This is a genomic window from Vallitalea sediminicola (assembly GCF_054408565.1).
Genome location: NZ_BTPT01000022.1, coordinates 1 through 57,671, shown reverse-complemented (window position 1 = coordinate 57,671; position 57,671 = coordinate 1). Strand labels below are relative to the sequence as shown.

General features: G+C 29.6%; 45 protein-coding genes (1 of these 45 running past the window's edge). 34 read left to right on the top strand and 11 right to left on the bottom strand.

What is annotated here, in order from left to right; genetic code table 11:
- Together ACX6CF_RS09970 and ACX6CF_RS09965 are read left to right on the top strand one after the other, a co-directional pair.
- Positions 1-1,857, top strand: the final stretch of a protein-coding gene (locus ACX6CF_RS09970; protein ID WP_458785179.1) for an RHS repeat-associated core domain-containing protein. 5,040 nt of this gene lie to the left of the window's left edge; the window shows 1,857 of its 6,897 coding nt (coding positions 5,041-6,897); its start codon lies beyond the left edge, outside the window; it ends in the stop codon at positions 1,855-1,857.
- Between the two features lie 17 nt (positions 1,858-1,874).
- Positions 1,875-2,390 carry a hypothetical protein gene (locus tag ACX6CF_RS09965; RefSeq protein WP_458785178.1) on the top strand — a complete coding sequence of 172 codons (516 nt, stop codon included), beginning with the start codon at positions 1,875-1,877 and terminating at the stop codon, positions 2,388-2,390.
- 181 nt (positions 2,391-2,571) lie between these two features.
- Here ACX6CF_RS09965 and ACX6CF_RS09960 read toward each other — a convergent pair whose 3' ends face one another.
- Positions 2,572-2,709 carry a SymE family type I addiction module toxin gene (locus ACX6CF_RS09960; RefSeq protein WP_458785184.1) on the bottom strand — a complete coding sequence of 46 codons (138 nt, stop codon included), beginning with the start codon at positions 2,707-2,709 and terminating at the stop codon, positions 2,572-2,574.
- 878 nt (positions 2,710-3,587) lie between these two features.
- The gene (locus ACX6CF_RS09955) at positions 3,588-3,851 is read right to left on the bottom strand and encodes a hypothetical protein (RefSeq protein ID WP_458785177.1); all 264 of its coding nucleotides are present in this window, start codon (positions 3,849-3,851) and stop codon (positions 3,588-3,590) included.
- Positions 3,852-4,003: 152 nt separating this feature from the next.
- Here ACX6CF_RS09955 and ACX6CF_RS09950 point away from each other — a divergent pair, with 152 nt between their 5' ends.
- From ACX6CF_RS09950 to ACX6CF_RS09900, 11 genes are all read left to right on the top strand, one after another.
- On the top strand, positions 4,004-4,273 hold the full coding sequence (locus ACX6CF_RS09950; RefSeq protein WP_458785176.1) for a hypothetical protein: 270 nt from the start codon (positions 4,004-4,006) through the stop codon (positions 4,271-4,273).
- Between the two features lie 251 nt (positions 4,274-4,524).
- Entirely contained in the window at positions 4,525-5,778 is a 1,254-nt protein-coding gene (locus tag ACX6CF_RS09945; RefSeq protein ID WP_458785175.1) for a nuclear transport factor 2 family protein, read from the top strand.
- Positions 5,779-6,028: 250 nt separating this feature from the next.
- Positions 6,029-7,276, top strand: a complete 1,248-nt coding sequence (locus ACX6CF_RS09940; RefSeq protein WP_458785174.1) for a 5-bromo-4-chloroindolyl phosphate hydrolysis family protein — start codon at positions 6,029-6,031, stop codon at positions 7,274-7,276.
- Between the two features lie 15 nt (positions 7,277-7,291).
- Positions 7,292-8,443 (top strand): toxic anion resistance protein, encoded by a 1,152-nt coding sequence (locus ACX6CF_RS09935; RefSeq protein WP_458785173.1) that lies wholly within the window; start codon positions 7,292-7,294, stop codon positions 8,441-8,443.
- A gap of 256 nt (positions 8,444-8,699) precedes the next feature.
- Positions 8,700-9,089 (top strand): GntR family transcriptional regulator, encoded by a 390-nt coding sequence (locus ACX6CF_RS09930; RefSeq protein ID WP_458785172.1) that lies wholly within the window; start codon positions 8,700-8,702, stop codon positions 9,087-9,089.
- On the top strand, positions 9,086-9,985 hold the full coding sequence (locus ACX6CF_RS09925) for an ABC transporter ATP-binding protein (protein ID WP_458785171.1): 900 nt from the start codon (positions 9,086-9,088) through the stop codon (positions 9,983-9,985). Before ACX6CF_RS09930 ends, ACX6CF_RS09925 begins: the two co-directional genes overlap by 4 nt.
- Positions 9,960-11,888 carry a DUF6449 domain-containing protein gene (locus tag ACX6CF_RS09920; protein WP_458785170.1) on the top strand — a complete coding sequence of 643 codons (1,929 nt, stop codon included), beginning with the start codon at positions 9,960-9,962 and terminating at the stop codon, positions 11,886-11,888. The genes ACX6CF_RS09925 and ACX6CF_RS09920 overlap by 26 nt, the downstream gene beginning before the upstream one ends.
- 57 nt (positions 11,889-11,945) lie before the next feature.
- Positions 11,946-12,866 (top strand): 4Fe-4S double cluster binding domain-containing protein, encoded by a 921-nt coding sequence (locus ACX6CF_RS09915; protein ID WP_458785169.1) that lies wholly within the window; start codon positions 11,946-11,948, stop codon positions 12,864-12,866.
- 250 nt (positions 12,867-13,116) lie between these two features.
- Entirely contained in the window at positions 13,117-13,572 is a 456-nt protein-coding gene (locus tag ACX6CF_RS09910; RefSeq protein ID WP_458785168.1) for a DUF4330 family protein, read from the top strand.
- 81 nt (positions 13,573-13,653) lie between these two features.
- Positions 13,654-14,151: a DUF4330 domain-containing protein gene (locus tag ACX6CF_RS09905; protein WP_458785167.1), complete on the top strand. Its 498-nt coding sequence runs from the start codon at positions 13,654-13,656 to the stop codon at positions 14,149-14,151.
- A 10-nt stretch (positions 14,152-14,161) separates the two neighbouring features.
- Positions 14,162-15,661 carry an O-antigen ligase family protein gene (locus tag ACX6CF_RS09900; RefSeq protein WP_458785166.1) on the top strand — a complete coding sequence of 500 codons (1,500 nt, stop codon included), beginning with the start codon at positions 14,162-14,164 and terminating at the stop codon, positions 15,659-15,661.
- 54 nt (positions 15,662-15,715) lie between these two features.
- On the opposite strand, the gene ACX6CF_RS09895 is transcribed toward ACX6CF_RS09900, so the two are convergent.
- The gene (locus ACX6CF_RS09895; protein ID WP_458785165.1) at positions 15,716-17,188 is read right to left on the bottom strand and encodes a sulfatase family protein; all 1,473 of its coding nucleotides are present in this window, start codon (positions 17,186-17,188) and stop codon (positions 15,716-15,718) included.
- A gap of 127 nt (positions 17,189-17,315) precedes the next feature.
- On the opposite strand from ACX6CF_RS09895, the gene ACX6CF_RS09890 reads away from it, so the two are divergent.
- Positions 17,316-18,176 carry a helix-turn-helix transcriptional regulator gene (locus ACX6CF_RS09890; RefSeq protein WP_458785164.1) on the top strand — a complete coding sequence of 287 codons (861 nt, stop codon included), beginning with the start codon at positions 17,316-17,318 and terminating at the stop codon, positions 18,174-18,176.
- Between the two features lie 110 nt (positions 18,177-18,286).
- Here the strand turns inward: ACX6CF_RS09890 and ACX6CF_RS09885 are convergent, their stop codons facing one another.
- Positions 18,287-19,378, bottom strand: a complete 1,092-nt coding sequence (locus ACX6CF_RS09885; RefSeq protein ID WP_458785163.1) for an HD-GYP domain-containing protein — start codon at positions 19,376-19,378, stop codon at positions 18,287-18,289.
- A gap of 249 nt (positions 19,379-19,627) precedes the next feature.
- Here ACX6CF_RS09885 and ACX6CF_RS09880 point away from each other — a divergent pair, with 249 nt between their 5' ends.
- The 5 genes from ACX6CF_RS09880 to ACX6CF_RS09860 all read left to right on the top strand — a co-directional run bounded on the left by ACX6CF_RS09880 (position 19,628) and on the right by ACX6CF_RS09860 (position 30,183).
- On the top strand, positions 19,628-21,247 hold the full coding sequence (locus ACX6CF_RS09880; protein WP_458785162.1) for a putative manganese-dependent inorganic diphosphatase: 1,620 nt from the start codon (positions 19,628-19,630) through the stop codon (positions 21,245-21,247).
- Positions 21,248-21,369: 122 nt separating this feature from the next.
- Entirely contained in the window at positions 21,370-22,581 is a 1,212-nt protein-coding gene (locus ACX6CF_RS09875; RefSeq protein WP_458785161.1) for an HD-GYP domain-containing protein, read from the top strand.
- 293 nt (positions 22,582-22,874) lie between these two features.
- The gene (locus ACX6CF_RS09870) at positions 22,875-25,064 is read left to right on the top strand and encodes a glycosyl hydrolase family 65 protein (protein WP_458785160.1); all 2,190 of its coding nucleotides are present in this window, start codon (positions 22,875-22,877) and stop codon (positions 25,062-25,064) included.
- A gap of 174 nt (positions 25,065-25,238) precedes the next feature.
- Positions 25,239-27,257 carry an ATP-dependent helicase gene (locus tag ACX6CF_RS09865; RefSeq protein ID WP_458785159.1) on the top strand — a complete coding sequence of 673 codons (2,019 nt, stop codon included), beginning with the start codon at positions 25,239-25,241 and terminating at the stop codon, positions 27,255-27,257.
- 46 nt (positions 27,258-27,303) lie between these two features.
- The gene (locus tag ACX6CF_RS09860; RefSeq protein WP_458785158.1) at positions 27,304-30,183 is read left to right on the top strand and encodes a PAS domain-containing hybrid sensor histidine kinase/response regulator; all 2,880 of its coding nucleotides are present in this window, start codon (positions 27,304-27,306) and stop codon (positions 30,181-30,183) included.
- A 25-nt stretch (positions 30,184-30,208) separates the two neighbouring features.
- Here the strand turns inward: ACX6CF_RS09860 and ACX6CF_RS09855 are convergent, their stop codons facing one another.
- Both ACX6CF_RS09855 and melA read right to left on the bottom strand, forming a co-directional pair.
- Positions 30,209-30,826, bottom strand: a complete 618-nt coding sequence (locus ACX6CF_RS09855) for a DUF624 domain-containing protein (RefSeq protein WP_458785157.1) — start codon at positions 30,824-30,826, stop codon at positions 30,209-30,211.
- A gap of 252 nt (positions 30,827-31,078) precedes the next feature.
- Positions 31,079-32,377: an alpha-galactosidase gene (gene melA / locus ACX6CF_RS09850; RefSeq protein WP_458785156.1), complete on the bottom strand. Its 1,299-nt coding sequence runs from the start codon at positions 32,375-32,377 to the stop codon at positions 31,079-31,081.
- 133 nt (positions 32,378-32,510) lie between these two features.
- Between melA and ACX6CF_RS09845 the strand changes: the two genes are divergently transcribed.
- From ACX6CF_RS09845 to trxB, 5 genes are all read left to right on the top strand, one after another.
- Positions 32,511-33,329: an AraC family ligand binding domain-containing protein gene (locus tag ACX6CF_RS09845; RefSeq protein WP_458785155.1), complete on the top strand. Its 819-nt coding sequence runs from the start codon at positions 32,511-32,513 to the stop codon at positions 33,327-33,329.
- A gap of 158 nt (positions 33,330-33,487) precedes the next feature.
- Entirely contained in the window at positions 33,488-35,083 is a 1,596-nt protein-coding gene (locus ACX6CF_RS09840; protein ID WP_458785154.1) for a DUF342 domain-containing protein, read from the top strand.
- Between the two features lie 43 nt (positions 35,084-35,126).
- Complete coding sequence (locus ACX6CF_RS09835; RefSeq protein WP_458785153.1) at positions 35,127-37,049, top strand: hypothetical protein; 1,923 nt, start codon at positions 35,127-35,129, stop codon at positions 37,047-37,049.
- A 73-nt stretch (positions 37,050-37,122) separates the two neighbouring features.
- Complete coding sequence (locus ACX6CF_RS09830; protein WP_458785152.1) at positions 37,123-38,052, top strand: tetratricopeptide repeat protein; 930 nt, start codon at positions 37,123-37,125, stop codon at positions 38,050-38,052.
- Between the two features lie 30 nt (positions 38,053-38,082).
- Positions 38,083-39,009 carry a thioredoxin-disulfide reductase gene (trxB, locus tag ACX6CF_RS09825; RefSeq protein ID WP_458785151.1) on the top strand — a complete coding sequence of 309 codons (927 nt, stop codon included), beginning with the start codon at positions 38,083-38,085 and terminating at the stop codon, positions 39,007-39,009.
- A 125-nt stretch (positions 39,010-39,134) separates the two neighbouring features.
- Here trxB and ACX6CF_RS09820 read toward each other — a convergent pair whose 3' ends face one another.
- Together ACX6CF_RS09820 and upp are read right to left on the bottom strand one after the other, a co-directional pair.
- The gene (locus ACX6CF_RS09820; protein WP_458785150.1) at positions 39,135-40,235 is read right to left on the bottom strand and encodes a C40 family peptidase; all 1,101 of its coding nucleotides are present in this window, start codon (positions 40,233-40,235) and stop codon (positions 39,135-39,137) included.
- A gap of 296 nt (positions 40,236-40,531) precedes the next feature.
- The gene (gene upp / locus ACX6CF_RS09815) at positions 40,532-41,164 is read right to left on the bottom strand and encodes a uracil phosphoribosyltransferase (RefSeq protein ID WP_458785149.1); all 633 of its coding nucleotides are present in this window, start codon (positions 41,162-41,164) and stop codon (positions 40,532-40,534) included.
- Between the two features lie 269 nt (positions 41,165-41,433).
- Between upp and ACX6CF_RS09810 the strand changes: the two genes are divergently transcribed.
- From ACX6CF_RS09810 to ACX6CF_RS09765, 10 genes are all read left to right on the top strand, one after another.
- Complete coding sequence (locus tag ACX6CF_RS09810) at positions 41,434-41,784, top strand: PilZ domain-containing protein (protein WP_458785148.1); 351 nt, start codon at positions 41,434-41,436, stop codon at positions 41,782-41,784.
- Between the two features lie 113 nt (positions 41,785-41,897).
- Positions 41,898-44,003, top strand: coding sequence for a beta-galactosidase small subunit-related protein (locus tag ACX6CF_RS09805; RefSeq protein WP_458785147.1), 2,106 nt, complete (start codon positions 41,898-41,900; stop codon positions 44,001-44,003).
- A gap of 26 nt (positions 44,004-44,029) precedes the next feature.
- Positions 44,030-45,799: an ABC transporter ATP-binding protein gene (locus ACX6CF_RS09800; protein WP_458785146.1), complete on the top strand. Its 1,770-nt coding sequence runs from the start codon at positions 44,030-44,032 to the stop codon at positions 45,797-45,799.
- Between the two features lie 11 nt (positions 45,800-45,810).
- Complete coding sequence (locus ACX6CF_RS09795) at positions 45,811-47,880, top strand: ABC transporter ATP-binding protein (protein WP_458785145.1); 2,070 nt, start codon at positions 45,811-45,813, stop codon at positions 47,878-47,880.
- Between the two features lie 39 nt (positions 47,881-47,919).
- Positions 47,920-49,782 carry an excinuclease ABC subunit UvrC gene (gene uvrC / locus ACX6CF_RS09790; protein ID WP_458785144.1) on the top strand — a complete coding sequence of 621 codons (1,863 nt, stop codon included), beginning with the start codon at positions 47,920-47,922 and terminating at the stop codon, positions 49,780-49,782.
- 77 nt (positions 49,783-49,859) lie between these two features.
- Positions 49,860-50,813 (top strand): HPr(Ser) kinase/phosphatase, encoded by a 954-nt coding sequence (gene hprK / locus ACX6CF_RS09785; RefSeq protein WP_458785143.1) that lies wholly within the window; start codon positions 49,860-49,862, stop codon positions 50,811-50,813.
- 10 nt (positions 50,814-50,823) lie between these two features.
- Complete coding sequence (locus tag ACX6CF_RS09780) at positions 50,824-51,783, top strand: ROK family protein (protein ID WP_458785142.1); 960 nt, start codon at positions 50,824-50,826, stop codon at positions 51,781-51,783.
- A 243-nt stretch (positions 51,784-52,026) separates the two neighbouring features.
- Entirely contained in the window at positions 52,027-52,239 is a 213-nt protein-coding gene (locus ACX6CF_RS09775; protein ID WP_458785141.1) for a FeoA family protein, read from the top strand.
- Between the two features lie 129 nt (positions 52,240-52,368).
- Entirely contained in the window at positions 52,369-54,396 is a 2,028-nt protein-coding gene (gene feoB, locus ACX6CF_RS09770; RefSeq protein ID WP_458785140.1) for a ferrous iron transporter B, read from the top strand.
- A 1-nt stretch (position 54,397) separates the two neighbouring features.
- Positions 54,398-54,541, top strand: a complete 144-nt coding sequence (locus ACX6CF_RS09765; protein ID WP_458785139.1) for a FeoB-associated Cys-rich membrane protein — start codon at positions 54,398-54,400, stop codon at positions 54,539-54,541.
- A 92-nt stretch (positions 54,542-54,633) separates the two neighbouring features.
- On the opposite strand, the gene ACX6CF_RS09760 is transcribed toward ACX6CF_RS09765, so the two are convergent.
- The 3 genes from ACX6CF_RS09760 to bioD form a co-directional block, all read right to left on the bottom strand.
- Complete coding sequence (locus tag ACX6CF_RS09760) at positions 54,634-55,275, bottom strand: biotin transporter BioY (RefSeq protein WP_458785138.1); 642 nt, start codon at positions 55,273-55,275, stop codon at positions 54,634-54,636.
- 127 nt (positions 55,276-55,402) lie between these two features.
- The gene (gene bioA / locus ACX6CF_RS09755) at positions 55,403-56,758 is read right to left on the bottom strand and encodes an adenosylmethionine--8-amino-7-oxononanoate transaminase (protein WP_458785137.1); all 1,356 of its coding nucleotides are present in this window, start codon (positions 56,756-56,758) and stop codon (positions 55,403-55,405) included.
- A gap of 16 nt (positions 56,759-56,774) precedes the next feature.
- Complete coding sequence (gene bioD / locus ACX6CF_RS09750) at positions 56,775-57,479, bottom strand: dethiobiotin synthase (RefSeq protein WP_458785136.1); 705 nt, start codon at positions 57,477-57,479, stop codon at positions 56,775-56,777.
- Between the last annotated feature and the right edge of the window lie 192 nt (positions 57,480-57,671).

Here is a 57,671-nt window from a genome sequence, read left to right as displayed (position 1 = left end):
CTTGATGCTGTTACCTATAATAATGGAATAAGTATTAATTATGACTATAATAAAGATAATCAAGTTACAAGAATAACTCACGAAATGGATAGTAACCAGATTCTAAATACTTATGATTATACTTATGATTTGAATGGCAATATTATAGAAAAACTAGAAAACCAAGAATCAACAAAATATGAATACGACCAATTATATCAACTAACTAAGGTTAATTATCCAGATAATATAGAAGAAAATTATACATATGATGTTTCAGGTAATAGACAAAAAAGAACATTAAAAGAATCTATATTAGATGGACAATCTTCACCTATAGTAAAAGAAATAACTACAAACTATCAGTATAATAACCTAAACCAGTTAACAAAATCTATGGAAAATGATATAATAACTACATATTTATATGATGAAAATGGTAACATGATTAAGGAAAACAACTCAAAATCAGGTGCAATTTATTATAATTATGATGGTTATAATAGATTAACTAACGTTACTAAACCAGATGGACAATATCAAACTAATTATTATACAGTAGGTAACTTAAGGAAAGCAATTGAAGAAAATGGTGTATATACAGGATTTACGTATAATGCTGGTCAAGTAGTTAGTGAGGATAATTCTTATGGCGAAATTAGACAAAATATCATAAGAGGATATCAACAAATAGCTTCGAAAGATGATACTGACCAGATTAATTACTATCTACATAATGTTCATGGAGATATAACAAGCATTGTTAATAGCGAAGGTAAAATGTTAAATGCATATAACTATGACGCATATGGTAAGATAACTTCAAAAGAGGCATTAGTACCTAACAGATATAATTATGCTGGTGAACAATATGATGATGTAACAGGTCAATATTATTTGAGAGCTAGATATTATAATCCTACAATAGGGAGATTTATTCAAGAAGATAGTTTTAGAGGCGACGGGCTTAACCTCTACACATACGTACAGAATAATCCTGTTAATTATATAGACCCAACAGGACACTGTAGAGAAAAAACCAATAAATACTGTGAAACCATTTTAAATATGTCAAATCAAGATGTATATTTCTTAACAAATATGTTTTATTCAAATGGTTTTGAAGATGAAAGTGATTTAGATAGTTATATAGAGATACTAGATACGTTAAAGAATTTTGATGATAACTTAGGAATATATGAAAAAGTAGATAAACTAAAGCAATTAGGATACTCTCATACTTATGCAACACTAATTGAATTATCTTATCGACTAAGTAAATCTAATGCATCTTTAGCTGAATTAGACATGCATTATAGAACAAAGCAACAAAAAACGATAAATCTGGTACTTGCGATGTATGGTGGTATCATTGCCGAAGGACTTATGAATGGTAAGGAAATGTCTCCATTTTATTCAGAAGATAGTGCTTTAGACCAACTGGAGAAAAATGGTTTTATACCACCAGGTATGAAGCCTAGTCTTAGTAATACTACAAATCAGGGGACAAGTAATGCTAGTAAAAGTGTTGGAATTACACAATCAAGAATTAATATAGCAAATGGCTCTACAAGATTTAGTCCATCAAATAAGGCTGGATTAGAACATGTTATAGATAGACATTTTAATCCTGGTAAGAATGCAGGTCAATTTACAATAAGTATTGATAAATTCAAGAGTATTCTAGGTAGAAAAGATATAATTCAGACGCCAGTATCAATTCTTGAAACATCAGGACAATATTCACGTATAGTTAATGTTGGAAGTGAAATAGGAACAATTAAGCCTAGTTTAGGAGGTGGCACAACATCATGGATGCAGATTATTACTGATAAAGCAGGTAATTTAATTACTGCATACCCAATTCCAAAACCTTAAGAAAAGGAGAGTTTACTATGTTAGATATAGATAATCAGGAAAAATTGTTATGGGGGAAATGCTTGAAAATACTTAATAATGTTAGTAATAATAACCTTGATAAACTTCTTGAAAATCTAATTGCATTTGTAATACAAAATGAGAATATATTAAGTAAAGTTGCGGATAAAGAATTTCTAACATTTGTTAAAAATGTCCACGCAAATATGTTTGTAGTAGGAAGTACTAAAGATGATTTTGAACGCCTAACAAATAATTATTGTCGATTACAATCAGCAACTACTACTGACGTTTGGAGAATAGTATCTAACCTTGTTTGGGATTTAATAACCATGACAACTGAGGAGATATGTCCTCAGTGCAAAAGTGATAATTTAAGACTCTTAACAGATATGGATAAAAATATAATTTATAAAAGTTGTGAAACTTGCTTTTGGATAGAAGTTAATGGAAAGGGGATTAAGAGACCAAATGTGCTATTGCCAGCAAATAAAAATATGATTAGTAAGTATGAATTAAACCTATTGAAGTAATATTTTTGAATATATGTGATGTTTTAAATCTTAATATTGAAAAAATGTACTAGGTAAAGAAAACTTTACCTAGTACATAGATAATAATTAGACATTATCCTAGATATATCCCAAACCTTAGACCAACCACCTAATTGTAATGACTCGGGACATACTGATTCTTGCCATAAAGTATCATCTCCTAAGCTTTCTTAATCTTAATAATTAACTGTTCCTTATCACAAGTAACTTGTACCTTATCACCAATGTTAAACCCTAGTTTTTCAAGCCATTTCCCTTGAAGTCTAATAAGTGGATATGTCGAAAAATCATTTTTAATTATTAATAATTAGTAATACTGGAAACAGTAAGAGTTCGAAAATTCATATGTAATAATCTTCTTTCAAAGTAGTTGAAAGGAAAACAAAAAGTTCTGATTTACACTTGTTAAATGATGTAGAATCATCTATAATTATATAAAGATTGCTTATAACAGCGTATGCTGTATGTGTAGGTAGTTGTGTACCTGCATATGCCTGAAAGTGTTTCAGCACTTTCGGGATATGGCGACCTTTTTATTTTCCAATAAATGATGAATAGCCAAAATAAAAACATCTAGGGTCAATAACTTGCAAAGTGTTTTTAAGGTCTTCCCCCCCCTCCAAAATCTTTTCAGGGTTTTTCTCACAAATCAATAAAAGCTAAGATTACTCCCTTTTAGCCAAAGTGTAACACCACCCCAACCACCGTTAATTATTATCCTTCTAGGCTAGTGCCAATCATACGTACACTCGGGTATTGCTCACGAAGCGACCTCGCAAGCAACTGACGAAGCCCCTCACAAAACCGAACTTGGGTCATTGGGCGAAAAAATCCTCGGGTTACTCTCAAGGGTGCTTACAAAGAGCCTTCGAAGCTTTTGCTTGACTAGCTGGGCTACTGCATGCCTATATGTAAGAGACTTTACCATGAGCAATACAGTTACTGACTATCTTTTACGTCCCAAAAACTCGCTCCATGAGCTAATGAATACACTGACTCGGTTAAGCTGTCGGATGTTGTCAACACATTGGTAGCTGAAGTAATTACGCCAACCTAGCCGTTATATTTCTTTGCCATGTCAGTTCTAAATTCATCTCTAGATGAGATAATAACTAATTCTATGGAATACTCTCTTACTGACTTATCAAAATAGTCTCCATGGATAGGAATAGGATCTCATAAGCCACCGTCTATTTCGCGAATCAATTCATCAATGTTTGTAATATCACTTCTATCAGTTCTCTTCAAAATATGCAATCTCATTCTATCTAATGTAAACTTTCTATATTTCTCTACTTCGTTATTCTGAATAAGATATTTGGATTGCCAATATCCATCAAATACACATCTCAAAACAAATGTAGAAAGTATTCCATTTAATCCTATCAATGTAAAGCCTAGTTCATATATAAGTTTCATACTATAAAGTAATTTAGACAAAACAACCTGTTCTTTATCAGAAAATGAATAGCAGTATTGACTTAGCCTATAGATTTATATTACTTGATATAGTATATTACAACAAAAATTACACATCCTAATCTAAACAGATACCATACAAGTATCCAAATGAGAACTAGGAGTGATTTAATTTGAATATAATAGATAATTTAATCGAATCATTTAATACCATATCTGAAGGATTAGAAAAAGTATTAAGTAACGAAAATTATATTTTTGTCAACGATAAAGACGGTAACATTATATGTACACTATACAACAGCGATAAGGAAAGAAATCTATTAGACGAATATCTAGAAGACAGTCATATATCAAAAGATGATGTTAGCATTACTGTAATGGATACATTAGAAAGCGAAGATCTGGAAGAATTATTTAAGAAACATCAAATATTTAATTAGAGTAGTAAATATTATAAAGGATTAACAACAATAAAATCATCAGCTTATGAACTAGGTTGATGATTTTATAATATATAAGAAAAAATAATATTTAATTTATATTCTTATCCAAGCTCATCTTATCCTAGCCAAACAATTATGATACAATGTTATTATATACTAGTAAACTAGTAATAAATGAGTTTTGATAATAGATAAAATAATAACTTCTATAATTTCTACTATTATTAAAGCTTATGGGAGGTATTAAGATGGCAACACAATCATTAATTAATAACGAAACCACAATACAAGTAAAAAGTGTATTGCAAAAATTCCAAAAAGGATATACCGATAAAAACATAGACAATATAGATGACTACATAAATGACTTATTTGTAAAAGATGATAATATTATAACTATAGGAACTTCTCGTAGTGAATGGTGTATTGGACTTGAAGAGTGTAAGGGATTAATTGAAAGTGATTGGAAATATTGGGGAGATCTAGTTATTAACTATCAAAATGCAAAAATCAACTCGAAAGGTGATACAGCTTGGTTTTTAACTGATTGTGCTTTAAGTTGGGATTCTGAAGATGATTTTGATGAATGGTGTGAAGACTTAGTAGCAGACTATTTTCAAGAAAATGGACGTTATATCAATTACAAGCAATTCTCAAAAATGGCAATGTTAAATATAAAGTTAGCACTACTTATTAAATCATCACAATGCAATAAAGGAAAAAACATTCCTTTTCCAATAAGGTTATCAGGTACCTTAATTAGAACAAATGATAGATGGTTAATTAATAAATTACATTTTTGGGTACCTATGTCAAGTTATCCTGAATGGAGAATAGATACTGATAATACAGACTCCATAAAATACTATAATCAAATAGTACAGAGAATGAGTAAATTAAACAATGAATATAATAATCAATCATGTGAATGTATTAGGGAGCTACTAAATGCCTTAAAAGAGAATTATCTGAATAAAAAATCAGATATATTAGATACTGTTAAAAATCTCTTTGTTACATATGCAGATATTTATATAGTTGATCCTAATGAAATTCCTGTTGCTATAGGTATGGATAATATAGAAAAAATGATTCAGATACAAAGAGAAAAATGGGATGACATGGAACTTAATATCAAAGAATCAATAATTAATAAAGAAGGGGATACAGCAAACATTATCACTACTGGTATCTTCAAAAAATGTTCAACTTCAGAACAATTGCTTCAAAGAGAGTGGAATAATATTAAAGAAACACTCCAAAAAGAAGGCAAAGGTGAAGACAAACTTTTCCAAGTACAGAAACAAATAGCATATGCTCTAAAAGAACTATCTTTTGGAAAAGAAGCAATGTGGGAATTTAGATTTGACGCTGTAGCTGTAAAAGTAGATGATATCTGGAGATTCCATAATGTTCAATTCACTTATCCTTCATTATATGTATTAGAAGGTAATTATGATATGATACCTTTACTCAATGATAATGTAGACAAGCAATCATAATAATATATAATAAAAATTTAATAGAGTAGGTTGTTTATAGTTTTAGTATTAAAATTATGAACAACCTATAATAGAAATCTGATGCCACATTTTCTATTTTGTTGTTAAATATTTTTATGGAAATTATAAAATAAAGATGTATAATATAAAGGAATAAACACAATCCTAAATCTCGATTAGTTTGTAAATTACATAGTAATACGATATAATAGAAAAGTAGATTTAACAAGTATCTGTGAGGAGGCAAATTATGGATAAAAGGAACTTCTCAAGCATCGGAAATGAAATCAAAGATAGTGTTAAAAAAGCAGTCAACACTAGAGATTTTAGTCAATTAAATAAAGATATTGGAAATACAGTAAACAATACTTTAGATGAAATTAAAAGTTCTATAGGGTACAATAATAATAGCAAGAATGGAAACAAATGGGATAATAAGGACATCTATAATGAAAGAAATAAGGACAGGCATTATAGATATAACCACCATTCAAATAATCCACCATGTGAAGAAAGCCAAGTTTATAAGAATAAAAATATTCCTAAGGATATGAAATTTGTTAAGCCGGTTGGAAGAATATCTGGGATATTATTTACTGTATTTGGCAGTATTGGAATTGCATTGTTTGGAATTGCTATGATTGTAATGGGTATACTTGGAAATGTTTTGGATAATAATCTTTTTTATACGATTCTTAAGGGATTAACACCGTTATTTATTGTTAGCGTATTTTTAACAGGAAAAGGTGGATCAATAAGAAAGAGATTAAAACGATTTAATAAGTATATTATCTATACAAAAAATAAAAATTATTGTATGATTAAGGAATTATCTAATTATACTGGGCTAGGGAAAAGGTTTATTATAAAAGATTTGCGTAGAATGATTTCTTTAGGTATGTTTCCAGAAGGACATATAGATGACCAAAAAACTTGTTTTATGCTTAATAATGATAGTTATGATCAGTACCTTAAGCTTCAGGAAAATATGAAAGCCGAGAAGTCAGAGAAAGAAAAACAGACAAGAGAGAAAACGAAAGAAGCAAATAACGACGAAATCAAGAATTCTGAACTTATAAAGTCAATAGAAGAAGGTAAATCATATATTAGACAGATTAGGGAAGCAAATGATGTGATTTCAGGGATAGAAATAACTAAAAAATTGTATCAGCTGGAAAATGTAACTAGCAAAATTTTTAATTATGTTGAAATCCATCCAGAACAGCTTTCGGATATTCAAAAATTTATGGATTATTATCTTCCTACTACTGCGAAATTATTGAATGCTTATAGGGAATTGGATATGCAGTCTTCTCAAGGTGAAAATATTTGTTCGGCAAAAATGGAAATTGAAAATACGCTAGATACCATTAATTTAGCTTTTGAGAATTTATTAGATAGTTTATTTCAAGATGTAGCAATGGATGTAGCAACGGATATATCTGTATTACAAACTATGTTAAAACAAGAAGGGTTAACTGAAAAAGATTTTAATTAATTAGGAGGATGAAAAATGAGTAATGAAGAACCAACTTTAACTTTTGATGCTTTATTTGATGAAACTGTAGAGAAGGAAAATAATACACAAGATATAATGGTGCAGGAATCTAAGCCGGTAAATAAAGAAAATCCCGCACTTGATGAAACTATGTTGACTAAAGAAGAAAGAAAAATGGTTGAAGAATTCTCTGAAAAGATTGAATTAGGCAAAACGAATCTCATTCTCCAATACGGTGCAGGAGCTCAGAAAAAGATTGCAGATTTCTCCGAAACAGCGCTTAATAATGTTAAAACAAAGGATTTGGGAGAAGTAGGAGAGATGCTTTCAGGTGTTGTTTTGGAATTAAAAAGCTTTGACACAGAAGAACAAAAAGGTCTATTTGGAATTTTTAAAAAGTCTTCCAATAAAATAAATGCAATGAAAGTAAAATACAATAAAGCAGAAGTAAATGTTAATAAAATCTGTCGTACACTGGAAAGTCATCAGATTCAGTTATTAAAAGATGTAGCTATGTTGGATAAAATGTACGAGATGAATAAAACATATTTCAAAGAACTCTCTATGTATATACTAGCTGGGAGGAAGAAACTTGCTAAGGTTCAGTCAGAAGAGCTTTCTGCTTTAGTTGAAAAATCGTCTAAAAGCGGACTTCCAGAGGATGCACAGGCGGTAAATGACATGATGTCAATGTGTAATCGTTTTGAAAAGAAAATACATGATCTAGAATTAACCAGAATGATTTCCATTCAGATGGCTCCTCAGATTCGTTTGGTGCAAGGTAATGATACTCTTATGGCTGAGAAGATCCAATCTACTATAGTAAATACAATTCCACTTTGGAAAAGTCAGATGGTGCTTGCTCTTGGTGTTGCACATTCCGGTCAGGCAGCAGAAGCTCAAAGGAAAGTTACTGACATGACTAATGAATTATTAAAGAAAAATGCCGAAACACTGAAGATGGCAACCATTGAGACTGCAAAGGAATCTGAACGAGGAATTGTAGATATTGAAACTCTACGCACTACCAATCAATCTTTGATTTCAACTCTTGATGAGGTAATGCATATTCAAAATGAAGGTCGTCAAAAGAGAAAAGAAGCAGAAATAGAACTTAATCGTATTGAAAATGAATTAAAGCAGAAACTGCTTTCTATTAAAGGTTAGTAAAGTCCCAGAGGTTGTGTTTTCGTTACTGAAAAACATAGTCTCTTTTTTACTATTTCAAATATTATATCTCATTTTATTGTATAATATAAAATTAAGAAGCTGTTTATAATTCTGTAATTACAGATTATGAACAGCTTTTTATATTAGGAAATGCCTTATTCAAAGAAGATTAGTGAACATAAAAAAATACCTTGACACTGTACCAACTGTACTATATAATATAATACAGTTAATACACTAAGGAGGTGTGCAATTGATTCACATTGACTTAAGAAGCAGAGAACCAATATACGAACAATTAGTAACCAATATAAAAGAATTGATATTTTCAGGTATATTGCAACCAGATGAAAAGCTTCCATCTGTCAGGGAGCTTGCAAGCCAGTTAACGATTAATCCTAATACAATTCAAAAAGCTTATAAAGAATTAGAAAATTTAGGTTATATTTACTCAGCAAGAGGAAGGGGTAACTTTGTCATGCCAGTAGATGATAAATCAGGGGAAAAAAACAGTGTGGAACTATTGAATAAAATAACTGAATTAGTGAAAGAAGCCAATTATGTGGGTATACCCAAGAAATTTATTATACAAATAATTGACGATATCTATAGAAAAACCATAGATAAGGGAGGGATAGAATGATCAAAGTCGAACACTTAAGTAAAAATTTTGATGGTACCAAAGCATTAGATGATATATCTTTGCATATAAAAAAAGGTTCAATATATGGGTTGGTAGGACCTAATGGTGCGGGTAAAACAACACTTATAAAACACTTAACTGGAGTATATCAACAAGAAAAAGGACAAATCAGAATTAGAGAAACCTTTGTTTATGAGAATAATGAAATAAAAGAAAAAATAGCTTATGTGCCCGATGAATTATATTTCTTTCCTCAATATACTATCAAAAAAATGGCTAAATTCTATAGAGAAGTTTTTAGTACATGGAATGAAGAAAGGTACGAAAAACTTAAAGAGGTTTTCAGGATAGATGAAAACAAGAAAATAAATAAGCTATCTAAAGGAATGAAAAAACAAGTTGCCTTCTGGTTATGTATATCATATATGCCCGAAGTCATGATACTGGATGAACCAGTAGATGGATTAGATCCTGTAATGAGAAAAAAAGTATGGAATTTAGTAGTACAAGATGTAGCAGAAAGACAAATGACTGTTCTAGTATCTTCTCATAACTTAAGGGAATTAGAGGACATATGTGACACAGTGGGTATAATGTATCAAGGGAAATTGCTTATAGAAAAGGAATTGGATGATCTAAAATCGGATGTGTATAAAATACAAGTAGCATTCAAGGGTGAATTTGATAAGAGTATATTGGATGGTGCTAAAATATTGCATAAAGAAAATAGAGGGAGTATTTTCTTATTTATATTAAAAGGTAACAGAGAAAAAACTATCAATATAATAGAACAAAGTAATCCAGCAATATTAGACATTCTACCTCTTACATTAGAAGAAATATTCATATATGAAATGGGAGGTGTCGGTTATGAAATCAAAGACATCATTCTTTAGTAAAACATGGTTCTATAATGATATGAGATCTTATGGGTGGGTTGGTATTGTTTATACAATAGTTCTCTTTTGTATGATGACATTACCTTCTATGATGGGTTACTCAGCTGGAAATTATAGTACAAATTATATAATGAACATTTTAGAGTTCAATCATTTTTTCATTAATGTTGTACTTCTTACTATACCAGTTTTAGTAGCTATACTATTATTTCGTTACTTACAAGTAGTGCGATCATATACAATAATACATAGCTATCCATATACTAGAGTACAAATATTTAATAGTCATATTCTAGTAGGATTAATACTCTTATTGGTTCCATTACTATTTAATACATTATTAATGATTATAATAAATACAATTGTCGGGTGTCCTATTAGCAATATGTTTTATATTAGCTGGCTTTTAAAAACTGCTGTGTTATCATCAGCTATTTTCATTATTAGTTCATTCATAGGTGTTATAGTTGGGGGATCTATATGGCAACTGGTATTTTCTTACATATTTTTATTACTTCCTGTAGGGTTAATAATTATGGTTTTATATTTCCTGAATATTGTTGTTTATGGATTTTCCAATAGTTATTATTCACAAGCTAATTTCTTGTGTCCACTGATAATCAACAATATGAGCAATATGAGTGTTGCAGTGCATATAAGTAGTATAGCTTATGTAATGTATATCATAATATTCTACCTATTTGCTCTATATTTATACAAGAGAAGAAATCTTGAGAATGTGTCAAGTATCATATGTTTTGATATATTCAAAGTAATATTCAAATATGGTGTGACTTTTTGTTTTATGCTTGGAGCAGGTGTTGTTTTTTGTTATTGGTTCAGACCTGATGAATCCTTAATGAGATTCCTTATAGGTGGATTAGTAGGAGCCGTCATAGGATATTATCTATCTGAAATGTTATTACAAAAACAGATTAATGTATTTCGCAAATGTAAAGGACTCATTATATACAGTTTAGTTATCATAGTAGCAGTAATTGGTTTCAAATTTGATTTGTTAGGTTATGAAAAACAAGTTCCAGAAGCAGAAAACGTTCAAAGTGTAAAATTTAATTGTGTGTATAGCCATAGATTTTTCTGGAATTCCTATTACTCTGAGTATGATAGTCAAGAAATGATAAACTCAATTATAGATCTTCATACTAAAATAATTGAAGAACGACCAACAGATGGTGAACAGGTAAATATTTCATATAGATTAAAAAATGGGAAGAGTATAAAAAGAACATATTCAATAGATAAAGAAGAGAAGTATGACCAATATTATAAGTCATTATTTGAATCAATAGAATTTAAGGAAAATCATTATGCTCTATTAACAAATGATGAAGAAAATATATATAATGCCAATATTTATCCAGATAGTCTTAAGGAGAATATTGTAATAAAAGATCCACAAGAATTAAAAGAATTTATATCAATAGCTAAGCAAGAAATAATAGATGAATCATATGAAAATATGAAAGAAAGTATTAATCTAGCAAGAATCAGTTTTTATGGAACTAGTAAAGAGGGACATAATATTACATTAGATGTACAACTAAAAAGTGATTATACTAAATTAATATCTTGGTTAAAAGAAAAAGGATATTACGATGATATTGTGATTTTACCAGAAGATGTCAGTGAAATGGCGATAACAACTTCATATAGCTTTGAAGATGAAGAAAATATATTTAATCGTACTGGGGAGTATAATTATATATATATTACAGACAAAGGTAAAATACAACAAATTTTAAATAGTATGGTTACCATCAATGAAAGATATGATGATAAAAAAGATAGGATTGTATATATAAAGTATAAATCAATTGATGATATAGAGACGATTCGTATAAGTGCTGAACGTGCTCCAGAATTTATTCGCAAACATTAGAGCCAGAGATAATTTTTCACACTTGGTCCATGAGGGATAAGAGTAGGGGGAGTGGTGATGATCCAATTAATTGAACAAGAAGCAAAAAAACATGGAGATAGATCAAAAATATTTCCTACTAGGAATCTAAAGAGACTCGAGCAAGATTCTAAAAATACTATGGATAGCGGATTATTGGACAAGTTCCAAAAAAATATAGTTAATGGTTTTCAGGATATTAATTTACCTAATCTTGACTTTACCATTCGTTCAATTATTATAGTTGCATCACCAAGTCCCTCATCAGTAACAGTCAACTTCAATTGGCAAGGTGAGAAAGTACCATTAAAGATTCCTTCCACGTATATGGATATGACTACTGCACCACTTAGAATAGAAAATTATTTGAATGATTTTCTAAATCCTATGGATTATCAAATAAAATATGCTCCAAGATTACCTAGAAATCTATTAGCTGTAAGAAGTGGATTAGGTAAATATGGTAGAAATAATCTATGTTATGTGGAAGGGTTGGGTAGTTTCATTAATCTTGTACCTTTTTATTCTAATGTTCCTTGTGAAGATGATGTTTGGCATGAAATGTTTCAAATGGATATCTGTAAAAGCTGTAGAGCTTGTTTGGAAAATTGTCCAACTGGGGCAATTGTCGAGGATAGATTCTTGATAAAAACTGAAAGATGTCTTACATATTACAATGAAGTTGATTCAAAATGGGATTTTCCAGAATGGGTAGACAAATCTTCACATGATAGTATATATGGATGTTCTAGATGTCAGGATATATGTCCTGTAAACAAAAAATATATGGACGATAATAAAATTCAGCCTATAGAATTTACTGAAAAAGAAACCAGATCACTACTTGAAAGAAAACCGATTGACCAATTATCTAGAAGAATGAGACAAAAAATAATGGCACTAAATATGGCTGATTATCTTGCTGCTCTACCAAGAAATCTTAATATCCTATTAAACTAAAAGGTTAATATCCTACGATATTTACCTTTTTTATCTTATATGAGAGAGTATTACTTTTTGGACGATTGGAACCTTTTGTTTATTATTTCTTATTAACAAACAAATAACAAAAAATTATAAAAAAGATTGACATAAAACAACAAAGACTATAAACTTATTAAAGTAAGACTATTTACAAAAAATAATAACAATATTCAACAATCTGCATATATAAGATGAAAATACATTGTTGAGTCATGAGGTATGGAAGATGAAGAGAAAAATAAACATGGTGGATATAATATTAATCATTATACTTATAGTTGTCATAGCAGGGAGTTATTTTTATTTTACAAAAGATGACAAAGAAGAAAATTTTAAAATAGGTAAAGAAAAAGTAACATTCATTGTAGAAGGTGACAATGTGCTGCCAGAATTAAGTAATAAAATTGCTATAGAAGATAAATTGATGGCTAATGGTATATATCAAGATGCTGTAGTCACTAAAGTAGAAGTTGTAGACCATGAAGAAGTTATAGCGGTTGATGGAGTGATAAAAGCTATAAAATATCCTACACTTAAGAGAGTTATCATAACTATTGAAGCAAATGTTAATAGATATGGACCATATATGGATATCGGTGGACAAGAATTAAAATCAAGTACTAATTTCTGGTTTAAAACAGATAAAATGACATTACTAGGAAAAGTTGTCAACATTTTATAAAATAATATATGATGATATATGTAAGCGCAACTTTTAAGTACTAATTATAATATATTCATTTAACAAGGAGTATCCGATAAGATGAAATTAATAGATAAACAAGGTAAATTATTTGGAAAACTACATTTGGTTGATACTATATTCATTATACTACTAATACTACTTATAATTAGTATAATAAATAGAGCATCATCAGGAAACGTTAAAGTATTTAATGGTAACAATCATAAAGCAAAAGTGGAATTAACAGTTGAAACATATGCTTACAGAGAAGAATACTTTGAATCATTAGAAGTTGGTGACAAGATAGCGGAAGACAAAAAATATCTAGATGGGGAAATTACAGAAATTAATATTGTTGATGATGAAATTGCATTAGCAGATAATAATGGTGATGTAGTTATTGGATCACATCCTTATAAGAAAAAAGCAAGAATAGTTTTAGAAGTGCAAGTAGATGTAAATGGAAATATAATCAAAATGGGTAAACAAGAATTAGTAGTAGGAAGTAATCTATTCTTAACAACAGAAAAAGCTGATTTGTCAACTAAAATAATAGATATAGAAGTTATTGAATAGGAGCTATTATATGGAAATTATAAGAAGAAAAATATACGATAGCTTTATATATAATCTCATATTAAAGATTATATATACTTGTTCTTTTAGTTATATAATGAAGCCAGCTACACATAAATATAATAATTACATAAAAACATATCACAAAAATATTTTTGGTAAAATATTATCGCCTATAAACAAATCCCTTGATAAGAAATATGATAATATAAGGATGATATGTAAAAAGAGTAAAACCATAAAAGTTCTAGCAAAAATATATATTAATATTACTACTCAGAGTATACTAGGAAGATTAATAAAAGAATTTAATTTTGCCTATATTATTGCTATGTACATTTTTATTGATACATTAATAAGAAGTAAAATTCCAGTAGTTGCCAGTATCTGGGATGAAGCAATATTCATAATAACTATAGTATGGCTAATATGTAGAAGGATATTTTATAATAAAAAATATAAATCATCATCCATAGACTATGGTCTTATATTCTTTGCACTAATATATCTAATTCTAGCATTTATAAATTCCCCGGATATAAATATAGCAATAGAAGGATATAGAGCAGTCGTTCAGCATATGTTATGGTTCTTTCTTATGGTACAGCTATTAGATTCTAAAAAAGTCATTTATAGAACAGTATGGATTTTTATAATAGGTATCGGGCTCATAGGAGTGCATGGTATTTATCAATATATTACTAAAGCCCCTATGCTAGGAAATTGGGTAGATAGTGCGGAAACTATTACTACTAGGGTATATTCTATTACTAAAAGTCCTAATGCACTTGGAAGTCTATTGGTTCTTTTTATACCAATAGCTTTTTCAATGATTTTCGCTAATGAAGATATAATAAAAAAAATTATCGCTGCATTTTTTACCATAGCAATGAGTATGAGTATCCTATTTACTTATTCAAGAGGCGCATGGTTTGGAGTTTTTATAGCTATATTGATTTTTATAATATTTATGAATAAAAGATTAATATTTTTGGTAGTAACAGCGATTTTATTATTACTACTGAATATAGATGCTTTATGGAATAGGGTAAGCTATTTATTTACCCCTGAATATACTAATAAATCTATGAATGGTGGAAGGTTATATCGTTACTATACAAGTATAAAAATGTGGTCAGAATCTAAATTCTTAGGGTTGGGGATAGGTAGATATGGTGGTGCAGTTGCTACCAATCATAATCTAACACCTTTCTATATGGATAGTTATTATCTTAAAACACTGACTGAATCTGGAATAATAGGATTTGGATCCTTTGTTATCTTAATCCTATCTACAATATATAGATTGTATCGTTATATCATTGGTACAAAAATTAAAAAAGACAAGATTATTATGTATGGTATTTTTTCAGGACTATGTGGTGTTCTAATACAAAACTTTGTAGAAAATATATTTGAGTTACCATTTATGGTGGTATATTTCTGGGCGTTAGTTGCAGTTATCGTATCCTTATTTAAATGTAATGAACAAAATAACAAACAAATATAATTACTTAGAATAGAACATAAGAGGCTACTAAATCAATGTTCTTAAAAAAGTGGGTTAATCAACCCACTTAATTTGTTTCCAACTTTCTTCACCATCATTTTTCAACACTTTACCTTCAGTACTTCTTCCATCTTCAATATATTTTATTAAAAGACTCTTCAACTCATTTACTATATCCTCATGTTTATCATAGACGTTAAATCTTTCTCTGATGTCTTCATCAAGATTATATAACTGTATTGGAGGATAGTTATCATCTGTAGTACCTGGTTTAGGATCGCTCCATCCTCCAGAGTCAGGACACATTTCTAATTTCCATTTACCTTTTCTAATAGAAAATGAACCGTTGATAGAATGATGAACCATTGCTTCTCTAACTGGAAATTCATTTTGTTCTTTCCAAATAGGCAGATTGCTTACACTATCTTCCGCTACGTTATCATCTAAAGAATCACCAAAGATATCTGAAACAGTTGCAAAAAAATCAATTAAGCAGACAGGTTCATCACATTGTCTTTTAGGACGAATGGTTTCTGGCCATTTAACTATAAGAGGTATACGATGCCCACCTTCATAAATATCCGCTTTTGCTCCACGATAGATATAACTTGGATTATGTCCATATTGCGCTAACTCTTTATAATCAGCCGCAGGTGAACAACCATTATCACTAGTGAAGATAACAATTGTATTATCCTCAAGATTCAATTCTTTTAATTTTGCATTTATTTTTCCAACTATATCATCACACATAAGAACAAAATCACCATATTCATTAGTCCCGGATTTCCCTTGGAATTCTTTAGTAGGTAGTATAGGTGTATGAGGTGCATTAAGTGGAAAATAAATAAAGAAAGACTCGTCTTTATATTCTTCAAGCTTAGTAAGAACTCTGTCTGTAAAATTAGGCAATACATCTTCATGAACAAAATCAGCACCAGTAGGTCCTGTTCTATAGAATTTCTTATTATAAGCTTGATTCATTTTACATGTTTCTTGTATAGAGGTACAGCCTTCTTCCCTATCAGGTAGTGCTGTTACATTTTTATTTTCAATATAAACATAAGGTGCCATATCTAATGAACCTGCAATACCATAGAAATAATCAAAACCATGATTGATAGGCGTATCTTTTAAAGGTTTTGCATAATCAATACTCTCTTTATCATTACAATCATTATATGTCCATTCCAACCCTAGATGCCATTTACCGATACAAGCTGTTTTATAACCTTTAGATTGAAGATAAGAGGATATTGTTGTACGGTTAGATTCAAGAATAGGTTTATCATAACCGAATAGTACCCCTTCCTTCAATGTACTTCTCCAGCAATACCTCCCTGTCAGAATACTATATCTTGAGGGGGTACATACAGATGAAGCGGCGTGTGCATCTGTAAAATAAAGCCCTTCTTCACACATCTTATCAAAATTAGGTGTTTGAAAAGCAGCTCTTTCATTAAGGTAAGATACATCTCCATAACCCATGTCATCAGCTAATATATAAACAATATTAGGTTTTTTCACATTAATTCCTCCTTGTCATTAAAACTTTACAATTATACATAATAATTATATAATATCCTTATAAACCTGAACGGACAATAAACAAAAGCGAATAAAAACTTAAATATTATGCAAAGAGGTGAATGATTTGTTGGATTTCATACCTTATTTGATATCTGTTAACTACACTCAACATAGAAGAAAATTTCAACCAAATCATGCTTTTGAAAAAAGGATAACTAAATCCTATGAATTGGTATATTTCCTGGATGATAGTAATTGTAAAATGGTTCTGGATAATCAAGAATATAAGATAGTAGGGGATACAATAGTTTTCAGAAAGCCTAATCAACATAATCAATCTTTTATGCCTTACGAGAGTATATTACTATGTTTTTCACTGGAACCATTAAAAAGAGAAAATAATGATTACAATAGTGAAATGAATCAACAGGGTATCATAATGGATAGAATTATTAATAATCTTTTTGTAAATAATATTAAAACCATATATCATAAATCAAACCAAGCTAATTACAGAAAAATATTTGAGGATATATACAAGGAGTCATTGCTTAATAGGCAATATTCAAGTTATTACTTTTCTTCAAAACTTATGGAAATACTTTATGGACTATATCATGAAAATAACTCTAGCCTATATACTAATCATGAACAAGTAACGGATGAAGATTTATTGGTTATACTAAGTTACATACATAGTAACTTGAATAAGTATTTTACTATACAGAGAATGGGTAAAGACTTAGCTATAAGTGAAAGGTCTATATACAAACTTTTTAAAGAACATTTGAAAACAACTCCTGTGCAATATATTAATGAATGCAAACTAAATTACTCCAAAAAATTACTATTGAATTCTAATGTATCTGTGCATAAGATAGCGAGAATGAGTGGATATGATAATTCAACATATTATATAACATTATTCAAAAAAAGATATGGAATGACTCCTCTTCAGTATAGAAATCAAGCAGTAAAAACATAGGTGATATATATTCAATTTATATGATAATAAAATAATGAGATGGATTTTGTAAGTTAAACAAAATCCATCTCATATAAATCAAATGAAAAGTAAATATAATATAGGTACTCTTACAATATTTCTTCAATAAAAATATTACTTTCTTGTTCCAGATCTATTAAAACGTTATCAACCTCAACAATAGGTCTTGAAGGCGATTTTTTGTGGATAAATTTAATTTCACATTCTTCACCTGTAGATAACCTTGCAATACTTCCAATATAATTATGAGCAATATGTTCTAAGAAATTATACATGTAGTGAGTATCTAGAACACCATAACATTCTTCCTCGAATATTTTTATAACTTTAAAAGGAGAATAACGTTGATGGTAAGTACGTTCTGATGTCATAGCATCGTATATATCTACGATGGAAACTATTTTTGCATAGGGATGAATTTTATCCCAGCTTAAACCGAAGGGATAACCCGAACCATTCATCTTTTCATGGTGAAGTAAAATAGCTTGTTTGATACCTTCATCCAAATCCCTGTCTTTTACCATGTCGTAACCTATTTTTGGATGTTGTTTAATAATTTCAAACTCTTCTGAGGTTAATTTCCCAGGCTTATTTAGAATCTTTGGGTCTATTTTCATTTTACCTATATCATGGAGAAGCCCGGCTACAGTTAAAGCTTCTATCTCTGAATCGTCAAAATGAAGCCAATGTGCAAATATATTACATAACATAGATACATTAAGACAATGGGTATATGTAGAATCATCAGAAGTTTTGAGATGGCATAAATGGCTGAACAAATCGCTCTGTGTTCCAAGATCATTTACTAGATTTGAACTTATTGTAAACAAATCTGTAATCTTAACACCCTTACCATCGCTAATTTGATTAAGATTGTCTTTAACTTTGGTTTCTTGTTTTTCATAATCTTTACTGAATTTGATGAAATTCTGTTTGGTTCTAATCTGCTGTGGAGTAAGTTCACGTTGTATGGGAGATTTAGTATAAGTGGCATTTTCTATAAAATCTTTTATATGTACAGACCTAATGTCATATAAAGAGAGCTTTAGAACATGCCTATCTGTTAGTGTTGTATCTTTTGGAAATAACAGTAACCCATTTGAATATATAACGTCCTCAGCTAAAACCATTCCTTCAGTAGCATCTATTGCGTTAATTTGTTTTACGGTATAATTTGTCACAACCTCACCCCCGAATATATTAACTTAAATACATTATATCAAATATATATAAGTTTTCCAATAATTTTAATCATTAATAGGGCTATATTTCTATTATATAACAAATTATTGCATATAATTATTTATTGTAATTGCACATGATGGACTATTTTGGTAGAATTAATCTAAGGACTAGCTTATAAAGCTTTTCTTCTGATAATTTGACTGACAAAAGTTAATAGCTTAAATACAGTAGAGAGAAGAGATAAAATGAACAAAATATATATATTCGGTCATAAAAATCCAGATACGGATTCTATATGCTCTACAATAGCATATGAAAATCTAAAAAAACAATTAGGTCATGATAACTATATAGCCGCTAGATTAGGAGCAATAAATAAAGAGACGGCATATGCTCTTAATTATTTTAATGTAGATCAACCTATATTGTTAAAGGGTCTTAATCCCCAAGTATCAGACCTTAATCTACCCAAAACAGTTGTAGCTCATGAAACAGATACTGTTAAACAGACTTTAGAGAAAATTATAAGTAAAACGGGACGTTCCATTCCCGTAGTTGATGAAAATGAAAGATTGATAGGCATAGTATCTATTTCAGATATTGTTCCTCCATACTTGGAGATGACTAGTAAAACTGTCTTAAAAGATTTAAATACCCCGTTTATAAATATAATAACAGAATTAAGAGCAAAGGTTCTAGTAGGAAAATATCAACATAATAATATTACTGGAAATGTTTATCTGGCATCTGATTTAACTGGAGATATAGAATTAAATCAAGATGATTTAGTTATAGCCGATCGCAAGACAAATATTATTAGTGAATACAAGACCAATAATTGTTGTATAATATTAGGAAATTATAATGAAAATGATAAAATTAATTGCGGAGATTCATATGAAGGAGTAATATTGACTACTAAGTACAGTGTGTATGAAATAGTAAAATTGATTGGTTATAGTGTACCTATAAAAACTATGGTTAAGAAAGAAGCTCTAGAATATTTTGTTACTTACGAAACAATAGATGACGTTAAAAACAATATGTTGACTTCAAGACATATGAGATTCCCAGTAGTTGACGAATCAGGATTCATAAAAGGTATGATTTCAAGAAGTAACTTAATAGATATCAACAGGAAAAAAGCCATATTAATGGATCATAATGAAAAAAGTCAATCAATAGAAGGAATCGAAGAAACTGAGATCGTAGAAGTTATTGACCATCATAGAGTAGCTAATGTTCAGACAATGACACCTCTATATTTTAGAATCGAGCCATTAGGTTGTACATGTACCATAGTAGCTAAGATGTATGAAGAAAATGATATAACCATAACAAAACAGATGGCAGGACTTATGTTGAGTGCAATAATATCTGATACATTATTATTTAAATCACCAACAAGTACAAAAGAAGATAAAAGGATAGGGGAAAAGTTAAGCAGAGTAGCAGGTGTAGATCTAAATAAATATGGTATGAAACTTATTACAGCAGGGTCATCCTTGAGTGAAGAAACACCAGAAAATATTATTAACAATGATATGAAGAAATTTATGTTTGGTAGATATAAAGTAATGATATCACAGATAAATACTGGAGACTTTGCAGGATTCTATACTATATTCAATGATATATCTGGCGAAATGGACAAAATATGTAAGATGGAAAATATTGATTTAGCGGTACTGATGATAACTGATATCGTTGTAGGTGGTACGGAAATTCTTGCTGTAGGAAAAGAAAGATGGATATCTGAAAACGCTTTTAAAATGGATAAAGAAGATATAAGTATATTCCTACCAAATGTATTCTCTAGAAAAAAACAAGTAGTACCTATGCTAATGAATGCAGCTAAACTATAAAACAATCAATTAACAAAATATACAGCAGATTATTGACTATGAATAATTATTTGTACTAAAATGATTATTTAATTCTACCTATATATATAATAACTAACACAGTAAACAGAGAGGTTTCAATCATGGAAATTAATTTAAACAAACTTTTATTATCATTATCGTATACATTGGATTTTGTAGAAATGGACATATTAGGAGTTACTTCAAACCATTCAAAGAGGGTTGCATATATAGCTAATATTATTGGCAAACAACTTAATATGAAGGATGAAGAAAGATTCGATTTAGTTGCATGTTGTGTGCTTCATGACAATGGAGTTACAGAATATATGTTAAAAGAAACTGCTGGCATTAAGAGGAGTAAGAGAAAAAAGATGTTGGAAAACGTAAAGGAGCACTGTACAATAGGCGAAGAAAATGTCGCGGATTATCCTTTCTTGACAGATGTTACCAACGTCATTAAATATCATCATGAAACATATGATGGAAAAGGATTCTTTGGAAAAAAGATGGATGAAATACCATTAATGTCTCAGTTGATATTCTTCGGAGATCGTTTAGATAATGTATTTAACCTGAATAATACTGATTATACTAAGATGTGTAAAATAAATGAGTATGTAAAAGAACAGTCAGGGAAATTGTTTTCACCAATGATAGTTGAAGCTTTTTTTGAAGTAAGTAAAAAATCCAGCTTTTGGTTGGATCTTAATGACAATTTTATCTGTAAGGCCATATCAAGAACCATATCCAATATCAATATGACTATGTCATGGGAAGAATTAGAACAAGTAACTAAAATATTTTCATTAATCATTGATAATAAATCAGCTTTTACATTAAGACATTCACAAGGATTAGCAGCAAAAGCAGAAACCATGGGAAAATATTATAAAAAAGATAATATAGAGATAATGAAATTAAAAATAGCATCTAACTTACATGATTTAGGAAAATTAGCTATCAGTAATGAAATAATAGATAAGCAAGGAAAACTAGATGAACGTGAGTTCTATATAGTTAAACAGCATACATATTACAGTAGAATAAGTTTATCAAATCTAGTTGGATTTGAAGATATTACAGAATGGGCGTGTAATCATCATGAAAAATTAGATGGTTCAGGTTATCCATTCGGACTAACAGGGGATAAATTGGATTTTAATTCTAGATTAATTATGTGCTTAGATATCTACCAAGCCTTGATGGAAGAAAGACCTTATAGGAAAGGGCTTACACATGAAAAAAGCATGTCCATCTTAAGAGGTATGGTAGCTGACGGATTAATAGATGGTGGAATTGTAGAAGATATTGATACTGTATTTCTAGCATAAATGAGATAATCAAAACCCACTTCCTGTTGAAGGGATAAGGGTTTTATTTTTTTACTTTAAATATAGGATTATAGGTAAAAATGAAACAAATTAGGTAAAAATAAAACAAAAAATATACCTAAATTCTAATGAATTAAAATAAAAGTAAAAATAAAACAATGAAAAGAAAAAGTAACCTATTAATTTTGCAGCTATTTATATATATACTTAAGAAAATGAGAGTACTAGATTTAACTTTAGCTACTTGTGAATTATCAGTACTGTTTCTAGTTCTCTAAAGGGAGAATCTAATTATGGAAAAGAATTTTAAAATATTCAGAAATGATTTTGATGCTAAATACAATAAACATTTTGAAGGTGCTTTTTGTCAAGGTAATGGGTATCTATTTTTAAGAGCCACATTTGAAGAGGGTATTGACGGGGAAGAACAAGGTGAAATTTATACAAGAGAATTTAAGAGTGTAACAACTGAAAAACAAAGATGTGCAATTTCAAAATGGGGTACATATATTCCAATAATCATGGGGAATAATCCGCAACTGAATGAGGTTATTATAAATCTGCCATATTTTATGGATTTCAATCTCTTTGCTGATGGTGAAAAATTATCCATGAACAGATGTAATATTTCTGATTTCAATATGGAGCTAAACTTAAAAAATGGTTGTTTAACTAGGACTTTTACTTTTAATACTAAAAGTGGAAGTATCATAAAAGCAAAATATGAACGTTTCCCAAGTAAAAACAATAAACATCTATTTGTACAAAAGATTACATATAAAGCTGAAAATAGAGATGCGAATATTGAGATTTCATCTGGTATTGATACAAATGTTACAACCAATGGATTTAATCATTTTGTTGACGTGGGAACGATATGCAATGATGATAGTATAACTGTAGTGAGTAAAAGCGATATGGGCAATACTATTACCCAATCATCTTTTTTAACTTGTGATAAGGAAAAAGTGTATATAAAAGACAATAGATTCAGTGTTCAATATAAACTCAAAACAAATGAAGAAATTACTTTTATTAAAAAGAGTTTTTCTTATACAGATATGGATAAGGGAGATATAGGAATCAAAAACGAGTTAGAGAAAAATTATGAAAAGCTCTATAGAGAAAACAGTCAAGTTTGGGAAAGTCTGTGGGATAGAAGCGATGTTGAAATTGAAGGAAATGATAATGATCAACTAGGGGTAAGATTCTCTATCTACCATCTATTAAGATGTAAAGAAGAAAGTGAATATCGTTCATCAATATGTGCAAAAGGATTTGCAGGTGAAGCATATTATGGACGATATTTTTGGGATAGTGAAATATTTATGCTTCCATTCTATATTTACACAAATCCCTTAGTAGCTAAAAATCTTTTGATGTATCGATATAATACACTAGAGGGTGCAAAAGAAAATGCAAAAAGCTATAATTGTAAAGGGGCAAGATATCCTTGGCAATCTGCCACAACAGGAACAGAACAATGCTCATTATGGGAATATGCAGATAATGAAATACATATAACAGCAGATATTGTATATGGAATTTGGCATTATTTTAAGGCAACTGATGATATAGAGTTTATGAAAAATTATGGAGCAGAGATTATTGTAGAAACAGCAAGATTTTGGCTTGATAGAGTAGATATGGATAAAAACGAAAATTATAATCTCTTCAATGTCATGGGTCCTGATGAATATACTGCATTCAACAGCAATAATACTTTTACAAATCGCCTTGTAAAATTTAATTTGGAAACTGCTTATTATATAATGGAATTGCTAAAGGAAACAGATGTAGTTGCATTTCAAAAACTTTGTGATAAAGTAGAATTTCATAATAACGAGCTATCAGATTTTAAGGAAGTCGCTGAAAAGTTGATATTCCCTGATTGTGAAGGAACTCAATATATTCCCCAAAGTGAAAATTTTGATAATTATGCTGATGTAGACATTGAAAATATTTGGCAAGATAAAACAAAACCTTTCGGCATGTATATGACACATGAAAAATTATATCGTTCAAAGGTTCTAAAACAAGCAGATTCTTTATCACTTGCCATGTTGTTTAAAACAGATTTTACAATTGATCAGATTAAAAATACTTATGAATATTATGAACCAATAACTACTCATGATTCATCTTTATCACCTATAAATCATGCTATTGTAGCTGGATGGATAGGTAAAGAGGAACACGTTCATAAGTTCCTTAAATACTCATTAAGCTTAGATTTTGATAGTACTAGGAATGGTGCCCAAGATGGTATTCACATTGCTAATTGCGGTTGTATATATCAATTTATAATGCATACTGTAGCTGGTATTGATAATGCGTTGATAAATGATTGTAAAATGCCTATGTCAAAATCTTATACTATGCCAGAAAGTTGGGAAAAAGTTTCTTTCAAAATCATGTGGAAAAATATTTCATATAAAGTTACAGTTGATAAAAATGGTACTAAAATAATTAAAGAGGTTTAAAGGAAGTATTATTTCAGAATTTTAGCTAATATAATATAGTGTTTTATGTATGTAAAGGTAGTTTTGAAAACTCTACCTTTATTTTTTTGTACCCAATACTTTTTCATATTTTGTCACATAACTTTATATAATTACGATATATGGTATAATTAGTAAGATCAAGGAGGAATGTTGATGGGGCATGAATTAAATAGTAATCAAAAAAAAGCAGTAACTCATAATGAAGGTCCTATGATGGTTTTGGCTGGACCAGGGTCTGGTAAAACAATGGTTATAACTCATAGAATAATTAATTTGATAGAAGAATATAATGTGAATCCAAGCAATATTTTAGTAATTACTTTTACAAAAGCTGCTGCGATCACTATGGAAAATAGATTTGAAAATTTATCTGACAGCAATGCTGGTAAAAAAGTGCTTTTTGGTACATTTCACTCGGTATTTTTTCGCATATTAAAAAGTTATTATGACTTGAATGTCAGTCAGATAATAATGGAAAATAAAAAATTAGATGTATTTAGAGAAATTGTTAGACAGTTGGAAATTGAATATGAAGATGAAAATGAATTTATTAATCAAATAATGACGGAAATATCTTTGATAAAAAATGAACTGATAAATGTTAAATATTATAATGCGGTATCTTGTTCTAATGAAGATTTCTATAAGATATACAGTCTCTATGAAGCTTATAAAAGAGAAAAGAAAGCAATTGATTTCGATGATATGTTAATTAAATGTTATAATTTGCTTAGTAAGAACGATAAAATATTAAATATTTGGCAATCAAAATTTAAATACATACTTATTGACGAATTTCAAGATATAAATAGAGTACAATATGAGACTATAAAATTATTAGCTAAGCCTGATGATAATTTGTTCATTGTAGGGGATGATGACCAATCCATATATAGTTTTAGAGGAGCCAAACCGGAATTTTTGCTGAACTTTCCTGAAGAATATGGAGATACAAAAAAAATAGTTCTGAATAATAATTATCGTTCCACTAAAAACATAGTAAAAGTAAGTAGAAGCGTAATAAAAAACAATCATAAGAGATATATAAAAGATATGATTACCAGTAACAAAGATGGTAATCAGTTGAACCTTATAGAAACAAAAGACATAGGAGATGAGGCAAAGACAGTTGCTGATAGCATATTGGAACTAAGTAAGCAAAAGAATATACCATTATCTGAAATTGCAATTATCTATAGAACCAATATTCAATCCAGAGCAATAATTGATATATTTCTTGATATGAACATACCGTTCGTAGTAAGGGATAAAGCAGCTATCATATATGATCATTGGGTTGCAAAAGATATGATTTCATATATGAAACTTGCGCTGGATATAAAAGACAAAGAGGCATTGATAAGAATAATCAATAAACCTAAAAGGTACATAAGTAAAGTTGCTATTGAAATATCAAAGAAATACTCTGACAACATATGGGAAGGATTATATAAGCATTCACAGGAAAAAGAGTGGATGATTAATAGGTTGGATGAACTACAATATCATTTACAAGTAATAAAAAAAAGCAAGCCTTATGATATAATTAAATATATAAGAAAAGAAATAGGGTATGATGGTTACTTAAATAATTATGCAGCATATAGAAAAATAGGAATTGAAGGTTTAATAGAAATTTTAAATGAAATTGGGGAAAGTACCAAGAATTTTGAAACAATACATGAATGGTTTAATCATATTGAAGAGTATAGAAAATTGATGGAAGAAAGCGATAATAATAGAAACATATATAAAGACTCCATAACATTAACAACTATGCATAGTTCCAAAGGATTAGAATTTGGCATTGTTTGGATTGTAGGTGCAGTTGAAGGGTTGATACCTCATGAAAAATCTAATAGAGATAAAGATATTGAAGAAGAAAGAAGACTATTCTATGTAGGTATGACAAGGGCAAAAGAATATTTATATATATCTTATATCAATAATAGATACGATGAACCAGCCGTACAGTCAAGATTTCTAGATGAAATATATGATTATTTTGCGACTAAAATAGGAGCCGGAAGTATCATAGTCCATAAAAAATTCGGTAAAGGGATAGTTACAAAACTTAATAAGAAATCAGTCACAGTTGATTTCGAAAAAAAACGAAATATAAAATTAAATATTCAATTCTGCATGCAAAATAATTTAATAAAATATGAATAATTTTATAGGGGTATATATTAATATTTTATTGATCGAGGTGTAGCTAATGGACGTAATAAGAGTAGTAAATATTTATAGTATTGTTACAAGCTTAGCGTGGCTATTAATTTTTATTTGTATATATTTAAAGATAGGGAAAAAAGATAAATATCTAGTTTATTATATTAAAGGAATAATTGTTTTTATAATATTTTTAGCTTTAGGTTTTATATTTAAAGGTCTAGCCATACAGGATCGTACTCTAATAGGGATATTATTTCTAGATATTAGTTATATTCTACTTATACTAAGTACAGAAGTGTTTATAACTATAAAAGGTAGGAAAATATGGTTGTGGGCATTTATTATTGTCATTGGGGTTATAATCTTCACAAAAATAATTAATAGAGATTATTCAATTGTTCTGAATATATATATAGGAGTATTATTATCATATATAGGTTGTCGGCTACTCAAGTCCAAAAAAAATCATAATCTACTAATGGGTAGTTTCTTAATTGTATGGGGAATATTTAATCTTGTATGTCCTATATTATATGAGGTTTTTGATTTTGATATGACGTTATATGCAATAAGCCGTATCTTCTTTATTTTTTCCGAAGCGCTTTTTATAATTGCTTATATATATAAAATGAATATGGATTATAAATATGATAACGAAAATATAAAAAGTATATTCAATGCTTCTTCCGTTGGACTTGAACTTTATAATGCAAAAGCAGAACTGATTATCATTAATCCCATATGTCTTGAGATGTTTGAGATAGAAAATCATGATACTGTAATAGGCTCTAATCTATTTGATAGATTCAATATCGCTAATAGGAGTTTGGAACAATTGAAGGATGGAAATGATGTAAGTTTTCGTGTGGAGTTCCAACTCAATGATGATAGCAATGAAAATTTGATCAACAATAATATCAGGCAAAAAAAATTCTTGGAAGTTAAGATAAACATACTTGGTACTAATAAGCTACAACCAGATGGTTATTTTGTTCAGATAGAGGATATATCAGAACAAATATATTCTTCTCATAAACTGGAAAAAAGGTTGAAGATGGCGGTAAGTAGTGCTAATTTATATGGGTGGGAGTGGGACATCAATCTTAATGAATTGTATATAGACCCTATGTTTGCTATATCATTAGGGTATAATAGTGAAAAATTCAACGGTAAAGGAACTATATTTTTTAATTGTATAAAAGAAGAAGACTTAGAAATTATTAATAAAGAGTTACAAAAGCATTTTGAAAATATAGAACAAGTATTTTTATGTGAATGGAGAATTAAAGATGCTACTGGTAATTATAAATGGTACATGGGGACAGGTTCTGTAGTAGAGAAAGATGAGGAGGGATTGCCTCTTAGAATGGTTGGAATTAATCAATGTATAGAAAGACGTAAACAATCGGAATTAGAGCTATACAATAGTGAAAAAAGATATCGTTCATTATTTGAAACTATGGTGAATGGATATGCTAGATTAGAAATTCAATATGGGGATGATAATAATATTTGCGATTACAAATGTATAGAAATTAATAGTTCATTAAATAAAATATTAGAATTAGAAAAAATACAAGGTAAAAGAATAAAAGATATCATTACTCATGAAAAGTATTGGATAGCATTAATAAACGATATGCTTAAGAATGGAGAAAATCAAAGTAGGATAGAACAGTATTCTAGACGATTAGGAAAAATATTAGAAATAATAATGCATAAATTTGGCAAGAATCAAATTATACTAATCATTAGAGATGTAACAAATGAAAGAAATCTAGAAAATATGGTAAGACAAACAGAGAAATTATCCGCTATTGGTCAATTGGTTGGAGGAATCGCTCATGATTTCAATAATCAATTAATGGCTATAAGTGGAGCTGTATCTATTATTAAGACCAAATACGCTGAAAGAAAAGAATGTATGAAATACATAGATTATATTGAAAAATGTTCCAATAATTCGGCGTCACTAGTAAATAGACTTCTAACATTCTCAAGAGAATCTGATTATAAATTAGTACCTATAGATTTACATGGTATCATTAAAAGTGTAGTAGAAATTCTAGAAAGAAGTATAGACAAAAAGATACGGATAGAGACATCCCTAGAAGCTGAAAAGCATATGATATTAGGGGATGAAAGTCAAATTCAAAACACAATACTTAATATAGGGATTAATGCTAGAGATGCTTTGCTTAATGGAGGACAACTGATATTTAAAACTTACAATGTCATGGAATGGGATTGTGATAAGAATATAGATACTAAAAAACAAAAACCTACAATAGTCACTATTGTTTCTGATACAGGAATAGGTATGAGTGAAGAGGTTAAAAAACATTTATTTGAACCGTTCTTCACTACAAAAGATATTGGTAAAGGAACAGGAATGGGCTTAGCCATGGCTTTTGGAGTTATAAAGAATCATGGGGGATATATAAGTGTTAATTCTGTTATTGATGTTGGAACAGATTTCACTATTAAATTACCAGTATTAGATGAGCGAGAGTATATTCCAGTGAATGAAGAAGAAAGATTAATAAAGGGTGTAGAAAAGATATTGGTTGTTGACGATGAAGAGATGATTAGGGATTTATTACAAGAGATGATTGAAATGCTAGGGTATGAGGTAATAACTTTTGGTGATGGATTTGAATCTCTTTATTATTATAAAAATCATATAAGTGATATTAATTTAGTTTTATTGGATGTTGTGATGCCTAATATTAGCGGGAAAGAATTAGTTAATGAGTTTTATAATATTAATGAGGATGTAAGAGTCGGATTTTTATCAGGATATGGTTTTGATAGGATGGATAAAGGGATAACTGACAAGATAGTAGGATTTATTAATAAACCTATTAATATTGAGGAGTTGTCTTTGAAGATTAGGGAGATGCTGGATTATGTGAGAGGTTAGGTTCTCGCATAATCCAGTATAATTTTTACCATGCTTTTGTATCATATTGGGTTAATATTTTTTTTGTGATTAACCTTGATAATAGATAACATTGAATAGGTGCTAATATTATTATTAAAAGTACGTTGTTTATCATATAAAGTAAAGCTAATAGTGCTACAGTTACTATAACAGATAATAATGTTGTTGGTAAATGTTTATTAGCAAGTATAAAAGAATATTTAAATAGTTTTTTTATACCTAATTCTGATGTAGACATTAGAGGGAAGATATATAAAGTTATAAATAATAATTCAATAGTCAAACTGAAATAAACTGGTAATAACCATTGTATATCAAGAAAACCTCCAGTAATAGAAGTAATGTTGAAGTACATTAGTACATATAATGCAACTAGTATTAGCCATACAATAGTTGACTTAAGGAATTTATTCTTGAGTGTTTTGAAAAATGTTTTATATACATATCCTTCATCTTTTACTATGTTGAAATATACGCTAGTGTATAAAGCAGTTGTCACAGCACCTATAGTTACTCCAAAACCCAGTATAGAAATAAATGTCCATAAAAGACCTAATACCATAATATCAAAAACTAGACTTCCAATTCTTTGAAACGGTCCATCAATATTAAAAAAGTTCATTATGTATCCCTCGCTTAGTATATTTTTGAAATAGTAACTCTATAATTGTATTATTGGACCAACAAGACATAATTAGTAATACTTGTTGTAAGTATAAAGTTATTATCAATAATATTATCATATGTATTGATGTAATTTCAATGTGTAAAATCATGTAACTTTGGAAGTTTTTTTGTATAATTTGTACATGTTATAAATATGATTGTTAATAATGATGGATATTACGGTATCAGGAAAATTAATTTGGTTAATCTACTTAAATTCTGGTAGCCAATTTCCATGAGCTTTTATCAAATCGTCACACATATTTTTAATATCATCAATAGATAATTCGCTTGAAGTATGTGGGTCAAGCATAGCAGCATAATAGATATAATCTTTTTTTCTAGTCAATGCGGCTTCAACAGTCAGTTGATGTACGTTGATATTGGTTTTGTTAAGAGCTGCTAATTGCATTGGTAATTCTCCTACATAGCATGGAGTGACTCCAGAACTATTAACAAGACAAGGAACTTCAACTACACAGTCAGATGGTAGATTAGGAATAAGTCCAGTATTTTTTACATTACCACCAATAGTATAAGGAATATTAGTTTCCATTGCTTCCATTATGTATGAGCCATATTCATTAGAGCGTTTATGACTAAGAGTATTATCCTTTGTGAGTTCATCTCTTTGTTTTTCCCAGTTGGAAATTTGCTCAACACATCTTCTTGGATATTCATCAAAAGGAATATTATATTTTTTGATGAAATCAGGATATTTATCTTTTATAAAATAAGGCATATATTCTGCGTTATGTTCGCTAGATTCAGTTACGTAATAACCGAATTGTTTCATGATTTCTAGACGTACCATATTATCATGTGGTGTGTCTAGAGCAGAAGCTAATTTCTTGATTTCTGGATATAGATCAACTCCATTGCTAGTAAGTTCTAGTAACCATGCCATGTGATTGATACCTGCTATTTTCCATTGAAGATTATCTTTTTCCATACCAAGGTCTTTTAATAAATGAGGGACGCAAGCTTGAACACTATGACATAATCCAATTGTTTTGACATCTGTAGCTTTTGACATGGCCAATGTTAGTATGGACATGGGATTGGTATAATTAAGAAGCCATGCTTTTGGGCAAACTTCAGCCATATCTTCAGCAAAATCTAACATGACAGGTATTGTCCTAAGTCCTCTGAATATACCGCCTATTCCAAGAGTATCTCCGATTGTCTGACGAAGACCATATTTTTTTGGAATTTCAAAATCAGTAACTGTACAAGGTTTGTATCCTCCCACTTGTATAGCATTTACTACATAATCAGCATCTCTTAGAGCGTCTTTCCTATCTTTATAACATACAATTTCTGCTCTGTTATCATTAATATTCTTGTTAATGGTTTTTAACATTGTTTCTGATTCAGCTAATCTTTTTTCATCGATATCGTATAGAGCTATATGAGAATCTCTTAGAGCTTCTGATAACATACAATCTCCTAATACATTTTTAGCAAATACAGTACTACCTGCACCTAGAAAAGTAATTTTTGGCATATTAAAACCTCCTATATGATTTATAATAATAATATAGCTGGTTTATATCATATATTCTATGGTATAATGTTTTAATAACATGGTTAAATGTTGTATAGCTATAAATATAATAATTTAAAAGAGGTAATATATCATGCAATATGATTATAAAGCGTATAGTACAGATTTAATATTTTATCACAGTGGTGCAGAAGTATGTAAGTCTAGTCACTCATATGGACCAGCTATCAGAGACCATTATCTTATCCATTTTATAATCAAAGGAAAAGGTATCTATAAGGTTGGAGACAAAATATATGAATTAAGTAAAGGAAATGCTTTTTTGATATGTCCAAATGTTATAACATACTACAAAGCTGACAAAGAAGACCCGTGGACTTATATGTGGGTTGGTTTTAGCGGTAAAAAAGCAGAAGAGTATTTACAAAAAACTAATCTAAATAAAACCAATCTCATATTTAGTTTTGAGAATGATGGTATACAGGAAATAATTAAACAATTGAATGATTCCAATCAATTAAGTGTATGTAAAGATTTCAATTTATTAGGATATCTATACTTATTATTAGGCAAGATGATAGAAGAAAGTCAAAATATAGATGAAGAAAAAGAAATTAAAAACAATTATGTAGAAGAAGCTATAAGATATATAAAAGCTAATTATTCAAGAAACATAACAATTATTGATATTGCGAAATATTTATCTCTTAATAGGAGTTACTTATATATTCTATTCCAACAACAATTACGTATGTCACCACAACAGTATCTCATAAATTATAGAATTAATAAAGCTTGTGAATTGATGGTGTCATCAAGACTAACTATCTCACAAATATCTAGATCAGTAGGATACAATGATCCACTGATGTTTTCAAAAATATTTAAAAAATATAAAGGATTATCGCCTAAATATTATAGAGATTCCATACAAATAAATAAAAAAAAATGAAATCTTAAAAAATATTAAAGATTTATTGTTAAGTATTAATAAGTAGTTGCCGATATATCATAAGGAGTTTTTTAATTTAATTTTGTACTAATATTGCAATTAATGTAGAAAAAGTTATATAATATGGTTAAAAATAGTAAATGATGGGGTGGATTAATTTGTTCAGTAATGTGATATATTCTAACGAATACTTTGAGTTGATAGAAGAAGAAGAACAATATTATGTGAGAGTTTTCGAAAAGGGATATAACTTAAATGATTTTAATAATATCATGTTACAATATCCGCGTATTAATCTTACCTGCTTTTCTGCTCTTACTTCTGCAATTTCAGTAGCATCTGGTAAAATAATTAAAATTGGTATTAAGAAACCATTAGTAGAGCTATCGGTAAGTAAAGATCGATTAAAAGGTTATGTAACACTTAATATGACAAGAGAAGAATTCGACAGCAGAGATAAAGCTGGACTAGTTGAAATAGTTATGCAAGCCATACAATATTCCAATATAGTATATGGTATTGATGTACATGATATAGTTAATATTATTCAACCGTTAAAACGAATTCAGATAGCCCAAGGAGTACTTCCGACTAGAGGAAACGATGCAGAGATTAGATTATATAAAATTGAAGAAGTAAGACCACAAATAATCGGAAATGAAACCGTTAATCACTATGAACTTAACTTGATAAATAAGGTAGAAAAAGGTGCTTGGCTTGGTGAAAGACTAGAACCCAAAGAAGGGGTACCTGGAAAGACAGTATGGGGAGAAATAATCCCAGCACAACCTGGTAGGCAGGTTAACCTTGAATATGATAAAAAAACTGTATTTGAAAAATATGAGGCCAAAGAAGATAAAACTATTTTATGTGCAAGAAGAACAGGTGCAGTTATATATCAAAACAACATCATAGGTGTATGTAACTGCTTAGAAATAGATGGAAATGTTTCATTTAAAACAGGTAATATTGATTTTGATGGTTTTGTTGATATAAAAAATTCTATAGAAGATAACTTTATAGTTAAAGCAGACCACGATATTCAAGTAATGGGAGATATGGGTGTAGGCAGTGTAGATACTATTGAAAGTAGAGATGGCAGTATCTATATAAGAGGCGGAATAGCCGGTAAAAATAAAGCTAAACTCATATGTAATGGAGATCTGTATACCAAGTTCGCTTCAGAATGTACGATAATATGTGATGGAACTGTAAATATTGGTTCGTATGCAATCAATTGTAATATAAAAGCCAAAGAAGTTAAACTTGAATCGTACAAAAGCAGAATTATCGGTGGGAATATTGAAGCCAGCATAAAAGTTCAAGCTGGAGAAATAGGTAATAGAACGGAATCCTATACCAAGATCACAGTTACAGGTTTTGAGAGAAACAAGATAAAAGAAGAATACGATACAATTATCGTAACAATCAAAAAAGTAAAAGAGAAAATATCATTATTAAAACAAAAATTATCAATTTATTCAGCTGCCAGTCTTAATGATTCCCAAAAAGCAGATTTTGATAAATTGAATGATGAATTTGAGTATTATAGAGATACCCTAAAAAAATTATACAACAAGCAGAAAAAATATGTTTCTTATTTACATGCAAAAGGCGAAGGAGAAATAAAAATAACTAATTGCCTATATCCTAATGTATCAATAAACATAAAATCATGTAGTACTCATTGTAATAAATATTCTAACACACCAACAACATTCTATGTATTAAATAAAGAACTTATTAAGGCATAAATTAGACTTGCCTTTATGTTGATTAGGAAGAAGGTACTTAAATATGGCTTATGAACAAATGCTGTATAATATACTTGAGCACCATAGGAAAAATGAAGATATCAGTAAAAAGGTATATAGATATACAGGCTTAATACATGCTATTGAATTTTTCTCACAAAAGTTCAATTTAGATCACATAGAAAAATACATATATGAATTTACAAATGAATTACTATTGCCTGATCGAATAGCTGTATTTATCAGAAAAAATAATGAATATAAACTTATGCAGGTTAATGGATATAATAAGAGACATTATACTATTGAATATAATGAAACTTTTGATGAAATAATTAAATATCATAGTGGATTATTAAGAGAATATAAACTTAAGGCATATTTTCCGCAAGATGTATTCAGTGATTTTGATTGTAATTTTATAATACCTCTGATAATGGATTGTGAACTATATGGATTTATCTTTGTTAATAAAGACAATAATAAATTTTTAGAGGATGATGAAATCATTGCCAATGCTTTAATGAATTTATTTTCAACCTCCTTGTCTAATTATAAATATTTCAAAGAATTAGAGAATGTGAGTAAACAGCTGAATGAAAAATTATTTAACCTATTTGCAATTAATCATTCATCAAAGGCATTGTTGACACAACTGGATTTGAGTGCTTTATATAGACTTTCGATAAGTGCTTTTTCAGAACTTACACAAAGTGGTTTCACGACTTTTTTCTTATATGATTCTATTAGCAATAGTTATAAATTAATGAGTTTGAAGGACGTTTATAATTCTAATCTAGTCATGTTTATTAACTTATATCCTACTAAATCTATGAAGGATACCAAGATTAGAATATTAACGGATATGAGTAATGAAGAACAACAAAACGAATTCTATGGTTTGTTTGATGATTCAAGAGAGTTATTAAAAGATATTAAAATTAACTATGTAGTATCCCTTTTGAAAAAGAATAAATTAGTTGGATTTGTTACATTAGGACCAAAAGTTAATGGTAACAAATATGAAAAAAGTGTATTCGAATTAATTGAAAGTTTAGCTTCATCTACATATATAGCAATTAATAATGCTAAGAATTTTGGGAAGATCAATATGCAGAAGGAAATAATAAATAATAAATTAACTAGATTGGTTAAATTAAATCAATTAATGAAAAATATAAATATTGCTAGTAATATTGAGCAAGTTATTGACCTGACTTTAAGTACTCTCAGTGTCTTTTTCGGAGTTACTAGTGGATTTATAGGATTATATGACAATGATAGAGATGGAATTGATATATTAAGGTCAATAAGTATAGATGATAACTTAACATATATACCATTTCAAAATGAATTATTACCATTAAAATTAGGAGAAAAAATAATATTAAATAGTGAAGCTGATGTAGAAAATACTTTTGCTCCTGAACTAGTTGAGTGTTTTAATAATACTTATAGTGGAGCTTTATTTGTGCCAATATTTGTCGATGAGAATGAGTTGAAACTTTTGGGTGTTATTGGTATACTAGCAATTAAGGATAAGATTTTAGGAGACGAAGAGAATATTATTACTTTAGAGTCTATTGCTAATCATATTGCACCTATTATATATCAATTTATAACACATAGTAAGACAATAGAACAGTATAAACCTGACTATCAAGTTTTATTTTTAGATGAGTTGAAACAGGATGTAATTGAAGCAGAAGAATTCTATTTGGAATTGAAGATTATACATATAAGTATGAATGTGAAATTTACTTTTACACGAATAAATATTGATGAATTACAAAAACAGTTTGAAAAAGTATATCCTGTAGATAATATAAATATTTTTGTTATTAGTTTTGAAAAAGAACCTGTAAATGATATTAAAAGGATACTTGGTGAAAACATTTGTTGTAAACAATATGACTATGGCAAGGATTTTAACTCGTTTGAAGAATTTGTTGCAAATTATTCATAATTTATAGGTACTTTTTGTGAATCTTAATATCCTAAAATACTTTACATAAAGATGTTTACGAAAGAGAGAAATTATGAAAAAATATCATATAGACAATTTTATTATTTTAGGAAAAAAATATTATGAAGAAGATAATTTATTTAAAGCATTATATTATTTTAATAAAGCTTATGATTATGGTAAAAATAATGATATTGAATTATTATTAGATATTGCTATCATATATGATGAGTTAGATGATTATGATAATGCACTTAGAGTATATAAGGATGTTCTAGCTAATGATGATTCAGAGGCAAGAGCATATTATGGAATTGCGATTTTACATGACCATAAAGATAACTTTGAAGAAGCAATACCTTATTACAAAAAAGCCATAGAATGTGACCCTTATTATTCAAAAGCTTATTTTTTCCTTGCTTATGCATATGATTACTTAGGAGAAATTGAAAAAGCCATTGAGAATTATAATCAAGTATTAGATATTAATCCAAATGATTTTTGGGCGTGCATTAACTTAGGTTCCATCTATGAGCAAAGAGATGAAATTGATAAGGCGTTAGTTTTAATGAAAAAAGCTCTAAATATTGATAATAAACATTATATGGTTTTGTTCAATATGGGCGTACTGATGTCTAAGCAGGAAAAAAATAACCAAGCTAAAAAGTATTATGAACAGGCAATAAAATATAATAAGACCTATCCCTATTCTTATTTGAATTTAGGAGTATTATATAGGGATGAAGAGGAATACGAAGAAGCTGTTGTAGTATTTACTGATGGGATAACGTACAATGAAAATTCGGTTTTCCTATATTATAATAGAGCTTGTTGCTATATGAAATTGGATTTAATAGATGATGCTGAGAAAGATATTCTAGATGTACTTAGGTTGCATCCCAAGATGGCAGAATACGTTCAAAATGATAGAGATCTACAGAGCCTGATTAATTACTCAGCTTCTATAAGGTGTATGTTAGAAGAAAGCGATGCTATTGTTTAAATGGTAAAATCTACTTAAGGAGTGATTTGAATGACAGATATATATGATTTGATAATAATAGGTTCTGGTCCGGCTGGTATGGCAGCGGCAATCTATGCTCAGAGGGCCATGTTAAAGACTATGGTATTAGAAAAAGATGTTCCAGGTGGTCAAGTTATCAATACTTATGAAGTTGATAATTATCCAGGAATCCCAGATATAACAGGTTTTGAACTTAGTACCAAAATGAGAGAACATGCAGAAAAATTAGGTGTAGAACTTAAGTCGGAAGAGGTTGTTGATTTATTATTAGACCAGACAGTAAAAGTAGTTAAGACAACTAGTAATGAATACCAATCAAAAACTATAATTATGGCTACAGGTGCTAGATGGAGAAAGCTAGGAGTAAAAGGTGAAAAAGAACTCACTGGTCGAGGTGTATCATATTGTGCTACATGCGATGGTGCTTTCTTCAGAAACATGGAAGTTGCAGTAGTAGGTGGTGGTGATGTAGCTGTAGAAGATGCAATCTTTTTAGCGAGAATGTGTAAAAAAGTATATCTCATACACAGAAGAGATGAGCTAAGAGCAGTGAAAATATTACAGGATAGCTTATTGAAACATGATGAAGATAAATTGAAAATATTATGGAACACAGAATTGAATAAAGTAATCGGAAAAGATCAAGTAGAGAAAATATCTATTTACAATAATAAAACTAAAGAAAAATCAGAATTAGATATTGATGGAGTATTTATTGGAATTGGTACAGAACCTAACTCACAACTTATTATAGACAAAGTAAAATGTGATGAAAAAGGTTATGTATTAACCAGTGAATCTTGCGAAACAAGTATCAAGGGTGTATATGCTGCTGGAGATATACGACAAAAAACTCTAAGACAAATCATCACAGCCGCCGCTGACGGAGCAACATCCGTATATGCTGCCGAAAGATATATTCTCGAAAATTTTTAAATAATAATCTATAAAATTATACTACAAAGGGGACTGTAATGAAACAGTCCCCTTATACTATTATGTATTATTTTTTATTACTTACATAATAAAGAATATTTTTTATGAAAAAGCGGAGGGTTAAGCTATTTAATAACTCTAGTGGCACCTATATAAGGTAATAGTCTTGAATCACTTAAATTATTAATGATGATTCCAGTTTTTCTGTTGTTTGCATGGATAACCTGATTATTACCAATATACAAAGCTACATGGGATATTTTATTACGATATCCAAAGAATACAAGGTCGCCAGGTAATAAATCGTTTTTTGACACTCTATAACCGTTATTAATTTGTGATCTGGAAGTTCTACTTATACTTATACCAAATTTTTTCATTACTTGTTGTGTGAAACCAGAACAATCCACACCTTTTGTTAAACTATTGCCACCCCATACATAAGGGTTGCCTAAAAATTGTTTTGAATAACTAACTATTTGTTGTCTTAAGCTTGAAGTATCTGTATCTGTAATGGTTTCTTTATCAGAAATAACTACATAATCTTTATATATATAACCAGTAGACCCGTTTGATATTTTAATAGAAACCCAATCTTCTAATTCGCTTAATACTTCAAAAGTATTATTACGATAGACCTTACCAATCTTATTAGAATTAATAGATGGTTGTTGTCTAACATTAAGTATGTTTGTGTTTACAGTAGCAACTCTTTTTGATTCCTTTTCGGGAGTATCCGGTGATGTGGATAAGGATTTTGAATCTGAAGATTTAGCTTCAGATAAGCTATTTATGTGTATATATCCTTTACCCTGACTGGTACTAACATAGAACCAATCTCCAGTTTTGTACTCTATGCTGACTAGTTGTCCTACATCAATAGTTGCTAATACATTACCTAACAGATTAGGTGAGTTTCTAAGTTCAGCTTTAGTTATTACAACTTTTGATTTGCTGGAATTATCAATGTTAACGTAATTGCTATGTACATATGCATTGCTTAACATATCAATATCAATTTTAAACCAGTTATCATTTGTAGAAATGATTTCTAGTTTTTCACCCAAATGAACATGATCAACTATAGAACTGGTGGTACTAGGGCCACTTCTAACGTTAAGATTCTTTACATTAACAACACCTACAGTAGCAGCGTTAACGTTAAGTGTTAAAACCAATCCTCCTAATATACCTAGAGTAACTTGCTTGATGCCTCGCCTTTTCATAATTAAACCTCCTAATGCTAATGTTATTATTTGTAAATACTAAGGAAAAATATTCTAAAAAAATAGTTGTTACAAAATTGTTAACTAATTATTACATGGTTATTATAACCTTAATCAAGAAAAAATGCAATAGCTTGCTTAGATTACCAGTAATTTCCTTGAATAGCATTGGTTTATACATTAGATAGGTATTAAACACTAAGATGGAAAATTAATAATTAATTAATAAATATTTAATAACTAGAAAATGAGAAGAAAAAAGAGCTGCTTTTTAACAAAGTCAGCTCTAAGATTTACTATTTAGTACCGAATATTCTATCGCCTGCATCGCCTAAACCAGGAGTAATATATCCAATATCATTTAATTTTTCATCAATTGCAGTAGTGAAAATTTGAACATCTGGATGATGAGCATATACTTCTTCAATTCCAGGTCTGGAAGTTACAAGACACATGATTTTAATATTCTTAACACCATAAGATTTTAAAAGGCTTACAGCAGCTACAACTGAGCCACCAGTAGCAAGCATTGGTTCAGTAATAATTACTGTTCTTTGTTCAATATCTTTTGGAAGTTTACAATAATATTCGACAGGTTGAAGTGTTTCTTCATTTCTATATAAACCAATATGTCCCACTTTTGCAGTAGGTAATAAACTTAACATACCATCTACCATACCAAGACCAGCTCTAAGAATAGGAACAATAGCAAGTGTTTTACCACTTATTACATTTGAAGCAGTTTTGCAAATAGGTGTTTCAATAGTAGTTTCCTTTAAAGGTAAATTACGTGTAACTTCATAACCCATTAGCATTGCGATTTCTTTGACAAGTTCTCTAAAATCTTTAGATCCAGTGTTCTTATCACGTAATAATGTAAGTTTATGCTGAAGCAACGGATGATCTAATAATTTTACATTTTCGTTCATACGGATAATTCCTCCCTTATAATTTAAAAATAGAACGAGCGTTAATAAGATATATAATTTTTATATAAATTTCACTTATTAATTTGCATACAATTTTTATATTAATATATCTACTATAGTTTGTCAATTAAATATTGTAAAATATAAAAAAAATAATAACTGTCTGTTTTATTTTGATGTCATTTTATGGTATAATTAGAAATTGAAAAATATATAATTTGCAAAGAAAGTTAAGTTATTAATTATATGTGAAAAAGGAGAGATCTACGATGGAAGAAAGAAGAAAATATAAGCGATTACCCATAAAATTAGAACTAGAAATCAATTCTCTTTTTAAACAAAATAATGACATAATAAAACTTGACAATAAGACTATTGAGGTTATCGATATTTCTAAAAACGGTATTGGTATACTATGCAGGGACGAATTGCCTCTAAACTATTATTTCAATGCAAAAATAGAATTCGATCCCCAAAGATACTTTTACTGTGTACTAAAAATTATAAGAAGCAATAGATCAGGAGATAAATATAGCTTGGGTTGTGAATTTGTAGGACTTGCTGAATTCTTAGCAGACAAAGTGGATGAATATGAAGAAGTATTAAAGGAAAAAGAATAATGAGAAGAGACGTCATATATTTAACAGTGGCTATATATAGTCACTTTCTTATTATGTAATGAAAGTAATAAGGTTATATCAGTGTTTTTTGTAATAAAAGGGGTGAAAATAATATGAATGATATAAATAAAAAAGAAATAAAAATTGATAGATACTATGTTAATTCCAAAGTTCTAAATGAAACATATGACCAAGTTTATATGTATACAGATGTTTTCATTACTTTCATGGGATCGACAATACAGCCAGCTAAAATTGAATTATGGATGACTGATATTCAAAATGAAAGTGAAAGCTTGGTTGCTGATATAAGATGTGTTTTAACGGCAAAGAATAGATCAAAAGTAACCTTGGAGACGGAATTGAATGATATCAGGACATGGACTTCAGATTTACCAAAATGTTATAGTTTTAAAATAGTCGTAAAAAATGAGAAAGATGAAGAATTATGCCAAAAAAAATTCGAACACGGATTTAGATTTATTGAAATTAATAACAGTATGATATATATAAATGGAAAACAAGTAACTCTAAATGGTGTAGTTTATAATAATTATGAGCAAGATGATATAGAAGTGATGGAAACAAAGTTTATTGAGGATATAGGTATAATGAAAAGCAATAATATTAATACGGTAATTACATATGACTATAATAATGCTGACATTTTTTATGATATGTGCAATAAATATGGATTGTACGTTATTAACAAGCCTATGACCCAACAAGAACATGAAGAAGAAATTATATGCGATGAGGAAGAAATTAAAAATATAATTTACAAATATATAAATTATTCATGTGTAATTGTATGGAATATAGACAGCAGAGTCAATATACCAATCAATTTATATAAAAAAATAATGTTACTAGACAATACAAGACCGATATATTATGAGGGAAATTCAATAGGTCTAAAAAATTATAATCCTGTAACTTTTACTTATGATTTTATCAAAGAAGATGAAGAAATAGGGGATAAAGAACAGCAAGAACATCCAATAGCAGGGAAATTCTTATGTAGTTATATAATGATTCAAGATGAAGAAACAGATGAAGTCACACTAAAAGGTATAGTTTTCAAAAACAGACAATTAACACCATATGCATATGAACTCAAAAAGAAATATGAGATGATAAATATATATCCAAATGATATCATTAAAGGTATTTTTAGCATTAAAAATTGTGGAGATACATTTTCACTTAATGATTACGATTTTACATGGGAGATTCTTGAAGACGGTATAGTTATAAAAAATGGTGAATTGACTGATGTAGATATACCTATTAATAAAAGAAAAGATATTCATATTGATTATAATATTGAAGATATACTTGAAAATGCTTGGTACCATATTAATATCAACATGACAACAAAAGAAGAATTATGGTGGGCAAAAAAAGGATATAATGTAGCTTGGGCACAATATAGAATACCATATAAAGCACCTAAAAAAAGAGAAATCAAATCATCTAAGAAAGCTAGATTAAGAGATAGAAAACTGAAGGTAGAAATAATTGGTGATAATTTTGAAATAGTAGTGGACAAATTAAAAGGTAATATCCGGTCTATAGAGTTTGATAGACAAGAATATATCTTATCACCAGTAAAAGTCTATATAGAAAATGGATCTAATAGATTAGAAATGTCAAAAGTAAAAGATGTAAAGGTAACTAGTAGCAAGGAAGGAACCTATAAAATTGACATCATAAGAAAATGCTCACAAATTAAAGGCAATATCAAGACCAGTTATATAATAGAACCAGATGGCAGAATAAATATAATCAATAAGATTAGATCCAATAATAAATCTATAAAAGTAGGAATGATGTTAGAAATACCAGCTGAATATAATGATTTTTCTTGGTTTGGTAAAGGACCAAATGATACATACCCTGATATTAACAGTGGAACCAAGGTAGGTTTATATTACTATAATCTGAATAATTGTATAAAAAGTGGTAATAAATCAGATGTAAGATGGGGTGCACTCACAGATAGTGATGGAGAAGGATTGTTAGTTGAAAATTGCAAAGATATACCTCTTAATATTTATCCACGTGTACATAGTTCCTATTCAATTAACCAAGAAGATAATGTAAGCAAACCAAGAATCTTGGATGTAAGTTGCAGTTGTAAAGCTAAGTACAATATATTTGACACTAGTTCTACAGGTGAAGACGTGTACGCTTTCAGTATTAAACGGGTTATATAAATAATTATAAGGATGTGAATTATTTCATGAAACCTAATAATAATAAGAATAAATCACAATCGATTTTAAGAAAATATTTTGGAATGTATAAATTTCACTTTCTGTTAGGATTTCTATCCTTGCTTACAGTTGATATATTTCAATTGCAGATACCTGTAATAACAGGAAATATAACTGATGGATTACAAAGTGGTAATTATGAGTTTAGTAATTTGTTGAACCAGGTTCTTACTTTACTACTAATAGGTATTTTGATAGCTTGCTTTAGATTTATATGGAGATATTTTATTTTTGGAACATCCAGAAAGATTGAATATGGTCTTAGAAATGATTTTTTTGGTCATTTAGAAAAGCTATCACTTAGATTTTTTAATGAACATAAGACAGGAGATCTAATGGCACATGCTACCAATGATTTGAATGCAATCAGAATGATGGTTGGTCCAGGTATCTTAATGTCTTTAGATGCTATTACATTATGTGTTTTAGTAATTTATCAAATGATTACTAAGATAAGTCTTAACTTAACCTTAGTAGCTATAATTCCATTACCTTTAATTGCTATTGGAGGTATTTTCTTTGGAAGAGCAATAAGAGCCAGATTTAAAGATAAGCAGGAAGCTTTTGCTCATATGTCGGAAATGGTACAAGAAAATATATCAGGGATTCAAGTAGTAAAAGCTTTTGTACAAGAAAGCAAAGAAATAAAAGCATTCAATAAAACCAATAAAAATAATTATGATAAAAATATGCGTGTAATAAAATTATTTGCAATAATGAATCCATTAGCTATGTTGGTTACAGGTCTTAGTATAGCCATTGTCTTAGGTTATGGGGGTTATATGACAATGCTTGGCAACATAACTCTTGGAGATTTTGTGGCGTTTACTCAATATCTACTTATGCTGGTATGGCCAATGATTGCTTTTGGCTGGTGTATTAATATCATGTCTCAGGGTTTAGCGTCTTTATCTAGATTTCAGAATATATTAGATGAAAAGCCAGAAATAATTGATGAAGAAACTGTTAAGCAAATAGATTCTATCAAAGGAAATATTGCTATTAAGAACCTTACATTCAATTATCCTGGATCGGGTATAAAAGAACTAGAGGATATATCTGTTACTATCAATAAAGGTGAAACTCTTGGAATTGTAGGAAGAACAGGAAGCGGTAAAACTACTTTGGTGAATATGCTTCTTAGAATGTATAACCCACCAAGAGGAACTATTTTTATTGATGATGAGGATATTATGGATATACCGTTAAAAGTTTTACGTCATTCCATTGGATATGTTCCACAAGACAATTTCCTTTTTTCAGATACCATATCAAGGAATATAGCTTTTGGAGTAATAGAGACTAGTGATGAATATATAGAATGTGCAGCAAAAAATGCTAATGTACATGATAACATAATAGAATTTTCAAATAAATATTCAACTGTTGTGGGAGAAAGAGGAGTAACTTTATCAGGTGGTCAAAAACAACGTATATCTATAGCAAGAGCACTTATAAAAGATCCTGCAATTATGATCTTAGATGATTCTGTATCTGCTGTAGACACTAATACGGAGGAGCAAATCCTTAGTCACATCAAGGAAGAAAGAAAAGATAAGACAACAATAATAATTGCTCATAGAATCTCTACAATACAGAATGCAGATAAGATCATTGTTATTGATGAAGGTAAAATCCTTGAGTCAGGAACTCATGATAGTCTAATAGAACAAAAAGGACTATATCATAACATGGTCGGCAAACAGCAATTGGAAAAAGAGTTGGAGAAGGAATAGGAGGTTAGTTTATGCATGATTTTGAAGATGATGATATGAAAAAGGGTTATGATAAACAACTTTTGAAACGACTTTTTTCATATGCTAGACCATTTATGGGGCTAATTATCATTTCGTTAGTATTGCTGATAGGTGTAGTAGGAGCAGAGCTAGTGAAACCAGTACTTGTTGGTAATGCAGTCGATGACATCATCACCAAATATGATACTATGTATTCTATTGTTGACGAAGATACAAAAGGTGCCGTTAACATAAGAGACAATCATTACATTGGAGATGAAAAAAACAAATATGCTGATGTAGAAAAAGCAAGAATCATATATGATGATACGTATGATAAACCTTATTTTTTAGTATCAGGAATTGATAGTACAGAAGTTAATTCATTGAATAAAGTAAAAAAAGTAACATTAAAAGATGGAAAATACTATGTTAAATATGATAATATAGAAAAAGAAGTAGTTTCATTGACTAATGATGAAATTAGGTTGCTTAGGAATGACCACATTGATAAGCTAGTAAGATTAACTATTATTTTTATTGTAGTTTTGATATTTGGGTTGTTGATTAGTTATTTTCAAACGATATTACTTAACTACACAGGACAAAAAATTATCTATAATATTAGAAATGATGTGTTTACTCATATACAAGGGTTATCTATTAAATTCTTTAATAACAATCCAGTAGGAAAATTAGTAACTAGAGTCACGAATGATACAGAAACTCTTAATGAAATGTATACCAGTGTTATAGTAAATTCGGTTAAGAGTGTATTAATGTTATTTGGTATATCTATTATGATGTTTATACTAGAATGGAGATTGACTTTAATTATATTTTTGGTTATACCACTTTTAGTAATCGCAACTTTATTGTTTAGGCATTATTCAAGAAAAGCTTATCGTGAAGTTAGGACAAAAGTTGCAGCCATCAATACATTTTTATCAGAACATATTTCAGGAATGAGAATTGTACAGATATTTTCACAAGAGAAAAGAAAAATGGACGAATTCAGTAAATCTAATGAAGAGTTGAAAAAAGCTAATTTGAAACAATTGATAGTTTTTGGTATTTATAGACCTTCAATGTATCTGATATATGTAATAGGGCTATCTATTGTATTAATCTATGGTGGTAATATGGTGCTGGAAGGGACTATGTCCATCGGAACCTTAATCATATTTATCCAATATATATCTAACTTCTTTGATCCAATACAACAATTAGCAGAGCAATTCAATATTTTACAGTCTGCAATGGCTTCATCAGAAAAAATCTTTACATTATTAGATGAAGACTCTAGAATAGAGAACAACGATAGTGCTATCAAATTAGATAAAATAAAAGGCGATATAGAATTTAAGAATGTCTGGTTTGCTTATAACGAAGAGGAATGGGTATTGAAAGATGTATCTTTTAAAGTAAGTCCAGGTGAGACAGTTGCTTTTGTAGGAGCTACTGGAGCAGGAAAAACATCAATACTTAACTTGATTAGCAGATATTATGATATTCAAAAGGGAGAAATACTTATTGATGGTCATAATGTAAAAGATATTGATTTAAATAATCTAAGATCTAGTGTTGGACAAATGCTTCAAGATGTTTTTTTGTTTACTGGTAATATAAATAGTAACGTAAGATTGAAGAACGGTGAAATCACAGATAAGCAGATAATGGAAGCTTCTAAATATGTTAATGCAGATAAATTCATTAAGAAGTTACCTGATAAATACAATGAAAAAGTTTATGAAAGAGGTGCTACTTTTTCATCTGGACAGAGACAATTATTGTCATTTGCAAGGACTCTAGCCTTTAGTCCATCTATACTTATATTAGATGAAGCGACTGCTAACATAGATACTGAGACAGAACTCTTAATCCAAGATGCATTATATAAATTAATGCAAGGAAGAACAACTCTTGTAGTAGCGCATAGATTGTCTACGGTGCAACATGCAGATAAGATTATAGTTCTTCATAAAGGAAGAGTTAGAGAAATTGGTAATCACCAAGAATTATTGGCAAAAAAAGGCATATATCACAATTTATATGAATTGCAATATCAAGAGGTTAATTAGTATAATAATATATAAGTTTATCAGAAGGAATGATTATAAATGTTTGATATAGAAGAAGAATTGAAAAAGCTACCTGTAGAACCAGGAGTTTACCTAATGAAGGATATGTATGGAAATATTATCTATGTGGGAAAAGCAATCAAACTTAGAAATAGAGTAAGGCAGTATTTTAGAAAATCGACGAATCATTCTAATAAAATCAAGAAAATGGTTTCTATGATAAAATCATTTGAATATATAGTAACGGATTCTGAGCTTGAAGCACTTATATTAGAGTGTAATCTCATAAAAAAGCATAGACCCAAATACAATACACTATTGAAAGACGATAAATCCTATCCATACATTAAAGTCACGATTAATGAAAAATATCCTAGAATTCTATATGCCAGGGAATTGAAAAAAGACAAAGCCAAGTATTTTGGACCTTATACCAATACAAGAGGAGCTAAGGATACTATTGATGTAATTACTAAAATATGGAAAGTAAGAACATGTAATAAAAGTCTTCCGAAAGAAATAGGGAAAGGAAGACCTTGCCTTAATTATCATATAAAACAATGTAATGCCCCTTGTCAGAATTACATCAAGGAAGAAGAATACAAAAAAGATATTTCAGAGATTGTTGAATTCCTAAATGGTAAATATGATAAAGTTATAAACATTCTCCAAGAGAAAATGGTTAAAGCCTCAGAGGTATTAGATTTTGAAAAAGCTGCTGAATATAGAGACCAATTGGCAAGTGTAAAAAGTATTGCTGGAAAACAGAAGATCATTAATGCTTCTATGGAGGACCAAGATGTAATTGCATTTGCTAAGGCACATGATGAAGCTTTGGTTCAAGTATATTTTGTTAGAAACGGTAAGCTCATAGGAAGAGAACATTTTCATCTTGATGGAGTAGAAGAATTACATAGACGAGAAGTGATGACAGAATTTGTTAAACAATTCTATTCAGGAACACCTTTTATACCAAAACAAATAATTCTGCAAGAAGAAATAGACGAGGCTAATATTATCAATGCTTGGTTAACAAGTAAAAAAGGTCAAAAAGTCTATATAAAAGTGCCAAGAAAAGGTGAAAAACATAGACTTGTTGAATTAGCTTCTAATAATGCACTACTCACATTTGAACAGTTTGGTGATAAGATAAGGAAAGAAGATAAGAGAACAAAAGGAGCTGTAAAAGAGATTGTAGATATTCTTGCTATTGATGATGAGGTTAAGAGACTAGAAGCATATGATATCTCTAATATACACGGTTTTGAATCGGTGGGCTCAATGGTTGTTTTTGAAGAGGGAAAACCTAAGAGAAGTGATTATCGTAAATTCAGGATAAAATCAGTAAAAGGTCCAGATGATTACAAAAGCATGGAAGAAGTTTTGACAAGAAGATTTACCCATGCTTTGGAAGAACAAAAAGAAATGCTTCTGAAAAAACAAGACCTGAGCTTGGGGAAATTCACAAGGTTACCTAATCTAATTCTAATGGATGGAGGAAAAGGACAAGTCAACATAGCTCTGAAAGTACTTAATGAAATAGGCTTATCAATACCAGTATGCGGTATGGTAAAAGACGATAAGCATAGAACTAGAGGGATTTTTTATAACAACATAGAGTACAATATTGATAAAGACTCTGAGGGATTTAAATTAATTACAAGAATACAAGATGAAGCACATAGATTTGCTATTGAATATCATAGAAAACTCAGAAGTAAAAATCAGATACAGTCTATATTAGATGATATTGAAGGTATTGGACCAAAAAGAAGAATAAATCTTATTAAATATTTTGGTTCAGTAGAAAAAATTAGAAGCGCAAGTGTAGATGAACTAGAAAAAGTAGAGGGTATAAATAGAAAAGTTGCACAAACTATATACGACTTTTTTAATGGTTGAAGGATATTAAAAAAATATGGTGATAAATCATTTATAATATGCTAAAATATTAAAGAAATAGCTTAGGAGGCATTCTTATGTATACAGTAAAATTGACTAAATTAGTTGAAAAGATGAAGCTCAAAAATTTAACTCCAGAAGTAGATATTGAAAATATAATATTAAATCATTCTGATATTAACAGACCAGCATTACAATTAGCAGGATTTTTCGATTATTTTGATTCTGAAAGAGTTCAGATTATGGGTAAGGTTGAAATAACATACCTAGAAAAGATGGACGAGTCGGAAAGAAGAGAAGTCCTTAATACTTTATTTAGTAGAAAAATACCATGTTTGATATTGTCAAGAGAATTAGAACCTTTTGACGATATGTTAGAAACAGCCAAGGCTAATAATGTACCAATATTTCAAACAAAAAAAACTACTTCAACATTTATGGCTGAAATAATAAGGTGGCTCAAGGTAGAATTAGCCCCAAGAATATCTATTCATGGTGTATTAGTTGATGTATATGGTGAAGGTGTACTCATAATGGGTGAAAGTGGAATTGGTAAAAGTGAATCTGCTTTAGAACTTATAAAAAGAGGTCACCGTCTAGTAGCAGACGATGTTGTTGAAATTAAGAAAGTATCTGAAGAGACATTACTAGGTTCATCACCAGATATAATAAGACACTTTATTGAACTTAGAGGTATAGGAATTATTGATGTAAAAACACTATTTGGTGTTGAGTCAGTAAAGAAAATTCAAAACATAGATTTAGTAATAAAATTAGAATTATGGAATCCAGAAAAAGAATATGATAGATTAGGTCTGAATGAAGAATACATTGAGATATTAGAAAATAAGGTTATATGCCATTCCATACCTATAAGACCAGGAAGAAATATAGCTATTATTGTAGAATCAGCGGCTATAAACCATAGACAAAAACAAATGGGTTATAATGCTGCTAGCGATTTAGTCAATCGTGTAAGTGGTAATCTAAAACGAAGAAATGAAGAAAGAGATATGAAAGACAATAAATAAGGAGGACTACATGTATAACATTGGAATTGATTTAGGAGGAACTAATATTGCAGCAGCCATAGTTGCAAAAGATGGTACAATAATTAGAAAGGATTCAACCCCTACACTTGGAGACAGAGATGATAAACTTATCATAAAAGATATGGCAATGCTGGCTTTAAAACTTATTGATGACGAAGGTATATCGCTTGATGACATTCATTCAATAGGAGTAGGTAGTCCTGGAACACCAGACCCAGAAAAAGGGTTAATAGTTTATGCTAATAATATTAAGTTTAATAATACACCAATCAGAGATGAGATTAGAAAATATATTGATAAACCAGTTTACATTGGTAATGATGCCAATGTAGCAGCTCTTGGAGAATATGAATGTGGTGCAGGAGTTGATTATAAAGACTTAGTAGCTGTCACACTTGGTACTGGAGTTGGTGGTGGTATCATAATTGATGGTAAGATTATCGGCGGTAGCTTTAATGGTGGGGCAGAACTTGGTCATGTATCTATTGATTTTAATGGTATACAATGTAACTGTGGAAGAAAAGGATGTTGGGAACAATATTCATCTGCTACAGCATTAATAAGAGATGCAAAAGAAGCAGCAGCTAATAATAAAGACTCTAAACTTAATGAACTAGCCCAGGGTGATCTTAGTAAAATGAACGCTAAGATTCCTTTTGATGCAGCTCAAGCAGGAGATGAAGTTGCCGGGGATGTTATCAATAATTATATTAAACATTTAGCAGTTGGTATTGTTAATGTAATAAATATATTCCAACCAGAAATAATTGTACTTGGTGGGGGGGTATCTGCACAAGGAGATAACCTTATAAAACCTCTAAGAAAAGAGATTATTGATGAAATATATGGCGGAGAACCTGCATTCAAAACAAAAGTACAAGTGGCAGAGCTAGGTAATGATGCTGGAATAATAGGAGCAGCAATGCTATATAGAGCTTATGAACAATAGATAAATCAAGACATAATAGTTTAATAAATAAAATGATAAAGAGACTTCGGTATGGAGATTTATATCGGAGTCTTTTATAGTATTTTGAGAATCTTTTTCAATAAATTCATTCTTCTTATTGACAATGATTCTCATTTTTGATATTATAGACCTATAGTAATTAATAGACCTATTACCTAGGTTTAATGAATCAATTGGATATTAATCAATTTCATTATATATAATAGATAGGATGTGAATGTTATGACTTTATTAAAAGCAAAGATGAACAGAGAATACACAGTAAATTCTATAATAGGGCAAGAAGATATGGTTAAGTTCCTTTTTTCTTTAGGTTGTTATGAAGGTGAAAAAGTAACGATTATATCTAAGGTAGCTACCAATTACATTATTAATATTAAGGATAGTCGCTATGGCATTGATGAACAATTAGCAAAAATAATACAAGTTGCTTAATTGGTATAGGAATATTTTATTATAGTAGTCTACAAGGGCTACTAAATAACTTCACAGAGGCATAATTATAATTATATGCTGATAATGATAATCAATATTATAAAAATAAGATGAAAAAGGTGGTAAATGATGAAAATTGCATTAACAGGAAACCCTAATAGTGGTAAAACAACCATGTTTAATGCCTTAACAGGGAAACTTGAACATGTTGGAAACTGGGCTGGTGTAACAGTCGAGAAGAAAGTTGCAAAACTAAAAGGTAATCTAAAGAAAGACAAATCAAAAGAGGTTATGGTTGTAGACTTACCTGGTGCTTACTCAATGAGTCCTTTTACATCAGAGGAAAGCATAACAAGTGACTTTGTAAAAGAAGAAAATCCAGATGTTATCATTAATGTGGTGGATGCTTCTAACCTGAATAGAAGTTTATTCTTTACAACTCAGCTTTTGGAATTAGGTATTCCTGTTGTTGTAGCTCTTAATAAATCTGATATGGTAAAGAGAAATGGTCTTACTATAGATGTACCACGACTTAAGAATTTATTAAATTGTCAAGTTATAGAAACTTCAGCATTAAAAGAAATAGGACTTAAAGAATTAGCTGCTTCTGCCATAGATTATGGTATTAGCAAAAGTGGTCAAGCAGCGCCTAAGATTATGGAAGACAATTTCCAAATAAAAACTAAAGCTGATGCAGATAAAGCAGATAAACTAAGATTTAATTTTGTTAATGGAATAACAAAAAAAGTTGAAGTTAGAAAAATAAAATCTAGTAAAGTAACTGTTGCTGACCAAGCAGACCGTATCATTGCTCATAAATGGTTAGGTATTCCAATATTTGGGTTAATCCTATGGGCAGTGTTTTACATATCTCAATCATGGTTAGGACCTTTATTAGCTGGATATTTAGAAACTGGAATGGAAATGCTAACAAATGCAGTATCAGGTGCATTAGAAAGTTCTGGAACCAATGAATTCTTAACAGCATTGATTGTAGATGGTATAATAGGAGGAGTAGGGGCAGTTCTCGGGTTCTTACCATTGATCATGGTGCTATTCTTCTTACTATCACTATTAGAAGATTGTGGTTATATGGCACGTGTTGCAGTTGTAATGGATAGATTCTTCAAAAAGATCGGGCTTTCAGGAAAATCAATTATACCTATGGTAGTAGGATATGGTTGTGCAATTCCAGGAATTATGGCAACAAGAACCATTAAAAGTGAAAGACAGAAGAGAATGACAGCTATGTTAACACCATTCGTTCCTTGTGGTGCTAAGGCTCCTATTATTGGGTTATTTGTTGCAGTATTCTTCCCAAAAGCATCATATATGGCTCCAATAACATATTTTGTAGCCATTGCATTAATAATTCTTGTTGGATTATTAGTAAAGAGAATTACAAAGGCAGAAACAGAAGTTAATTATTTTATGATAGAATTACCAGAATATCGATTACCAAGTATTAAAAGAGCTGCACTTTCTATGTTGGATCGTGCTAAGGGCTTTATTATAAAAGCTGGTACAATTATATTAGTATGTAATGCGGCAGTATTTATCTTACAATCTTTTGATTTCAGCTTACATCTAGTTGGTGATGAAGGAGTAAGTTCAAGTATGTTAGCAATAATTGCTAAGCCAGTTGCTTTCTTATTTATTCCATTAGGATTTGGAATATGGCAATTTGCAGCAGCAGCAGTTACAGGATTTATTGCTAAGGAGAATGTAGTTGCAACACTTGCAGTATGTTTTGCATTATTTGGTGATAATGCTGAAACATTACTTAGTACACCAGGTAGCAATAATGTACTTATGGTAGCTGGTGGGTTAACAGCAGTAAGCGCTTTATCCTATATGTTCTTTAACTTATTCACACCTCCCTGTTTCGCAGCTATCGGAGCAATGAACGCCGAGATGGGTTCTAAGAAATGGCTTTGGGGAGCTATAGGAATACAATTTGGAGTAGGATATATATTAGCACTGTTAGTTAATCAGATTGGATCACTTATCGTATACGGTAAACCTGCAGAAGGTTTCGTAGCATCAATAATAATATTGATAGTTACAGTTGTACTATTGATTACACTTATTAAGAGAAAGAAAGATGAAGGAGTAGAAGGCATTAATCAAAGCCGACAACAAAAGGAGATAGCTTAAAATGGGAAACTTCATTGCAATTGTAGTAATTATTCTTTTAGTAGGATTAGCAATTTATAAAATGTACAAAGATAAGAAAGCTGGAAAAAAGTGCAGTGGATGTAGTAGTTGTCCTTCTCAGTATAATTGTGAATCCAAGAAATAATATAAAATGATAAAATGTATAGGGTTATTTTTTCTAGATTGAAATCTAGAAAAGATAACCTTTTTTGATTGATTAATAAATTATATATATAACTATTTAAAAGTCAGATTACTCTTTTTTAATGCTCCCTTTATAGATGGAACAGATTTTGAAGCCACAATACTAAGTATTAAATCCCCAATAATGGGTTGGAAAAAGCCAAAACCTACAACTACATCAAGTGCATATCCTTTAGTAAGATATAGATTAAGAATAATATACAAATATGGAACACCAACTAAATATATCGCTCCTACTCCAGTTAAAGAAGCCATTATGTTTACTAAGAAATTATCTTTTTTCATAATTTCTACTACCTTTCCCGTCACAAAAGCTCCTAATATAAATCCTAATATGTAACCAAAAGATGACTGAAACACATAACCAAATCCTCCACCCCGTGAAAAGACAGGTACACCTATAAGCCCAACTAATGTATATACCATCATTGAAATCATACCTAATCTAGACCCTAAGAGCAGACCAGCGAAAATACAGAAAAATAATTGAAATGTAAACTCTAACATAAATAATGGTAGTTTGACATAAGCTCCAACTGTCATTAATGCTGCAAACATTCCTATTAATGACATCTTTTTAGCATTTAATTCAGCTCTTTTAATATTATAAATCATAATCCCCATTAAAGTGATAAATACTATAAATCCAATCATAATTTCATATTTATACTCCATCTATTACCTCCTTTAGCTTAACAACATTTTTTTAGTGATCTATAACTCTAAATAAAAATACAATTAGAATTAATATCCCATTCAGTGTATTAATAACTTATCTATATGTAAAGATTATATTTGTATATTATAATTTGAAATATTCTTTAATGGAATCTCTAGCAACATTTGTCATGAAATCAATCTCTTCTTTTGTTATGACATATGGAGGCATGAAGTAGATGATATTTCCAAGGGGTCTAAGTAGAACGCCTTTTTCTAATGCAATTTTATATATTTGATAACCGACTCTATCCTTCCAGTCAAATGGTTCCTTTGTTACTTGATTTTTAACAAGTTCAATAGCTCCTACCATGCCAAGTTGCCTGTATTCTCCTACATAAGGAATATCTTTTATTTTTTCTAGAACAGTTTTTTCTATGTATTCGGCTTTTTCAAGGTTTTTGTTGATTATATCTTCATCCTTAAATATATTCAGGGTTTCAACAGCAACAACGCATCCTAGAGGATTTCCTGTATAGCTATGGCTATGGAGAAAAGCTTTCAAAGAAGTGTAATCATCATAAAAAGCATCATATATTTTATCTTTCATAATTACTAATGACAAAGGTAAATATCCGGCAGTGAGCCCTTTGGATACACACATGAAATCAGGAGTGATATCTGCATATTCGCAAGCAAACATTTTACCAGTCCTACCAAAACCAGCAGCTATTTCATCAGCTATAAGATTAATATCATATTTATCACAAGCTTCCCTAAGCTTTTTTAGATATATGGGCGAATACATTTTCATACCTGCAGCACATTGAAGTAATGGTTCTATAATAACAGCAGATATTTCTTCATGATTTGAAATTATAGCTCTTTCCATATGTTCAAAACATTCTGCATCACAGTACTTTCTATCTTTATTATAGGGACATCGAAAACAATCTGGTCCAGTTGGTCTAATAACATCAAACATGAGAGGTTTAAATGTTTTGTTATATAGTTCACATCCACTTACAGATAATGCTCCTATAGTTTCACCATGATATGCATTTGTTAAAGCAACAAAACGAGTTTTATTAGATTTGCCTATTTGTTGATGGTATTGAAAACTTAATTTCAGAGCTATTTCTACTGCTGATGAGCCGTTATCGCCAAAAAATATCTTGGATAATCCTTTCGGACTGACTTCAAGAATTTTTTCACATAATTCTATTGCTGGCTCATGAGAGAAGTTAGCAAATATTGCATGTTCAAGCTTATTAGCTTGGTTATATAGAGCATCATTAATCCTTTGATTGGAATGACCAAACATATTCACCCACCATGAAGATACAGCATCAAGGTATTTTTTTCCATTAATATCTTCAAGATATACCCCTTTACCTTTTTTAATAATTATAGGGGGAAAATTCTCATAGTCCTTCATTTGTGAGCAAGGATGCCATATATGCTTTAGATCACGTTCTTGTAGTTGTTTCATTTTATTCATGATAATTCCTCCTAGTTTAGAATAAGTCTAAAATCTTTTGTAGTGGAAAAGACTTTATGAATTCATATTGTAATAGTTCTTTTATCTTATATTCTTCTGATAGTTTAGGAAATACAAATGTTGTATCTATTCCACTAATTTCTTTAATAATATTAATATTATCATCCTCGTAGTCATGACCTTCATAACCGTTAAAAACAATAGCTTTAATAGGGATATTAAGTTGCTTAAGATAATTAATAGTTAAACAGGTATGATTAATAGTTCCAATTCCAGTACGAGTAACTAATATTACTGGTATTTCTAAATCTTGTATCAAATTGTAGATATAATATCTATTTCTTATGAGTGGTACAATCAATCCTCCAGCACCTTCTACTAATAAATAATCATATTTATTAGATAGAGCTTGGTAGTCAGATAGTATGCTATCTTTTGTCAAAACAACTTGTTCTTTTTCAGCTGCTCTATGAGGAGAAATGGCTTCTTTTAAACAATAACTGTTCATTTTTTCAATATCTTCATTAAGATCAGCCATGTTCTTTACAAATAGAGCATCACCAGCAGTGAGCATATTGTTATAATAAATACCACCACTTTGAATAGGCTTATAACTACATACATTATAATTATTGTTATTAAGTACATATGTAAGCCCAGCAGTTATCATTGTTTTTCCCACATCTGTATCAGAACCAATAATGAATAGAGATTTTGCCATAGAATTTCTTCCTTCTTTCTAATTGATTATTACATATTTTAGTCTAATTATATAAAAATAATATTTAATTGTCAACCTAAAACAAGTAATGGTTAACAATATATCCGGAAAACATTAAATACCTCTATACATTACTACTACTTCAATTATAAGTATACCTCACAATTAATTAATGGATGTATTCCTTAAAGC

Coding starts and splice junctions, on each gene's coding strand:
- ACX6CF_RS09965 (WP_458785178.1), top strand. CDS start 1,875: ATGTTAGATATAGATAATCAGGAAAAATTGTTATGGGGGAAATGCTTG.
- ACX6CF_RS09945 (WP_458785175.1), top strand. CDS start 4,525: ATGGCAACACAATCATTAATTAATAACGAAACCACAATACAAGTAAAA.
- ACX6CF_RS09940 (WP_458785174.1), top strand. CDS start 6,029: ATGGATAAAAGGAACTTCTCAAGCATCGGAAATGAAATCAAAGATAGT.
- ACX6CF_RS09935 (WP_458785173.1), top strand. CDS start 7,292: ATGAGTAATGAAGAACCAACTTTAACTTTTGATGCTTTATTTGATGAA.
- ACX6CF_RS09925 (WP_458785171.1), top strand. CDS start 9,086: ATGATCAAAGTCGAACACTTAAGTAAAAATTTTGATGGTACCAAAGCA.
- ACX6CF_RS09920 (WP_458785170.1), top strand. CDS start 9,960: ATGAAATCAAAGACATCATTCTTTAGTAAAACATGGTTCTATAATGAT.
- ACX6CF_RS09915 (WP_458785169.1), top strand. CDS start 11,946: ATGATCCAATTAATTGAACAAGAAGCAAAAAAACATGGAGATAGATCA.
- ACX6CF_RS09910 (WP_458785168.1), top strand. CDS start 13,117: ATGAAGAGAAAAATAAACATGGTGGATATAATATTAATCATTATACTT.
- ACX6CF_RS09905 (WP_458785167.1), top strand. CDS start 13,654: ATGAAATTAATAGATAAACAAGGTAAATTATTTGGAAAACTACATTTG.
- ACX6CF_RS09900 (WP_458785166.1), top strand. CDS start 14,162: ATGGAAATTATAAGAAGAAAAATATACGATAGCTTTATATATAATCTC.
- ACX6CF_RS09880 (WP_458785162.1), top strand. CDS start 19,628: ATGAACAAAATATATATATTCGGTCATAAAAATCCAGATACGGATTCT.
- ACX6CF_RS09875 (WP_458785161.1), top strand. CDS start 21,370: ATGGAAATTAATTTAAACAAACTTTTATTATCATTATCGTATACATTG.
- ACX6CF_RS09870 (WP_458785160.1), top strand. CDS start 22,875: ATGGAAAAGAATTTTAAAATATTCAGAAATGATTTTGATGCTAAATAC.
- ACX6CF_RS09865 (WP_458785159.1), top strand. CDS start 25,239: ATGGGGCATGAATTAAATAGTAATCAAAAAAAAGCAGTAACTCATAAT.
- ACX6CF_RS09860 (WP_458785158.1), top strand. CDS start 27,304: ATGGACGTAATAAGAGTAGTAAATATTTATAGTATTGTTACAAGCTTA.
- ACX6CF_RS09855 (WP_458785157.1), bottom strand. CDS start 30,826: ATGAACTTTTTTAATATTGATGGACCGTTTCAAAGAATTGGAAGTCTA.
- melA (WP_458785156.1), bottom strand. CDS start 32,377: ATGCCAAAAATTACTTTTCTAGGTGCAGGTAGTACTGTATTTGCTAAA.
- ACX6CF_RS09845 (WP_458785155.1), top strand. CDS start 32,511: ATGCAATATGATTATAAAGCGTATAGTACAGATTTAATATTTTATCAC.
- ACX6CF_RS09835 (WP_458785153.1), top strand. CDS start 35,127: ATGGCTTATGAACAAATGCTGTATAATATACTTGAGCACCATAGGAAA.
- ACX6CF_RS09830 (WP_458785152.1), top strand. CDS start 37,123: ATGAAAAAATATCATATAGACAATTTTATTATTTTAGGAAAAAAATAT.
- trxB (WP_458785151.1), top strand. CDS start 38,083: ATGACAGATATATATGATTTGATAATAATAGGTTCTGGTCCGGCTGGT.
- ACX6CF_RS09820 (WP_458785150.1), bottom strand. CDS start 40,235: ATGAAAAGGCGAGGCATCAAGCAAGTTACTCTAGGTATATTAGGAGGA.
- upp (WP_458785149.1), bottom strand. CDS start 41,164: ATGAACGAAAATGTAAAATTATTAGATCATCCGTTGCTTCAGCATAAA.
- ACX6CF_RS09810 (WP_458785148.1), top strand. CDS start 41,434: ATGGAAGAAAGAAGAAAATATAAGCGATTACCCATAAAATTAGAACTA.
- ACX6CF_RS09805 (WP_458785147.1), top strand. CDS start 41,898: ATGAATGATATAAATAAAAAAGAAATAAAAATTGATAGATACTATGTT.
- ACX6CF_RS09800 (WP_458785146.1), top strand. CDS start 44,030: ATGAAACCTAATAATAATAAGAATAAATCACAATCGATTTTAAGAAAA.
- ACX6CF_RS09795 (WP_458785145.1), top strand. CDS start 45,811: ATGCATGATTTTGAAGATGATGATATGAAAAAGGGTTATGATAAACAA.
- uvrC (WP_458785144.1), top strand. CDS start 47,920: ATGTTTGATATAGAAGAAGAATTGAAAAAGCTACCTGTAGAACCAGGA.
- hprK (WP_458785143.1), top strand. CDS start 49,860: ATGTATACAGTAAAATTGACTAAATTAGTTGAAAAGATGAAGCTCAAA.
- ACX6CF_RS09780 (WP_458785142.1), top strand. CDS start 50,824: ATGTATAACATTGGAATTGATTTAGGAGGAACTAATATTGCAGCAGCC.
- ACX6CF_RS09775 (WP_458785141.1), top strand. CDS start 52,027: ATGACTTTATTAAAAGCAAAGATGAACAGAGAATACACAGTAAATTCT.
- feoB (WP_458785140.1), top strand. CDS start 52,369: ATGAAAATTGCATTAACAGGAAACCCTAATAGTGGTAAAACAACCATG.
- ACX6CF_RS09765 (WP_458785139.1), top strand. CDS start 54,398: ATGGGAAACTTCATTGCAATTGTAGTAATTATTCTTTTAGTAGGATTA.
- ACX6CF_RS09760 (WP_458785138.1), bottom strand. CDS start 55,275: ATGGAGTATAAATATGAAATTATGATTGGATTTATAGTATTTATCACT.
- bioA (WP_458785137.1), bottom strand. CDS start 56,758: ATGAATAAAATGAAACAACTACAAGAACGTGATCTAAAGCATATATGG.
- bioD (WP_458785136.1), bottom strand. CDS start 57,479: ATGGCAAAATCTCTATTCATTATTGGTTCTGATACAGATGTGGGAAAA.